Source organism: Howardella ureilytica, assembly GCF_054657495.1.
Genome location: NZ_BAAHYP010000008.1, coordinates 1 through 57,671 on the forward strand (window position 1 = coordinate 1; position 57,671 = coordinate 57,671).

General features: G+C 38.7%; 49 protein-coding genes and 3 tRNA genes. 47 read left to right on the top strand and 5 right to left on the bottom strand.

The genetic code is table 11. The annotated features are described in order from the left end of the window. Nucleotides 1-116 precede the first annotated feature (116 nt). The 14 genes from ACYQ1N_RS04825 (at nt 117) to rpe (ending at nt 18,046) form a co-directional block, all read left to right on the top strand. Nucleotides 117-187, top strand: a tRNA-Trp gene (locus ACYQ1N_RS04825). A gap of 173 nt (nt 188-360) precedes the next feature. After that, entirely contained in the window at nt 361-1,992 is a 1,632-nt protein-coding gene (locus ACYQ1N_RS04830) for an ABC-F family ATP-binding cassette domain-containing protein (protein WP_459833418.1), read from the top strand. A 14-nt stretch (nt 1,993-2,006) separates the two neighbouring features. Then, nucleotides 2,007-4,931, top strand: a complete 2,925-nt coding sequence (locus ACYQ1N_RS04835) for a DNA translocase FtsK (RefSeq protein ID WP_459833420.1) — start codon at nt 2,007-2,009, stop codon at nt 4,929-4,931. A gap of 16 nt (nt 4,932-4,947) precedes the next feature. Further along, nucleotides 4,948-6,624, top strand: coding sequence for a formate--tetrahydrofolate ligase (locus ACYQ1N_RS04840; RefSeq protein ID WP_459833423.1), 1,677 nt, complete (start codon nt 4,948-4,950; stop codon nt 6,622-6,624). A 146-nt stretch (nt 6,625-6,770) separates the two neighbouring features. After that, a complete protein-coding gene (priA, locus tag ACYQ1N_RS04845; RefSeq protein WP_459833425.1) occupies nt 6,771-9,005 on the top strand; it encodes a replication restart helicase PriA in 2,235 nt (744 codons plus the stop codon). 104 nt (nt 9,006-9,109) lie between these two features. Then, the gene (gene def, locus ACYQ1N_RS04850) at nt 9,110-9,589 is read left to right on the top strand and encodes a peptide deformylase (RefSeq protein WP_459833428.1); all 480 of its coding nucleotides are present in this window, start codon (nt 9,110-9,112) and stop codon (nt 9,587-9,589) included. Continuing rightward, nucleotides 9,589-10,527: a methionyl-tRNA formyltransferase gene (gene fmt / locus ACYQ1N_RS04855; protein WP_459833431.1), complete on the top strand. Its 939-nt coding sequence runs from the start codon at nt 9,589-9,591 to the stop codon at nt 10,525-10,527. Before def ends, fmt begins: the two co-directional genes overlap by 1 nt. A 16-nt stretch (nt 10,528-10,543) precedes the next feature. Further along, a complete protein-coding gene (locus ACYQ1N_RS04860) occupies nt 10,544-11,248 on the top strand; it encodes a zinc metallopeptidase (RefSeq protein ID WP_459833434.1) in 705 nt (234 codons plus the stop codon). 283 nt (nt 11,249-11,531) lie between these two features. Beyond that, the gene (locus ACYQ1N_RS04865) at nt 11,532-12,905 is read left to right on the top strand and encodes a transcription antitermination factor NusB (protein ID WP_459833436.1); all 1,374 of its coding nucleotides are present in this window, start codon (nt 11,532-11,534) and stop codon (nt 12,903-12,905) included. An 85-nt stretch (nt 12,906-12,990) separates the two neighbouring features. Then, nucleotides 12,991-14,025 carry a dual-specificity RNA methyltransferase RlmN gene (gene rlmN / locus ACYQ1N_RS04870; protein ID WP_459833439.1) on the top strand — a complete coding sequence of 345 codons (1,035 nt, stop codon included), beginning with the start codon at nt 12,991-12,993 and terminating at the stop codon, nt 14,023-14,025. Continuing rightward, nucleotides 14,022-14,747 (top strand): Stp1/IreP family PP2C-type Ser/Thr phosphatase, encoded by a 726-nt coding sequence (locus tag ACYQ1N_RS04875; protein WP_459833441.1) that lies wholly within the window; start codon nt 14,022-14,024, stop codon nt 14,745-14,747. The genes rlmN and ACYQ1N_RS04875 overlap by 4 nt, the downstream gene beginning before the upstream one ends. Before the next feature lie 26 nt (nt 14,748-14,773). Then, the gene (gene pknB, locus ACYQ1N_RS04880) at nt 14,774-16,501 is read left to right on the top strand and encodes a Stk1 family PASTA domain-containing Ser/Thr kinase (protein ID WP_459833443.1); all 1,728 of its coding nucleotides are present in this window, start codon (nt 14,774-14,776) and stop codon (nt 16,499-16,501) included. Next, entirely contained in the window at nt 16,498-17,385 is an 888-nt protein-coding gene (gene rsgA / locus ACYQ1N_RS04885; RefSeq protein ID WP_459833445.1) for a ribosome small subunit-dependent GTPase A, read from the top strand. Before pknB ends, rsgA begins: the two co-directional genes overlap by 4 nt. A 10-nt stretch (nt 17,386-17,395) precedes the next feature. Continuing rightward, the gene (rpe, locus tag ACYQ1N_RS04890; protein WP_459833448.1) at nt 17,396-18,046 is read left to right on the top strand and encodes a ribulose-phosphate 3-epimerase; all 651 of its coding nucleotides are present in this window, start codon (nt 17,396-17,398) and stop codon (nt 18,044-18,046) included. Nucleotides 18,047-18,146: 100 nt separating this feature from the next. Here the strand turns inward: rpe and ychF are convergent, their stop codons facing one another. Next, a complete protein-coding gene (gene ychF / locus ACYQ1N_RS04895) occupies nt 18,147-19,244 on the bottom strand; it encodes a redox-regulated ATPase YchF (protein ID WP_459833450.1) in 1,098 nt (365 codons plus the stop codon). Between the two features lie 419 nt (nt 19,245-19,663). Between ychF and glpK the strand changes: the two genes are divergently transcribed. The 20 genes from glpK to larC all read left to right on the top strand — a co-directional run bounded on the left by glpK (nt 19,664) and on the right by larC (nt 41,089). Next, the gene (gene glpK / locus ACYQ1N_RS04900) at nt 19,664-21,163 is read left to right on the top strand and encodes a glycerol kinase GlpK (protein WP_459833452.1); all 1,500 of its coding nucleotides are present in this window, start codon (nt 19,664-19,666) and stop codon (nt 21,161-21,163) included. A 98-nt stretch (nt 21,164-21,261) separates the two neighbouring features. Then, complete coding sequence (locus ACYQ1N_RS04905) at nt 21,262-22,347, top strand: exonuclease SbcCD subunit D (RefSeq protein ID WP_459833455.1); 1,086 nt, start codon at nt 21,262-21,264, stop codon at nt 22,345-22,347. Between the two features lie 186 nt (nt 22,348-22,533). Continuing rightward, the gene (locus ACYQ1N_RS04910) at nt 22,534-23,790 is read left to right on the top strand and encodes an AAA family ATPase (protein ID WP_459833591.1); all 1,257 of its coding nucleotides are present in this window, start codon (nt 22,534-22,536) and stop codon (nt 23,788-23,790) included. A gap of 200 nt (nt 23,791-23,990) precedes the next feature. Next, nucleotides 23,991-24,668 carry a F0F1 ATP synthase subunit A gene (locus tag ACYQ1N_RS04915; protein WP_459833457.1) on the top strand — a complete coding sequence of 226 codons (678 nt, stop codon included), beginning with the start codon at nt 23,991-23,993 and terminating at the stop codon, nt 24,666-24,668. Nucleotides 24,669-24,777: 109 nt separating this feature from the next. Then, entirely contained in the window at nt 24,778-25,005 is a 228-nt protein-coding gene (atpE, locus tag ACYQ1N_RS04920) for an ATP synthase F0 subunit C (RefSeq protein WP_459833459.1), read from the top strand. 47 nt (nt 25,006-25,052) lie between these two features. After that, nucleotides 25,053-25,544, top strand: a complete 492-nt coding sequence (locus tag ACYQ1N_RS04925) for a F0F1 ATP synthase subunit B (protein WP_459833461.1) — start codon at nt 25,053-25,055, stop codon at nt 25,542-25,544. After that, the gene (gene atpA, locus ACYQ1N_RS04930) at nt 25,541-27,325 is read left to right on the top strand and encodes a F0F1 ATP synthase subunit alpha (protein WP_459833463.1); all 1,785 of its coding nucleotides are present in this window, start codon (nt 25,541-25,543) and stop codon (nt 27,323-27,325) included. Before ACYQ1N_RS04925 ends, atpA begins: the two co-directional genes overlap by 4 nt. A 20-nt stretch (nt 27,326-27,345) precedes the next feature. Then, complete coding sequence (atpG, locus tag ACYQ1N_RS04935; RefSeq protein WP_459833466.1) at nt 27,346-28,308, top strand: ATP synthase F1 subunit gamma; 963 nt, start codon at nt 27,346-27,348, stop codon at nt 28,306-28,308. 19 nt (nt 28,309-28,327) lie between these two features. Then, entirely contained in the window at nt 28,328-29,737 is a 1,410-nt protein-coding gene (gene atpD, locus ACYQ1N_RS04940; protein ID WP_459833468.1) for a F0F1 ATP synthase subunit beta, read from the top strand. A 15-nt stretch (nt 29,738-29,752) separates the two neighbouring features. Then, on the top strand, nt 29,753-30,157 hold the full coding sequence (gene atpC / locus ACYQ1N_RS04945; RefSeq protein ID WP_459833471.1) for an ATP synthase F1 subunit epsilon: 405 nt from the start codon (nt 29,753-29,755) through the stop codon (nt 30,155-30,157). Nucleotides 30,158-30,356: 199 nt separating this feature from the next. Beyond that, a complete protein-coding gene (locus ACYQ1N_RS04950; protein WP_459833474.1) occupies nt 30,357-31,286 on the top strand; it encodes a mechanosensitive ion channel family protein in 930 nt (309 codons plus the stop codon). A gap of 238 nt (nt 31,287-31,524) precedes the next feature. Further along, the gene (locus ACYQ1N_RS04955) at nt 31,525-31,782 is read left to right on the top strand and encodes an IreB family regulatory phosphoprotein (protein WP_459833476.1); all 258 of its coding nucleotides are present in this window, start codon (nt 31,525-31,527) and stop codon (nt 31,780-31,782) included. 1 nt (nt 31,783) lies between these two features. Then, nucleotides 31,784-32,203, top strand: coding sequence for a Holliday junction resolvase RuvX (gene ruvX / locus ACYQ1N_RS04960; RefSeq protein WP_459833478.1), 420 nt, complete (start codon nt 31,784-31,786; stop codon nt 32,201-32,203). A gap of 211 nt (nt 32,204-32,414) precedes the next feature. Continuing rightward, on the top strand, nt 32,415-32,726 hold the full coding sequence (locus ACYQ1N_RS04965) for a DUF1292 domain-containing protein (protein ID WP_459833480.1): 312 nt from the start codon (nt 32,415-32,417) through the stop codon (nt 32,724-32,726). 458 nt (nt 32,727-33,184) lie between these two features. Then, the gene (locus ACYQ1N_RS04970; protein ID WP_459833594.1) at nt 33,185-34,792 is read left to right on the top strand and encodes a ribonuclease J; all 1,608 of its coding nucleotides are present in this window, start codon (nt 33,185-33,187) and stop codon (nt 34,790-34,792) included. A 178-nt stretch (nt 34,793-34,970) separates the two neighbouring features. Next, a complete protein-coding gene (locus ACYQ1N_RS04975; protein ID WP_459833482.1) occupies nt 34,971-35,618 on the top strand; it encodes an O-methyltransferase in 648 nt (215 codons plus the stop codon). Between the two features lie 16 nt (nt 35,619-35,634). Then, nucleotides 35,635-36,876 (top strand): peptidase U32 family protein, encoded by a 1,242-nt coding sequence (locus tag ACYQ1N_RS04980; protein WP_459833484.1) that lies wholly within the window; start codon nt 35,635-35,637, stop codon nt 36,874-36,876. A gap of 247 nt (nt 36,877-37,123) precedes the next feature. After that, nucleotides 37,124-38,947: an aminopeptidase P family protein gene (locus tag ACYQ1N_RS04985; protein ID WP_459833487.1), complete on the top strand. Its 1,824-nt coding sequence runs from the start codon at nt 37,124-37,126 to the stop codon at nt 38,945-38,947. Nucleotides 38,948-39,064: 117 nt separating this feature from the next. Next, complete coding sequence (locus ACYQ1N_RS04990) at nt 39,065-40,234, top strand: iron-containing alcohol dehydrogenase (protein WP_459833490.1); 1,170 nt, start codon at nt 39,065-39,067, stop codon at nt 40,232-40,234. A gap of 93 nt (nt 40,235-40,327) precedes the next feature. After that, the gene (gene larC, locus ACYQ1N_RS04995) at nt 40,328-41,089 is read left to right on the top strand and encodes a nickel pincer cofactor biosynthesis protein LarC (RefSeq protein WP_459833491.1); all 762 of its coding nucleotides are present in this window, start codon (nt 40,328-40,330) and stop codon (nt 41,087-41,089) included. A 133-nt stretch (nt 41,090-41,222) separates the two neighbouring features. On the opposite strand, the gene ACYQ1N_RS05000 is transcribed toward larC, so the two are convergent. Next, nucleotides 41,223-41,987 (bottom strand): formate/nitrite transporter family protein, encoded by a 765-nt coding sequence (locus ACYQ1N_RS05000; RefSeq protein ID WP_459833493.1) that lies wholly within the window; start codon nt 41,985-41,987, stop codon nt 41,223-41,225. Between the two features lie 262 nt (nt 41,988-42,249). Between ACYQ1N_RS05000 and ACYQ1N_RS05005 the strand changes: the two genes are divergently transcribed. From ACYQ1N_RS05005 to ACYQ1N_RS05035, 7 genes are all read left to right on the top strand, one after another. Then, the gene (locus ACYQ1N_RS05005; RefSeq protein WP_459833496.1) at nt 42,250-43,470 is read left to right on the top strand and encodes an aminotransferase class I/II-fold pyridoxal phosphate-dependent enzyme; all 1,221 of its coding nucleotides are present in this window, start codon (nt 42,250-42,252) and stop codon (nt 43,468-43,470) included. Between the two features lie 44 nt (nt 43,471-43,514). Beyond that, nucleotides 43,515-44,504, top strand: coding sequence for a diacylglycerol/lipid kinase family protein (locus ACYQ1N_RS05010; RefSeq protein ID WP_459833499.1), 990 nt, complete (start codon nt 43,515-43,517; stop codon nt 44,502-44,504). Between the two features lie 123 nt (nt 44,505-44,627). Next, nucleotides 44,628-44,712: transfer RNA gene (locus tag ACYQ1N_RS05015), tRNA-Leu, on the top strand. 55 nt (nt 44,713-44,767) lie between these two features. Further along, nucleotides 44,768-44,851: transfer RNA gene (locus tag ACYQ1N_RS05020), tRNA-Leu, on the top strand. Between the two features lie 197 nt (nt 44,852-45,048). Continuing rightward, nucleotides 45,049-45,198 (top strand): six-cysteine ranthipeptide SCIFF, encoded by a 150-nt coding sequence (scfA, locus tag ACYQ1N_RS05025; protein ID WP_177956475.1) that lies wholly within the window; start codon nt 45,049-45,051, stop codon nt 45,196-45,198. 169 nt (nt 45,199-45,367) lie between these two features. Continuing rightward, nucleotides 45,368-46,762: a thioether cross-link-forming SCIFF peptide maturase gene (gene scfB, locus ACYQ1N_RS05030; protein ID WP_459833502.1), complete on the top strand. Its 1,395-nt coding sequence runs from the start codon at nt 45,368-45,370 to the stop codon at nt 46,760-46,762. A 78-nt stretch (nt 46,763-46,840) separates the two neighbouring features. Beyond that, complete coding sequence (locus ACYQ1N_RS05035) at nt 46,841-48,667, top strand: single-stranded-DNA-specific exonuclease RecJ (protein WP_459833504.1); 1,827 nt, start codon at nt 46,841-46,843, stop codon at nt 48,665-48,667. Between the two features lie 127 nt (nt 48,668-48,794). On the opposite strand, the gene ACYQ1N_RS05040 is transcribed toward ACYQ1N_RS05035, so the two are convergent. The 3 genes from ACYQ1N_RS05040 to ACYQ1N_RS05050 all read right to left on the bottom strand — a co-directional run bounded on the left by ACYQ1N_RS05040 (nt 48,795) and on the right by ACYQ1N_RS05050 (nt 51,124). After that, the gene (locus ACYQ1N_RS05040) at nt 48,795-50,096 is read right to left on the bottom strand and encodes a chloride channel protein (protein WP_459833507.1); all 1,302 of its coding nucleotides are present in this window, start codon (nt 50,094-50,096) and stop codon (nt 48,795-48,797) included. Further along, nucleotides 50,096-50,560, bottom strand: coding sequence for a CYTH domain-containing protein (locus ACYQ1N_RS05045; RefSeq protein WP_459833509.1), 465 nt, complete (start codon nt 50,558-50,560; stop codon nt 50,096-50,098). Before ACYQ1N_RS05045 ends, ACYQ1N_RS05040 begins: the two co-directional genes overlap by 1 nt. A 219-nt stretch (nt 50,561-50,779) precedes the next feature. Then, nucleotides 50,780-51,124, bottom strand: a complete 345-nt coding sequence (locus ACYQ1N_RS05050; protein ID WP_459833511.1) for an HU family DNA-binding protein — start codon at nt 51,122-51,124, stop codon at nt 50,780-50,782. A gap of 276 nt (nt 51,125-51,400) precedes the next feature. On the opposite strand from ACYQ1N_RS05050, the gene ACYQ1N_RS05055 reads away from it, so the two are divergent. The 6 genes from ACYQ1N_RS05055 to ilvC all read left to right on the top strand — a co-directional run bounded on the left by ACYQ1N_RS05055 (nt 51,401) and on the right by ilvC (nt 57,553). Then, complete coding sequence (locus tag ACYQ1N_RS05055) at nt 51,401-52,075, top strand: redox-sensing transcriptional repressor Rex (RefSeq protein WP_459833514.1); 675 nt, start codon at nt 51,401-51,403, stop codon at nt 52,073-52,075. Nucleotides 52,076-52,104: 29 nt separating this feature from the next. Next, the gene (locus ACYQ1N_RS05060) at nt 52,105-53,682 is read left to right on the top strand and encodes an NAD(P)H-hydrate dehydratase (protein ID WP_459833516.1); all 1,578 of its coding nucleotides are present in this window, start codon (nt 52,105-52,107) and stop codon (nt 53,680-53,682) included. Nucleotides 53,683-53,717: 35 nt separating this feature from the next. Continuing rightward, nucleotides 53,718-54,887 (top strand): alanine racemase, encoded by a 1,170-nt coding sequence (gene alr / locus ACYQ1N_RS05065; protein ID WP_459833519.1) that lies wholly within the window; start codon nt 53,718-53,720, stop codon nt 54,885-54,887. Nucleotides 54,888-54,914: 27 nt separating this feature from the next. Beyond that, nucleotides 54,915-55,784, top strand: coding sequence for a hemolysin family protein (locus ACYQ1N_RS05070; RefSeq protein ID WP_459833521.1), 870 nt, complete (start codon nt 54,915-54,917; stop codon nt 55,782-55,784). Nucleotides 55,785-55,960: 176 nt separating this feature from the next. Then, on the top strand, nt 55,961-56,443 hold the full coding sequence (ilvN, locus tag ACYQ1N_RS05075; RefSeq protein WP_459833524.1) for an acetolactate synthase small subunit: 483 nt from the start codon (nt 55,961-55,963) through the stop codon (nt 56,441-56,443). Nucleotides 56,444-56,527: 84 nt separating this feature from the next. Beyond that, complete coding sequence (gene ilvC / locus ACYQ1N_RS05080; protein WP_459833527.1) at nt 56,528-57,553, top strand: ketol-acid reductoisomerase; 1,026 nt, start codon at nt 56,528-56,530, stop codon at nt 57,551-57,553. The last annotated feature ends 118 nt before the right edge of the window (nt 57,554-57,671 follow it).

The following is a 57,671-nucleotide window of genomic DNA, read 5'->3' on the forward strand; positions in this document are numbered from 1 at the left end:
GTTGATGTTGATCATATGCAGTTTTCAGGGAATGATATTCCTATCAGGTGAGTATTCATTTGATAGGAGTTTTTTATAAAAACCTGTTTATGAGAATATTTATTCTTATAAAGCATAGGGGTGTGGTGAAATGGTATCATAGGAGTCTCCAAAACTTTTGGCGGGAGTTCGATTCTCTCCACCCCTGTTTTATTTACCGGTTGTACTGTGTACAGCCGGTTTATTTTTGCAAAAAAAAACCAATTATAGTATTATAAAATACATTATGTTAAATTATTTTACGGCTTATTATGCCGTAGATTTACTGATCTTATTTTATAAGAGTTCAATATATCTATTTCTCGGAGGAATAAAAATATTATGATTAGCGCTAATAATGTTACTTACAGAGTCGGAAAAAAGGCATTATTTGAAGATGTAAATATAAAGTTCACGGAAGGAAACTGTTACGGCCTTATCGGTGCAAACGGTGCCGGTAAATCCACGTTTCTTAAGATTTTGTCAGGACAGATTGAGCCTTCAAAGGGTGAAATCGCAATTACAAACGGTCAGAGACTTTCTTTCCTGGAGCAGGATCACTTTAAATATGACAACTCTAAAGTAATTGAAGTTGTTATGATGGGTAACTCAAGACTCTATGAAATCATGAAAGAAAAGGAAGCCATATATTCTAAGGAAGATTTTACGGAGGAAGACGGACACAGAGCGTCTGAGCTTGAAGCTGAATTTGCTGATATGAACGGTTGGGAAGCCGAATCGGATGCTGCTCAACTTCTTACCGGACTCGGAATTGAACCGGATTTACACGAGAAGCTTATGAGCGAAATCAACGGAAGTGAGAAGGTTAAGGTTCTCCTTGCAAAGGCTCTCTTCGGCAATCCGGATATTTTGCTTCTTGATGAGCCTACCAACAACCTTGATATTGATTCCATAGAATGGCTGCAGGAATTTTTGATTAACTTTGAGAACACCGTAATCGTTGTTTCACATGACAGACATTTTCTTAATCAGGTTTGTACTCATATAGCCGACATTGATTATGCAAAGATTCAGTTGTATGCAGGTAATTATGATTTCTGGTATGAATCAAGTCAGCTTATTCTTAAGCAGAGAAAAGAAGCTAACAGGAAAAAGGAAGAAAAAATCAAGGAATTACAGGAATTTATTTCAAGATTCTCCGCAAATGCGTCTAAGTCTAAACAGGCAACATCAAGAAAGAAAGCTCTTGAGAAAATTGAGCTGGATGATATTAAACCTTCAAGCAGAAAGTATCCTTATGTTGATTTCAGACCTGAGAGAGAAATCGGTAATGAAGTATTGGAAGTAAGCAATCTCAGTAAGAAAATCGATGATGAAACATCAATCAATAATATTTCATTTCTTGTGGGCAATAAGGACAAGATTGCATTTGTAGGTTCAAATGAACTTGCCACAACCGAATTTTTCGATATTATAGCCGGAAGACAGGAAGATTACGAAGGGGAGTACAAATGGGGAGTAACAACCAAGTTTGCTTATTTCCCTAAGGATATTAATGCCGAATTTACAACAGACGAAACCATTGTAGAGTGGCTGACTCCTTATTCTCCAGATCCGGATTCAACATATGTAAGAGGATTCCTCGGAAGAATGTTATTTGCAGGTGAGGACGGTGAGAAAAAGGTTAAGGTATTATCCGGAGGTGAAAAGGTTAGAGTCCTTCTTTCAAGAATGATGATTCAGGGAGCAAATGTACTTGTATTTGACGACCCTACAAACCATTTGGATATGGAATCAATCACATCTCTAAATAATGCCCTTATTAAGTTTGACGGAGTAATCATATTTACATCTCACGATCATCAGTTTATCCAAACAATTGCCAACAGAATTATGGAAATCCTTCCTGACGGAACGTTAGTTGACAAACTCACGACATACGAAGAATATCTTGCATCTGACGACAGTATCAGAAAGAGACAGGGTGTTGCAAAATTATCTGAGGAAGATTAATAAAGGGTGATGATATGCCTGCCGTAAGAAAATCTAAAACAAAAAAAGCCGGTAATATCCAAAAAAATTCCGGTAAGTCAAATGTAAAAAGAACGGGATTCGAAACAGAAATTTTTTTCTTATTGGCTTTCGGAATATTGATATTATTGATACTGAGCAATTTCGGATTAGCAGGGATTGTCGGTGTCGGAATCAAATGGCTTGAATTTGGTCTTATAGGTGTCATGGGGTATGTCATACCGTTTTTAACAGCCGTTAATCTTATATATTTGGCCGTTAACAGACCTGTTCCGAGAGAGATAAAATCAAAATTTATTGCGGCATATATATCCCTGGTGTTATTGTCGGCAGTAATACAAAGAATTTACAATATTCCCGGAATGGAATATTCGGATCCCGGAGGCATATTTTTGTACAGTGCACGTAACGGAAGCGGAGGAGGTATTCTCGGTGCGTTAATTTGTTACGCACTCTATCCGGTAGGGGAGACGGCGTCCGTCATTATAATCATTATTTTACTTATTATATGTATGATGGTCATATTTAATTGGTCCGTATTCAAAACGTTTAAATATATTTTCGGTGATTTGAAAGTACGAAAAACAAAAAAGAGCACAGAAGATTTAAACACTTCGGAGTATTTTAGTAAGGATACGGAAAAAGAATATGACGAAAAGAAAATTAATAATGATAATCAGGCTGCATATAATGTAAATAAGACGATATGTAATGAAAATAACGGTTTGTCCGATGACAGGGTAAATGATAAAGAGATACGGAAGGTTGTTGATGATATGGCAGACATGAGAGAAGCGTACAGCAAAAACAGAAATCCCGAAAGAAATCCCAAAAAGAATCTCAGGATGAATAATAAGTCAACAGGCAGAAGTTTCAGCGTATTTTCAATAAAGGAAGCTGTCCGTGAAAACACTGACAAGGGAAGCGATGTGGAAACCATAGAGCTTACAAATATGTATCCGGAGAACAGTGATGAACACAGGGAGGTATTTCCGGAAAACACCTTTGGAGATGTAATCGCTGACGGTGATAATTTCATCGAAAAATATCCTGTCAAAACTCATATTCCGGATTCAAACATAGTTGTATCCGACAGCCTTGAAACAGTCAGAGATGAAGTAACTGAAGTGAAAAAGGATCATAATGACATTTTCGGCGGATTATCGGAAATTGAGTCGGGAGCAGAATCACAGAAAAATAATACGGATGATAATGTGAAAAATGTCGGCATTCAAGCAGCCCGCAATATAAGCTCCGGCAACGGTGTATATACGGCGGATAATAAGGGGGAAAATGCTGTTGACAGCCTGCATGACGGAAATTTACTTAACGTAAATTCAGATGTTGTACCGAGAGAAGGTGCCATAGGCAATACAGGGCACGGCGGTATTAATTCTCATAAAGACGCTGTTGACATTATCGGCGGCGGAAACGTCAATACGGAAGAGAGTACGTCGGAATATGTTTTCCCTCCCGTCAGTCTTTTGAATAAGCCTAAAATTTACGATTCGGGTAATATTAACGCGGAGAATCAGGAAATGGCGGATAATCTGCGAAAAATACTGGAAATATTCGGCGTTAAGGTTAAAATTACCGGAATAAGCATTGGACCGACCGTCACAAGATTTGAAATGCAGCCGGAAATAGGTACAAAGGTAAGCAAAGTCGTCAACCTGAAAGACGAGATAAAGATGGGATTGGCTGTTTCCGATATAAGAATACAGGCGCCTATTCCCGGAAAATCCGCAATCGGTATAGAGATACCGAACAAAAAACCAAGAAGTGTATCATTCAGAGAGCTTATAGAATCCAATCGTTTCAAAGAAAGCAAATCAAAGGTTTCATTTGCCGTAGGTGAAGATATAGGCGGAAAAGTAGTAGTCGGCGATATTGCGGATATGCCTCATATTATAATTGCAGGTTCTACCGGATCAGGTAAATCCGTATGTATTAACGCATTAATAATGAGCGTATTGTATAAAGCATCTCCCGATGACGTAAAAATGATAATGGTGGATCCGAAGGTTGTTGAGTTGTCCATATATAACGGAATTCCTCATTTACTTATTCCTGTCGTTTCAGATCCGAAAAAGGCGGCAAGCGCATTAAATTGGGCTGTTGCCGAAATGGATAAACGATATAACAAACTTGCGGAATTGGGATCCAGAAACATAAAAGAATATAATAATAAAATTATTTCCGGTGAATACGGAGAAAATCATATCAAAATGCCGCAAATTCTTGTTATAATTGATGAGCTGGCAGATTTGATGATGGTCGCAAAAAATGAAGTTGAAGCCGCAATCGTAAGACTTGCTCAAAAGGCAAGAGCAGCGGGAATTCATCTTATAATTGCCACTCAAAGACCGTCTGCCGATGTTATTACGGGTCTTATTAAGGCCAACATTCCTTCCAAGATAGCTTTTGCCGTATCCAACGGTTCAAACTCAAGAATCATATTGGATGAAAACGGAGCCGAGAACCTTCTCGGAAAGGGAGATATGTTATATGCTCCGAGAAATGAGAAACCGAAGAGAGTTCAGGGCGCATTTGTTTCGGATGACGAAGTGTCGAGGGTTGTGGAATTTCTTAAGGAACATTCGGGGAATGTTCAAATGAATGAAGACATAAGCAAAGATATGGAAAATGAAGTTTTCAGCGTATCGGTACCGATTCCCGGAGCTGATGACGAAGACTCTTTGGATTCTTTGTTTGAAGACGCCGGAAGGTTCGTTATTGAAAAGGAGAAAGCTTCCATAGGAATGCTTCAGAGAAATTTCAGAATAGGATTTAACAGAGCGGGAAGAATAATCGATCAATTATCAGAAGCGGGAGTTGTCGGTCCGGATATCGGAACAAAGCCGCGGAAAGTATTGATTACCATGCAGGAATTTGAAGAATTATTGAGCAAATTCAGATGATTAAAAGGAGAATTAAATGGCATTTTTAACTGATATTGAAATTGCACAGGCAGCTGTAATGAAACCGATTGCGGAAGTTGTTAAACGCGTAGGGATAACTGAAGACGAAATTGAACTTTACGGAAAGTATAAGGCTAAGATTTCCGATGAATGTGAAGAAAGGGTTAAGGGAAATCCGGACGGCAAGCTCATTTTGGTTACCGCAATTAATCCTACTCCCGCAGGCGAAGGAAAGACAACAACAACAATAGGACTTACTGAAAGTCTTAATAAAATCGGAAAAAATGCGGTGGCGGTAATAAGAGAACCTTCCCTGGGACCTTCATTTGGTTTAAAGGGCGGAGCTGCAGGCGGAGGATATGCACAGGTAGTCCCTATGGAAGATTTAAATCTTCACTTTACGGGAGATTTTCATGCAATTACATCTGCCAACAATCTTCTTGCTGCGATGATTGATAATCATATTAAGCAGGGCAATGAGCTTAACATAGATGTTAAGAGAGTTGTTTGGAAACGTTGTATGGATATGAATGACAGAAATCTCAGAGAGATTATTATCGGTATCGGTTCATCTGCAAACGGAGATATGAGGAGCGACGGTTTCACTATTACGGCAGCATCTGAAATCATGGCAATATTCTGTATGGCTTCTGACATGTCTGATTTAAAAGCAAGACTGGGAAGAATCATTATTGCATATGATAAGGAAGGCAATCCGGTGAGAGCAAGTCAGATTAATGTGGTAGGAGCCATGGCAGCCCTTCTTAAGGATGCATTTAAACCTAATGTTATACAGACTCTTGAGAATACGCCGGTGCTTGTACACGGAGGACCTTTTGCAAACATTGCCCACGGATGCAACTCCGTAAGAGCAACTAAGCTCGGCCTTAAACTCGGCGATTATTGTGTTACCGAGGCAGGTTTCGGAGCTGATCTCGGAGCTGAGAAGTTTATGGACATTAAATGCAGAAATGCAGGTATTGCTCCGGATGCCGTTGTTATCGTCGCAACCGTTCGTGCTTTAAAATATAACGGCGGAATTAAGAAGGAAGACTTAAAAGATGCAAATGTTGAAGCACTTAAAGCCGGAATCGTGAATCTCGGTAAGCATATCGAGAATATTAAAAAATACGGAATTGAACCAATTGTGGCAATTAATTCCTTTGTTACCGATACGGAAGAAGAGTATGAAGTAATAAGAGAATATTGCAAGGGATTGGGAGTTGAAGTTGCGTTGTCAACCGCATGGGGAGACGGCGGAAACGGTGCCGTTGACCTAGCTGAAAAGGTAATCAAGATGACAGAGAAGGATAAGGAATTTAATTTCCTCTATGACCTTGAATCTTCCGTTACGGATAAAATCGAAAAGATTTCAAAAGAAATTTATGGTGCTTCGGATGTCGAATACGGAGCGGGGGTGCTTAAGAGCATTGAGGACATAGAGAAAATCGGACTTGGCAATCTTCCTATATGCGTTGCAAAAACACAGTATTCGCTTTCCGACAATCCTGCTCTTCTCGGAAGACCGGAGAACTTTACCATGCACATAAGAGAAGTATATGTTAATGCAGGTTCAGGATTCATTGTAGTATTGACAGGTAAGATCCTTACAATGCCGGGACTTCCTAAGAAGCCTTCTGCCGAAGCCATTGACTATAATGAAGAGACAGGAAAGATAGTGGGATTATTCTGATTATATATTAACTCCGTATCACAATAATAAAAATTTAACGGAAAAGTATGAGTATGGTTATATGCTCATACTTTTTTAATTTGAAAAGAAATAAGAATAAATGATATTATATACGAACCTGAAGAAATTATATTAAGGATTTAAATATGGATACAGAACAATATGCAGGAATAATACCGGGTCTGTCTACAGAACAACTGGATAAGCGTTTCCAATATCGCATACCTGAACATTTGAAATCTAAAGTACATGTGGGATCTGTCGTCTATGTGCCATTTGGTAAAAGTAATAAAAGAACCAAAGGCTTTGTTATAGACATTTCATCTGATTCTTCATATGACAGAGATAAAATAAAAGATATTTATGATATAAGTTTAGATGTTGATGTCAGAAACACTAATTTAATTGAACTTGCTTATTGGATGAGAGACGAATACGGATCCACAATTAACAGAGCATTAAAAACCGTATTTCCCGTTCAGGATAAAGTCAGAAACAGAGTTGTAACGGAACTGACTCTTACAGATGACAAATTAAAAGCAGAAGAATATTATGCAAAGTGCAAAAGGAAAAACGCATCGGCAAGAATAAGACTTTTGGACGCTCTTATGGAACATAGGGTTATAAACAGCGAATTTGCAAGGGTAAAATTAAAAGTCACCGCAAAGACCGTTAATGAATTGAAAGAAGAGGGGATAATAAGCGTAAAAGATACGATTGAATACCGCAATCCCATAAAAGTTTCGGCAGAGAAGGAAGAATTACCTGAATTAAACGAGGAACAGAGAATAATATGCGATACTGTTTCGGAAGCCATAGACAACAATGTCAAAGAAACATATTTAATACACGGAATTACCGGAAGCGGAAAGACAAGGGTATATATTGAGCTTATAAAAAATGTTGTTGCAAAGGGAAGAAAGGCAATCATGCTTATTCCCGAAATTGCACTTACATATCAAACGGTTAAACGCTTTGTAAACGTATTCGGAGAAAGAGTATCGGTTCTTAATTCAAAAATGTCGCCCGGGGAGCGCTATGATCAGTTTTTAAGGGCATCAAACGGTGACATAGACGTTATGATAGGACCCAGATCTGCCGTATTTACACCGTTTGACAATATCGGAATAATAGTTGTTGACGAGGAACACGAAGAGTCATATAAAAACGAAAACACGCCCTGTTATGATACCAGAGAAGTCGCGAAATTTATCACGGATAAATATAATGCTCCGTTAGTTCTTGCTTCGGCTACTCCGTCTGTCAAGTCTTACTACAGGGCGTTAAAGGGTGAATATAAGCTGCTCACATTGTCAAAAAGGGCAAAGGTCGGAGGAGAACTTGCGGAAGTACATATTACGGATATGCGGGAGGAGCTTAAAGCGGGTAATAAAACCATTTTCAGCAGATCACTTATAGAAAGTCTTTCCGAAAGACTGGCAGACAAAGAACAGAGTATGCTTTTCCTGAATAAAAGAGGATATCTCGGAATAATATCATGCAGAGAGTGCGGTCATGTAATTAAATGTCCGCATTGTGACATTTCAATGACATATCATAAAAACGGAACATTGGTATGTCATTATTGCGATACGGTAATTAATAATGTTAAGGTGTGTCCGAAATGCGGTTCAAAATATATTGCCGGTTTTCGTGCCGGTACGGAAAAGATAGAGCAGGAGATAAAAAAAGCATTTCCCACGGCAAGAGTGTTGAGGATGGACAGAGATACCACAAGCAGGAAGGGATCTCACGATAAAATCATCGAAGAATATGCCAACGGAGATGCGGATATCCTCGTCGGGACGCAGATGATAGTAAAAGGTCATGACTTTGAAAATTGTACTCTCGTAGGTGTTCTTGCGGCGGATATGACGCTTTTTACAAGCTCATATACAGCAAGTGAAAGAACGTTCCAGCTTATTACACAATCTGCGGGAAGAGCCGGAAGAGGAGAAAAAAAGGGAGACGTATATATTCAGACATACGATCCGGAAAATCCGGTGATAATTGCTGCTGCTGCGCAGAATTATGAAATGTTTTATGCGGAAGAAATAAAGCACAGGGAAATGCTTAATTTCCCTCCTATTTGCAAAATGGCTACATACACATTTGTATCTGAAAATGCTGATATTCTTTCAAAAGCAATGGATAAACTCAGGGATAAACTGAATACAATCGGTAAGAAATACGGCAAAGATATAGATATTTTAGGCCCGAACAGGGGGAGCGGATATAAATTAAAGGACGAGTTCAATATTAAGTTAATCATAAAATCCAAAACCGATAAAATATTAAAGGAAATAAAAAACGACCTTGAAAAATATACGGATTCCGAAGAAATATTCAGAAAAATACATATTCTGTTCAATAAAGAGTAAAATGTATCTTAGGAGGCCGTAAATTTACAAACAGAGGATTATTGTGTATCCTATAATGTCAGATTTATGATTAATATGAAAATACAACATAGGGGGAATATAAAATGGCTCTTAGAGAAATAAGAATAGTCGGAGATGAAATACTCAGAAAAAAATCAAGGGAAGTTAAAGAAGTTACTCCGAGAATAAAAGAATTAATATCAGATATGTTTGAAACACTCTATAAAGAAGAGGGAGTAGGTCTTGCAGCTCCTCAGGTAGGTGTTCTCAGAAGAGTTGTGGTAATAGATGCGGGGGTTGAAGAAGATGTAAAGAAGCCTATGGTTTTCATCAATCCGGTAATTATTGAAATGGACGGAGAACAGACGGGAGAAGAGGGATGTCTTTCGGTTCCCGATAAATCATGTGAAGTCAGAAGAGCCGAGCATGTGGTGGTAGAGGCGTTTGATGAAGACATGAATCCGTTTTCCATTGATGCTCACGGATTAATTGCAAGATGTCTTCAGCACGAGATCGACCATTTGGAAGGAATACTTTACATTGACAGAGTAAAAGAACAGGAAGCTGAAGAGAAAGGCGAATAATGAAAGTTGTTTTTATGGGTACGCCTGATTTTGCGGTTGAAACACTTAAAGCAATTTCAGGTGCCGGTCATGTTATTCAGGCTGTTGTAACGCAGCCTGACAAACCGAGGGGAAGAAGCGGAGCTTTGGCATTTTCTCCCGTAAAGGAAGAGGCAATCAGACTCGGAATAGAATATATCTTACAGCCTGAGAAGGCTGGGAATGAAGAATTTATTAAGCAGATAAGGGAATTAAATCCGGATGTTGTCGTTGTTGTTGCTTACGGAAAAATACTTCCTAAGGAATTGTTGGACATTCCAAAGTTCGGATGTATAAATGTACATGCGTCACTTCTTCCGAAATACAGAGGAGCCGCACCCATACAGTGGTCCGTAATAAACGGAGATGAGTACTCCGGTGTTACGACAATGTTTATGGGAGAAGGACTTGACACGGGAGATATTTTACTTCAGAAGTCAGTTAAACTTGACAAAAAAGAAACCGGGGGATCGCTTTTTGATAAATTAAGCGTAATAGGAGCAGAACTGCTTGTTGAAACCTTGGATGGCCTGGAAAAGGGAACCATTAAGAGAATCCCACAGGATGAATCTCTGGCTACGCAGGTTACAGTATTCGACAAATCCTTCGGTAAAATAGATTTTAATAAATCTGCGACGGATATAGAGCGCCTTATAAGAGGTCTCAATCCGTGGCCGAGTGCATTTACAAAACTAAACGGAAAGACTTTAAAGTTATGGGATGCCGACGTATTAACATATGAAGATGACAGTCTTCCTGCGGGTTCAATTATTTCCGTAGGCAAAGATTCGTTTATTATTAAATGCGGGAAGGATGCTCTTGAAATTAAAGAATTACAGCTTGAAGGCAAAAAACGCATGAAATGCGGAGATTTTTTAAGAGGATATAATCCGGAAGTCGGAACAGTGCTCGGTAATTAAACGGAAAGGAGCGCATATGTATTATTTCTATGCTTTTGATTGGACATATTGGGTAGTAATGGGTGTTTCGCTCATTATTACCACGATTGCCCAAATCTGGGTAAGCAGCGCCATGTCCAAATATTCCAAAGTGATGTCTAAGAGCGGACTTACCGGTAGGGAAGCGGCGCAGACAATACTCAGAAATCAGGGGTTAAGCGGTGTTACCGTAACAGGTATACAGGGTAATTATTCGGACCATTACGACCCGAGGAATAAAAATGTTTCATTGTCTCAGCCTGTTTATAACAACAGGAGTATCACAGCGGTAAGTGTGGCTGCTCACGAGTGCGGTCATGCGGTTCAGGATGCCACAAATTACGGTTTTCTTTCATTCAGAACCGCACTTGTACCTGTTGTGAATTTTTCATCAAGTATATCGTGGATATTTATCATTATGGGATTATTCTTTCAAAGCAACTCAGGCAGCGGAATATTCCTTCAGATAGGTATAATATTATTTGCCATTGCGGTTTTGTTTCAGTTGGTAACTTTACCTGTTGAATTTAATGCATCAAGAAGAGCGTTAAAGATACTTAAAAGCGAAGGAATGCTTGACGGTACGGAAGTGGCTCAGGCAAGAGAAGTTCTTACCGCTGCGGCTATGACATACGTTGCGGCTGCCGCAACGTCGGTGCTTCAGCTGATAAGATTAATATTTATCGCAAGAAACAGAGATTAATTAACAGGCGGGTTTTATCCCGCCTTGTTTTATTATATGAATAAAACTTACGAATCATACCTTAAATTCCGAAAATGACAAACCGTAAAAAAGATGTTATCATTAACCGATTATTAAATATGAATAATTCTGATATTTTGTATATTTAAAAGTATATTTTATTTCAGCGACTGTTATTCAAGAATACTGTTAAAAGGTTTACATAATAAAAATTTTCATTATAAAATATTATTATATTTGTATTTTTAAGGCAGATAACATTGCAGAACATATGGGGTAAACAATGAAACCGATAAATGAGCGAAGAATAGTTTATGACATTCTGTTTGAGGTTAAGAAAAAGAATAAGTCATGTGCGGCCACAATAGACAGAATTTTTGAGAGTAAAAAGTGTTCCGGGCTCTCGTCAGTGAGTAAAAGATTTATTACCAAAACAGCCTACGGAACAGTTGAAAACATTATTCTGACAGACTATTACTTATCAAAACTGCTGAGCAGACCGATTAATAAAGTAAATCCGTCAATACTTATCATTTTGGAGCTGTCGGCATATCATATATTATGTGCGGACAACATACCGGACAGTGCGGCCGTTAATGAAGGTGTAAAGCTGGCCGGTGAGCTTGGCATGAACAAATTAAAAGGTTTTGTAAACGGAGTACTCAGAAATCTTATCAGACAAAAAGAAACAATCAAACTTCCGCCGAAAGAAAATTATAAAGATTATTTGTCCGTAAAATATTCAATACAGAAAGATATTTTGGACATTTGGGAAAAGTCATTAAAACAGTACGGCGGCTCTGTTGAGAAAAAGCTGGAAGATCTTGCGAAAAATACAAGAGAAGGCAAAAAAATATATATTCGAATCAACACCGAAAAAACAAGTGCGCCGTATCTTGAAGCTCTTTTGGAGGATGAAGGCGCGGAGGTGGATCTTGCTCCTAAATGTTACGATGATTCCGAGACCGGAACGGAGAAGCAAAATGAACTTGAGAGCAAATGCCTCTCCATAAGCAATTTTGATTCATTAAAAAACTTAGAATCATTTAAGGATGGCTTATTCTATGTTCAGGACTTAAGCAGCATACTGTCTTATGAAAATGTTCACATCGGAGACGGCTCTTTGGTTCTTGACATGTGCGCTTCTCCGGGAGGGAAAAGCATAGGAACATATTTAAACGTGTCCGAATACGGCAAATGCACCATAACGGCAAGGGATAAAACAAAGTCAAAGGCAGATACGATAAAAGAGAACATAAGTCGGCTCGGTATCGATGGAATTGTTACGGAAGTTAAGGATGCATGTACATATTTCGAAGAGGATTTTGAGAAATATGATGCGGTAATTGCGGATGTACCCTGTTCCGGACTCGGAGTTATAAGCAAAAAGCCGGATATAAATCTGCATTTTAAGAAAAGCGGCATAAAAGAACTTTTGGATATACAAAAGAAGATAGCGGATAATGCGGTGAAATATCTTAAACCCGGAGGTACGTTAGTTTACAGCACATGTACGTTCAATGTTGAAGAAAATGAAGAAAATGCAGCGTATATATTGAAAAACAACTGCATGAAGCTGCTCTTTTCAAAGCAATATCTTCCGACTGAGCATATACACACGGACGGATTTTTTATTGCAATATTTAAAAAGGAATAATGCCGATAATACGGCTGTTATTCGGGTATGGCGATCAAAGCATATTAAACAATTGCGGATATTTTCATCATTAAAAGGGATAAAAATGAAAGAAAAGAAAGACATAATGTCCATGACGAAATCCGAACTAAAGGATTTTTTTACCGAGACAGGCGAAAAACCTTTCAGGGCGAAACAGTTATTCTCGTGGTTACATAATAAGTGTATATATAACTATGATGAAATGACAAATTTATCAAAGTCGTTAAGGGATAACTTAAAGGAAAAAACATATATAAATCATATTGAACCATACAGTATTCAGCGATCTGCACTGGATAATACCGCAAAGTATCTCTGGGAACTGGAAGACGGCAACATGATAGAAAGTGTATGGATGGAATATAAGCACGGAAATTCCGTATGTATTTCTTCACAGGTGGGATGTGATTGCGGATGCACATTTTGCGCCTCTACAATCGACGGAGCAGTAAGAGACGTTACAGCCGGAGAAATGCTTCTTCAGGTGATGAGAATGCAGGAACTGGAGGGTAAAAAGGTCAGTAACATAGTCGTTATGGGATCCGGAGAGCCGCTTCTTAATCTTGATAATCTTCTGAAGTTTATAAATATAATAAATGACGAGGACGGACAGAATATAAGTCAGAGAAACATAACCGTATCCACATGCGGAATAATTCCGAAAATGTATGAATTGGCAGATGAAAAACTTCAGATAACTCTTGCGGTATCACTTCATGCGGCAACCCATGAAAAGAGATTGAAAATCATGCCGATAGAAAAAACATATACAACAGACAAACTTATGGAGGCATGTGATTATTATTTTGAGAAAACAGGCAGAAGGCTTTCATTTGAATATGCTCTCATAGACGGAGTCAACGACGATGAGCAGTCGGCACGTGAACTTATATCTTTATTATCAGGTAAAAACTGTCATGTCAACCTGATAAAATACAACCCCATTAAGGAGCGCAACTATGCAAATTCAGCCGATACACAGGCTGTCACATTCAAAAATGTGCTTGAAAAAAACGGTGTAAATGTTACTATTAGAAGAGGTTTAGGTTTGGATATTGATGGAGCGTGTGGACAATTAAGAAGGAGATATACCAGATGAAAGCATACGCGATAACGGACGTGGGACGTGCGCGGGATACCAATCAGGACTGTTTTTATTATTCATCGGAGCCTGTAGGGAATTTACCTAATTTATTCCTTGTAGCGGACGGTATGGGCGGACATAAAGCAGGAGATCTGGCTTCAAGGTTTACGATTGAGAATATAATCAGATTGGTTGAAAGTTACGGAGATTACAGAGATCCGGTCACCATACTTGCGAAGGCGATTAATGAGGTAAACGGAATGCTCATAGAGAAGTCCAAAGAATCAGAGGACTATGAGGGAATGGGAACCACATTGGTGGCTGCGACTATAGACGGAGACGTTCTTAAAGTGGCGAATGTCGGAGACAGCAGATTATATCTTATAGAAAATGATATTTTGCAAATTACGAGAGATCATTCGCTTGTGGAAGAAATGGTTCTGCGGGGCCAGATAGATAAAGAGGAAGCACGCACACATGTCAATAAAAATATAATAACAAGGGCAATCGGAGTTGTGGATGAAGTATCGCCGGAATTATTTTCGGTTGATTTAACGGATTCTTCAATGCTGCTTTTATGCAGTGACGGTCTTACCAACATGGTATCAGACCGGGATATATTGGAGATTGTCAAATCTGAAGACACTATCGAAGGCCGGGTTGAAGAGCTGGTTAAAAAAGCAAATGAAAACGGTGGTAAGGATAATATTACGGCAATGATTATTGAGCCACTTTAATTTATCGGAAAGGGCTATCCTAAACAATGTTGAATAAGGGAGTTATTTTATCGGAAAGATATGAGATTATTGAGAGAATCGGTACGGGCGGAATGGCGGATGTTTACCGTGCAATCGATCATAAGCTCAACAGATATGTAGCAATTAAGGTTCTTAAAAAAGAATATTCGGACGATAAGCAATTTGTCGCAAAGTTCAGATCGGAAGCGAGATCGGCGGCGGTGCTTAATAATCCTAATATTGTAAGCGTTTATGATGTAGGTAATGAGGACAGCACATATTACATCGTTCTTGAACTTATCGAAGGTATAACACTTAAGAAATATATAGAGAGAAAGGGGCATTTACAATATAAAGAAGCCGTAAGCATTGCGATACAGATTGCAAACGGCATGGAAGCGGCCCATGAACATCATATTGTTCACAGAGATATTAAACCTCAGAATATAATTATTTCAAAAGACGGAAAAGTAAAGGTAACGGATTTCGGTATTGCAAGGGTTGCAACATCGACGACAACGGTTGCTTCAAATGCAATGGGTTCGGTGCATTACATGTCTCCGGAACAGGCGAGAGGCGGATATCTTGATGAAAGAAGTGATATCTATTCATTCGGTATTACGCTTTTTGAAATGCTTACGGGGCAAGTTCCTTTTGACGGTGATACAACGGTTGCCGTTGCGGTTCATCATATTCAGGACGAGATAGAACCGCCGTCAGAATATATAAGCGGAATCCCGATAAGCGTCGACAAAATCGTTCAAAAGTGTACCAATAAAAGACAGGATTTGAGATATCAGTCCGTAAGTGAACTTATTTCCGACCTTAAGAAATCTCTTATTATGCCGGATGTCGACTTTGTACAGGATCCTTCAGCATTTGCCGCGGCGGGAGCGACCGCAAACGGTGCGGAAAACGTCGAAGGAGCAGAGACAAAGCTTGTGGATACGGAAAAAGCAAAAAAGGAAGCCGAAAAGGAAAATACGGATATCTATGATGATAAAGTAGATATAGATGATGAAGACAATGAGAAGCTTAACGGCGTAATGAAGTGGGTAGGTATCGGTATTGCCGCAGCCATTATTATCGCAATAATAATCATACTTGTCGTATTGTCTTCCAACGGAATGATCGGCGGAAAGAAAGAGGCAACAACAGAGGCTGTGACGACGGAAACGCAGGCTACCATTGAAGTTCCGAACGTGAAGGGCAGCACATTGGCTCAGGCGAGAAGAACTCTTACGGATGCGGGATTCATGGTAAAGGTTGCATATGATGATGAGAGTGATGAATCCGAAGGAACCGTAATCGATCAAAGTATTAATGCGGGAGATAAGGTAGCAAAGGGATCTCTTGTTACAATTACGGTAGCGGGAAATAATCCTAATGCGGAAACAACGACAAAAGAGACAACTACGGAAGAAACCACAACGGAATCATATGTAACGGTTCCGGGAGTTATAGGTTATTCCCAGTCGGGAGCTCAATCAGCCGTAACGGGAGTCGGATTGGGATATACCGAAGTCAGAGCGGAGTACAGTGATTCACCGAAGGGCACTGTCATTAGTCAGAGTCCGGAGGCCGGCACACGTGTGAAACCGGGAACAACCGTTACGACGGTAATCAGTCAGGGACCTAAGCCTACGGAAAAACCTGCAACCAATAATGACCAAAACAATAAGAATAACAACAATAACACAAACACCGACAACGACAAGCCGGATGATGATTCAACAGATGATGACGGTGAATGATTATGACTTTTACCGGTAAAATTATAAAAGGCATAGCAGGTTTCTACTATGTTGATATAAGAGATAAAGGTTTATATGAATGTAAGGCAAAGGGGCTTTTCCGCAAAGAAGGGATAAAGCCCCTTGTTGGCGATAATGCGGTAATTGACATTATTGACGAAGATAAAAAGACGGGCAACATTGTCGACATTACAGAGAGAAAAAACTCGGTTATAAGACCGGCCTGTGCCAACATAGATTCGGCGGTTATCGTAATGTCAGCATCAAAGCCTAAATTCAAACCTCTTCTTATGGATAAGATACTTATCTTTTTTGAGTATTACGGCATAGATACATTGATTTGCTTTAACAAAGTTGACGATGCATCAAAGGAAGATTTGGATGCGATAGAATCGCATTTTGCTCATACAGGATATGATATTCTTTATACAAGCGCAAAAACGGAAACCGGTGTTGATGAACTTAAGAAAATATTGAAGGGTAAGACTTCAATACTCACCGGGCCGTCCGGAGTCGGCAAATCCTCTCTTATTAACGGTATTTTCCCGCATGCCGACATGGAAACCGGCGGAATGAGCAAAATCGGACGCGGGAAACATACAACGAGACATTCGGAGATATTTGAAGTTGACAGGGATACGTATATTTTGGATACGCCGGGATTTACTTCAATGGATTTACCGGATATCGGTAAAGAGAATATTGCGGCATATTTTCCGGAATTTGTAAGGCTTCTCGGAAAATGCAGATTTGACAGTTGTATCCACATAGGTGAGCCGGGATGCGCCGTCAAGGAAGCTCTTGCGAAGGGAGACATTTCACGGGGGCGCTATGACAGCTATGTCAGATTTTGTGAAGACACAGACAGAAAAAAGAAATATTAGGAGGACACAAATGGCATTACTTGCACCATCAATTCTTTCAGCGGATTTTGCAAATCTCGGAAGAGATATAGAGATAACCGATAAAGCCGGAGCCGATGTAATTCATATCGATGTTATGGATGGATTATTTGTTCCGAGTATTTCATTCGGTATGCCTGTAATTAAGTCAATAAGAAAAACCACGGATAAAACTTTTGATGTACATTTGATGATAGAGGAACCCATAAGATATATCAAAGAATTCGCCGAATGCGGAGCCGATTACATCACCGTACACTACGAAGCATGTAAAGATATACATGCAACAATTGACAAGATAAAGGAGTACGGTCTTAAAGCCGGAGTTTCAATTAAGCCGAATACAAAGGTAGAAGTATTAAAGCCCGTTTTAAACGATGTGGACAAGGTGCTTATTATGAGCGTGGAACCGGGTTTCGGAGGACAGAAGCTTATACCTCATACTGTTGATAAGGTCAGAGAGTTACGAAAAATTGTTGATGACAATAATTTTAATGTTATCATTGAGATAGACGGCGGAATAAATCTTGACAATGTTGAAAGCATTGTAAATGCCGGAGCAGATTGGATAGTAGCGGGATCGGCCGTATTTAAAGACGATATTGCCACGAATACAAGAGCATTTATAGAAAAAATACACTAAAACAGAAAATATATTAAAAAAGGATATTATCACTGCAGCATACATTCTTAAAATAATCATTTTGAATGTAAAACAGGGATAATATCCTTTTTATGCATATTTATACATTAAATCTGAATTCTATAACATCTCCGTCCTGAACCACATAGTCCTTACCCTGAAGTTTAAGAAGTCCTTTTTCTTTTGCTGCGGCAACTGAACCGCATTCAACAAGATTGTCATATGTTACGACTTCGGCGCAAATAAATCCGCGCTCAAAATCAGAATGGATCTTTCCGGCCGCCTGGGGAGCCTTAGAACCTTTCTTTATGGTCCATGCCCTTGTTTCTTTTACGCCTGCGGTCAAATAACTTATAAGACCGAGAAGAGAATAACTTGCCTTGATAAGCTTGTCGAGTCCGGATTCTTTAACTCCCAGGTCTTCAAGGAACAGTGCTTTTTCATCATCGTCCAATTCCGATATTTCCTGTTCGATTTCCGCTGAGATTACAAATACTTCACTGTTGGTTTCTTTCGCATATTCTCTGACTTTCTGCACATATTCGTTGGAGGCTCCTTCATCCGCAAGGTCATCTTCCGTAACGTTAGCGGCGAATATAACAGGCTTTGCGGTTAAAAGATTATATTCTTTAAGAAAGGCTTCTTCATCTTCGCTCTTTAATTCATAATCCTTTGCAAGTTTGCCGCTTTCAAGATGCTCAATCATTTTTTGAATAAATTCACATTCTTTTGCCAGTTCCTTGTTTGACATGGAGGCCTTCTTTTGCTTTGCAAGTCTCTTTTCCAACACTTCAAGATCTGAGAAAATAAGTTCCATGTTGATGGTTTCGATATCTCTTAAAGGATCAACGCTTCCGTCCACATGAACAATATTTTCATTGTCAAAACAGCGAACCACATGAACTATTGCATCAACCTCTCTGATGTTTGCAAGGAACTGATTGCCGAGTCCCTCTCCCTTGCTTGCTCCCTTAACAAGTCCCGCAATATCGACGAATTCAATAACCGCAGGAACTATTTTTGTACATCCGTATAAGTCCGCAAGAACCTTAAGACGATTGTCCGGAACGGATACAACTCCCACATTCGGATCAATTGTACAAAACGGATAGTTGGCGGATTCGGCCCCGGCTTTTGTCAAAGAATTGAATAAGGTACTCTTTCCAACATTTGGAAGACCTACGATTCCTAATTTCATAGTATTAAATCTCCTTAAAATCTAATTACAATAATATTCCGCATTCAGTGTCGTATAAGAAGGAACTTAGCGGCATTTTGTCGATATCAATTAATTTTTGTTACAGCCTGCGATATCGGCAAACGACGGAAATGTAAGCATAATACGGTGTAAATATACAAATATATTACTATTTGTTATCGGTATTTTGTTATATCTGAATCGGAAAATATATAATATCAAGTGTATATAATAGCATATGTAGTGTTAAAATAGTAATATTTATAACTATTCTCCGGGATTTTATTTTTAGACATTTAATCGGGTTAAGTAATGTGAAAAATATATAAAAACAGTATTTTATATTAAATAAGGTTGCAAATATACATTTGTAATGCATATACTTGCATATAAAACAGTACAATGTAGGGATTATGATTATGGATAACAAGAAATATATTTTAGTTTTGGATCAGGGGACAACTTCATCAAGATGTATAATTTTTGACAATGAGATGAATGTAGTCGCCAAGGGACAAAAGGAATTTGAACAGGTATACCCTAAACCGGGGTGGGTTGAGCATGTTCCTGAAGAAATATTATACAGTGAATTATCAGCTTCAAGTGAAGCCATAAGAGAAGCAGGCATTACTCCCGATGAAATAGCAGGCATAGGCATTACAAACCAGAGAGAAACAACCATTGTATGGGACAAAGAGACCGGTAAACCGGTATACAATGCAATCGTGTGGCAATGCACAAGAGGCGAATCATATATAGAGCAGATTAAGAAAGACGGATTAACCGACACGATACGAGAAAAAACAGGATTGAAGCCGGATGCCTATTTCAGCGCCAGTAAAATCGCATGGATACTTGACAATGTAAAGGGAGTGAGGAAAAGGGCAGAAGCGGGAGAAGTGATATTCGGAACAGTTGACACATGGCTTATATGGAACCTAACCGGCGGAAGAGCACATGTTACAGATTATACAAACGCCTCAAGAACAATGTTATTTAACATTAATACATTGGAATGGGATAAAGAAATAATAAATTATTTCAATATACCGACCTGTATGCTGCCGGAGGTTAAGCCGTCGGTAAGTTATTTCTCCGAAACTGAAAATACGGTTTTCGGGAAAAAAATCATGATAAGCGGTGTCGCGGGAGATCAGCAGGCCGCATTATTCGGTCAGTGCTGTTTTGACAAGGGAGACGCAAAGAATACATACGGTACGGGATGTTTCCTTTTGATGAATACGGGTGAAGACAGGATAGTTTCAAAAAACGGTCTTCTTACAACTCTCACGGCGGGAAGTACCGAGAAAAAGCCGAAATATGCTCTTGAGGGCAGCGTATTTATTGCGGGAGCGGTAATTAAATGGTTAAGAGATGAGATGTTCCTGATTTCAACTCCCGACGAAACTTATGATTTGGCAGTATCGGTCAAAGATAATGACGGCGTTTACATCGTACCGGCCTTTGTGGGACTGGGAGCGCCTTATTGGGACAGGAAGGCAAAGGGAAGCATAGTCGGACTTACGAGAGGCAGCGGAAGGGCGCATATAGTACGCGCGGCGTTGGAATCCATTGCTTATCAGTCATATGATGTCATAAAGGCTATGGAATCAGATGCAAATGCGGTGCTTACGAGCCTTAAAATTGACGGAGGAGCGTGTACCAATGATTTTCTTGCTCAATTTCAATCAGATATACTCAGAAAAGAAGTTATCAGGCCGGTAAATGTGGAATCGACTGCAATCGGAGCGGCATTCCTGGCAGGCTTGGGCGTATCTCTTTGGAAGAGCAGGGATGAATTGAAAGATTTGGTAAAGACCGGACGTATATTTACTCCGCACAGCAATGAAGAGAAGGCAAAAAAGAATTTGGACGGATGGCACAGGGCTGTTGAAACAACAATCGGCAGACATGTTTAAATAATATATGTTTTTGGTTTTGCAAAATATCCATTTGAATTATAATTATTGAATGACAGAGTTTATTAAACAATAAAACATTCGAGAGGAGGTTTGTTATGAGATTTGCGCATATTTCGGATATACATTTAGGTTTGGCATTAAACGGATATTCTTTTTTGGAAGATCAAAGATACATTATGGATCAAATGTCGGATATCATATTGGAAAACGATGTTGACGTCGTGTTTATATGCGGAGATATTTACGATAAACCGTTTCCTCCGGAAGAGGCCGTAAGCATATTTGACAAATTTATAAGCAGAATATCAAAACACGGTAAATATATCTATGTCATACCCGGTAATCATGACAGTGCCATAAGACTGTCATTCGGATCGGATATTTTAAAAGGACAAAATGTATATATTGCCAAAGCCTATGGCGGAAATGTTGAAAAATATGAGTATACCGATAAATACGGGGATATCGGGATTTTTCTTGTACCTTTTATTAAGCCGGTTGACGTCAGACCGTTTTTTCCGGACAGAGAGATAAATGATGATTATACAAAAATGATGAAGACGGTTCTGGAAGGTGCGGACATTGATTTCAAAAAAAGAAATATTATACTTTCTCATCAATTCCTGCAAGGATCAAAAAGGGCCGACAACGGCAAAGTTATTACAGGTATGTATGACGCAATCAAACCTGAGATATATGACGGATTCGATTATGTTGCAATGGGCCATTTGCATAACGAACAGTATATAGAAAGCGAAAGAATCAGATATTGCGGAACACCGCTTAAATACTCGAAATTCGAGGCTAATTGTAAAAAAACCGTAACGTTCGGTGAGATTGCGGAAAAAGGCGACTTAAAACTGTGGGAGAAAGAATTGTCGCCTATGAGAGACATGAAAGTAATCAGCGGAACCTTTGATGAAATCAAAAACATAAGAACAAACGACTATGTACATATAGTTTTAAAAGGTTCGGATAGTATTCCGGATATGTATGGTCTGTTAAGAAATAATATGCCGAATATAATGTCATATGCGTGCAGCGACAATTATTCGCACGCTGAATCGGACAATATGATAGAAAGCAATATGTTGGTATATTTTGAAGAGTTTTTTGTTCAAAGAACCGGAAGGGAGTTAAACGAAAAAGAAAGGACGATTCTGCTGAATATCATTAATTAACGTTCTTACATACAGGTATTATTAATAATTTTTTGAAACATTTACTAAAGATATTTAAATCTGCGAGAAATGCAATGCAATCGTAAATATTTTTGTCCGAGAGGAAATTTATACAGAAATTATTGCATAATTATGCATTTTATTCGTTGATATTTAGGAGGTAAAATGCGGCCGCTTCTGTTAAAAATGAAATCATTCGGATCGTATAAAAATTATACGGAAATAAACATGGACAGTTTTGGAAGTAACGGACTCTATTTAATTACCGGAGCAACCGGTTCCGGAAAGTCGACAATAATTAACGGTATTGTATATGCATTATACGGTAAAGTACGCGGTAGAAGAGACGACATTAGATCAAAGGATGCAGATGATTTAACCGATACGGTTGTTGAGCTTACATTTATGTGTAACGGCAGAAATTACAATATAGTCAGAAGAATGCACATTGAGGGGTCGGACATCACGGAAGATGTAAAACTCTCTCTTCCTGACGGCAGGGAAATACTTTCGGCGGAGGAAGTAAACGAATACATAATTAAATTAATCGGTCTGACTTATGATGAGTATGTTGAAGTATGTATTTTATCCGTGGAAAACAGCACGGGATTTTTGCTTTCCGATCCGGAGAAACAAAGAGAGTTATTGAGGGATATATTTGACACGGGTAAAGCTTCGGAACTGCAACTTAAATTAATTATAGAAAAAACATTGCTTACCGAAAAATATACAGAAAAAAAACATGAATTACTTAATATATTAGAATGCTCGGATTGTGAAAATGCTGAGGTTATTTTGGAAGACGACATATACGACGGTATAAATAACAGTATAAAAATGGACAGCAAATCCATAGAAAATGTAAATGAGTTAAAACGAACACTGTCTTATATAAAGGAAGAAATTAACTCAACGGATTCTCTTTTATACGCAATGAGCGGAAACGAGAAACTGAATGTAAATTATTTTGAAATATTCATACAAAATAACATTATGAAAGACATTGTTTCATACACAAATCAATACCTTTCCGACATGACAAATAACAGATTTTTACTTAAATTCGACTCTGATTTAAAGAATGCCGATATGTTTGAAATAAGCGTATTTGACAACTATTCTTCAACAATCGGAAACATAAAGGAAATGTCCGGGGGAGAGATGTTTTTAATATCGCTTTCTTTCATTTTAGGTCTGTCAGATAAAATACTTGCCGTAAAAAAAGACATAAGCCTTGATGCGATTTTTATCGATGAAGGATTCGGACTGCTTGACAGACAGACGTTAGACCAAACGGTGAGAATATTGCAAAGAATAACCAGAAAAGACAAACTTATAGGTATGATTTCTCATGTTTCTGATTTGTATACAATGATTACAAAAAAAATAATAGTGAACAAAGGAAGAGACAACAACAGTGTAATTACACTTGTAACCGAATAATATGAATGTTATGTGAAATACTGTTGATTTTATTAACCCACAGACATAAAAAACAGACTTAAATAAAGATAAAAACTAAATAACATAAAAGTTAAGAAAGTATTAAATCACCTTGCTTTTTTGCGTATTTTCTTGTATATTCTATACATATTGTTCAGCATTTTTAGAAACTATAAAAAAAAGGAGATGAGACTTAAGTTATGGAAAATTTAGGCGAAGAACTCGCGCACGGTCTGCAAGTTGAAAACATGTTTTCTTTCAACATCGGCGGATTCCAGGCAGATGTCAGTGAATCCATAGTTGTAAGTTGGATTGTTATGGGCGTTTTAATCGTTCTTGCAATCATTATTACGGCCGGATTCAGAGTGCGTAAACTAGCCGGAAGACAGGTTCTTGCGGAAGGTTACTATAACCATTTCTACGGAATGGTTAAAAACATGCTTAACCATGAGTCAATGGGTTATGCGCCATATATTTGTTCAGTTCTTTTCTTTGTTGGACTCAGCAACATATTTGGTATTTTCGGTTTTAAACCACCTACAAAGGATATCAACGTTACTGCAGCGCTTGCTTTAATGAGTATCGTTCTTGTTCAGGTTGCATCAATCCGTAATAACGGTGTAGGCGGATGGTTAAAGGGATTTGGTAAAAACCCTATGAACATCTTAGAGTTGTTCACAAGACCTTTATCACTCGCAATGCGACTTTTCGGTAACGTTCTCGGAGCGTTCGTTGTTATGGAGCTTATCCATTTAGTTATTCCTGTTGGTGCACCGGCAGTAGTAAGTTTATATTTCGATATATTCGATGGATTACTCCAGGCATATGTATTTACATTCTTAACATCTTTGTTCATTTCAGAGACGGCAGAAGAATAAGTAAAACCAAATCAGCTGGACATAATATACAAACAAGTTTTGCTTTGTAAAAACTGTAACTATTAATTTTCATCATTATTTAACATTTTTAATTTAAAGGAGATTTATTATGGGAGCATTAGCACTTGGAGCAGGTCTTGCAGTTATGGCAGGTATTGGAGCCGGTATTTCTATCGGTATGGCAACTGGTAAAGCAACAGAGGCTGTTGCAAGACAGCCTGAGGCAGCCGGAAATATCCGTTCAACACTTATTCTTGGTTCAGCTCTTGCAGAGGCAACAGCTATCTACGGTTTCGTAGTTGCGCTTCTTATCATCATCATGTTAGGTCAGGGCTAATTAATAAGCCGTTCAGATTGATAAGAAGCTAAAGGAGGTATTGTTATATGTTAAGTTTCAACATAACAAGTATAATTTTTACAGTTATTAACGTAATTATTATTTATTTAATTCTTAACTTCATGTTATTCAGAAAAATGAATAAGAACTTTGCAAGAAGAGCAGCAGCAATTGATGCGGCTTTTGAAGAAGCAGCAGAGAAGGGTAAGGCAGCTGACGAAATCGCAGCTGATTACACAAACAAGATCGCAGCTGTAGAAGTAAAAGAAGCTGAAGTTCTTAAAGAAGCAAGAGTTAAGGCTGACGAAGAAGCTAAAAAGATCACAGACGCAGCTCATGACGAAGCTACAAAGATTGTGGAAGACGCAAGAGATGCTGCAGTGGCACAGAAGAATCAGATTATGAGCAAGGCTGAGAAGCAGCTCGCTGACATGGTTGTTGAAGCTACATCTAAGCTTGTAGCTAATCAGAAGGGTGCAGATGTTGACGGTGCACTTTTCGATGAATTCTTAAATGATAAAGCAGGTGATAAACAGTGAAAGATGTTGATTTGAACCAGATTCGTTCAGCAACTATAACTTATGTTACTAAGCCTACTGACAATCAGTTAGCAGGTATTAAAAAGTTTATTGCTGATCAGCTTGATGTTAACGTTGATGAGCTTGACGTTAATTTAGTTCAGGACAGTTCCATCGGAAGCGGTTTTGTGGTTCGCGCAGGCAACCATGAATTCGACTGGAGTGAGAAAGGTCGTATTGAACAGCTATCAGAAAAACTTAAGAGTGGATTAAAGGACGGCGCTGATCCTGAGAACATGCTCTCTAATATTCAGTCCGAACTTGAGAACTTCACTCTTAACAGAGCTGATAGAGAAGTCGGTGAAGTTATCAGCGTAGCCGACGGTACAGCCAATGTAGTTGGTATTAACCATGCATTTTACGGCGAGATCGTTGTTTTTGACGGTGGTGTTAAGGGTATGGTACTTGACATCAGAAGAGAAGACATCGGTGTTATCCTTCTTGACAGTGAAACAGGACTTAAAGAAGGAAGTATGGTAGTCAGAACAGGCAAATCAGCAAGTATTCCGGTAGGTGAAGAGTTCCTCGGAAGAGTTGTTAATCCTCTCGGAGAACCTATTGACGGTCTCGGCGAAATTAGCAACGAAGGATACAGACCTATTGAATACAAGGCTCCTTCTATTGTAGACAGACAGCCTGTATCAGTACCTATGCAGACAGGTATCCTTTCAATTGACTCAATGTTCCCTATTGCCAGAGGACAGAGAGAGTTGATTATCGGTGACCGTCAGACAGGTAAGACATCCATTGCAACGGATACAATTCTCAGCCAGAGAGGTAACGGTGTTATCTGTATTTACGTTGCAATCGGACAGAAAGCTTCAACAGTTGCAAAGCTTGCTAATACTCTTAAGCAGGCAGGTGCCATGGAACAGACAATTATTGTATCCGCAACGGCATCGGATCCTGCCTCACTTCAGTACATTGCTCCATACGCTGGTACGGCTCTTGCTGAGCATTTCATGTACCAGGGTAAAGATGTACTTATCATATATGATGATTTATCAAAACAGGCTGTAGCATACAGAGCCATTTCACTTCTTCTCGGAAGATCTCCGGGTCGTGAGGCTTATCCGGGTGACGTATTCTACTTACATTCAAGACTTCTTGAGCGTTCGGCACGTTTATCACAGAAAGCCGGTGGAGGTTCAATCACGGCACTTCCTGTTATTGAAACTCTTGCAGGTGATATTTCTGCTTACGTTCCTACAAACGTTATTTCCATCACTGACGGACAGATATTCCTTGAGAGTGAATTATTCTTCTCAGGTCAGAGACCGGCCGTTAACGTTGGTCTTTCTGTTTCCCGAGTTGGTGGTGCAGCTCAGACAAAAGCCATGAAGAAAGCGTCAGGTTCACTTCGTGTGGATCTTGCACAGTACAGAGAAATGGAAGTGTTCACACAGTTCTCTTCCGACCTTGATGATAAGACAAAGGCGCAGCTTAATTACGGACGTTCTCTTATGGAACTTCTTAAGCAGCCTCTCGGTCATCCATCATCAATGGTTGATCAGGTTATTACACTTGTTGCTGCAACGGCAAGAGTTTTTGCAGACCTTGAAGTTAAAGACATTAAGCCATTCCAGGGAAGAATGCTTGAATACTTCCATACTGATTGTTCTGATATTGTAAGCGCAATTGAGACTTCAGGTGTCCTTGAAGCTGATGTTCGTGACTCAATAGTGGAAGCAGCCAATGCTTTCAAGGCAAAGGATATTGTTTCTAAAGAAGCAGAAGCTTAATTTAACTCGGAGGATGTATAATGCCTAGTGCTAAAGAGATAAAGAGTAAGATGCGTGGTGTACGTGACACTATGAAGATCACTAAAGCCATGTATATGATCTCTACCATTAACATGCGCAAGGCTAAGCACCAATTGGAGGCTACAGAGCCTTATTTCTACGGTTTACAGCAGACAATGATTAAAATTCTCAAAAAGTTTCCTAACATCAAGAGTGAATTCTTCGGTGACAGATACGATGATAACGGAATATTAGTCAATGACGGTAAACCTAAAAAAGTGGGCTATTTAGTTCTTTCTTCCGATAGAGGTTTGGCTGGAGCGTACAATCTTAATATATTTAACGTTGTCGAAGCGGCTATTGCCGGAAAGACAAAGGATGAATATGAATTATTTGTTGTAGGTGAGCTTGGTTTACATACTCTGGCCGGCAGAGGATATAATGTTAATATGGATTTCCATAACACGGTTACTAAGCCTGACTTGGAAAGAGTCAGGTTTATCGGTGAGGAATTGATTCGTAAATATCTCTCCGGTGAACTTGATGAAATAAAAGTAATCTACACAAGAATGATAAATACAATGGAAGTTACGGTTGATATGCAGCAAATTCTTCCATTCTCAAGAGAAAACTTCATCACGATTGACCGTAAAAAGATTCCAAAGGCATCATTCGATGCTTCATTGGAAGATGATGAAAACGATGAATCCGAATATCCTGTATATCCGGATCCGCACGTTGTTCTCGATGAGGTAGTGAGAAACTATGTTATCGGTTTCTTATACGGTACATTTGTTGAAGCAACTGCATGTGAAGAAAATTCACGTATGACTGCAATGAAAACTGCTACGGATAATGCCAAGGATCTCTTGGGAGTCCTTACAATTAAGTACAACAGAGTACGTCAGGCTGCCATTACACAGCAGATCACTGAAATATCATCCGGAGCAAGAGCATTGAAGAGAAAAAAGAATCAAAGTTGAATGAGGTGAAATAACAACTATGGACGAAAATCAAAACATTGGAACCATTGTACAGGTTTCAGGTCCTGTAGTAGACGTTGAGTTTAAAGCTAATTCACTTCCAGCTATTAATAACGCACTTTATGTTGAAAACAATGGCACGAAAAGCGTAATGGAAGTTGCGCAGCACATTGGACATGATACTGTTCGTTGTATCATGCTCAATGCCAGTGAAGGCCTTTACAGAGATATGAGTGTTGTTGATACAGGTTCTGCACTTAAGGTTCCTGTCGGAAAGAAAGTGCTCGGTCGTCTTTTTGACGTACTCGGTAACACACTTGACGGCAAGGGACAGCTTGACGAAGAAGAGCATTGGGAGATCCATAGAGACGCTCCTTCATTCGATCAGCAGAGTCCGGTAGCGGAAATGTTTGAGACTGGTATCAAGGTTATCGACCTTTTAGCGCCATATGCTAAGGGTGGTAAAATCGGATTGTTCGGTGGTGCCGGTGTTGGTAAGACGGTTCTTATCCAGGAGCTTATTAACAACGTAGCTACAGAGAGCGGCGGTTACTCAATCTTTACAGGTGTTGGAGAGCGTTCCCGTGAGGGTAATGACCTTTGGCTTGAAATGACTGAGTCCGGAGTTATCGATAAGACGGCTCTGGTATTCGGTCAGATGAACGAGCCGCCTGGAGCAAGAATGAGAGTTGCCGAAACAGGTCTTACAATGGCTGAGTACTTCAGAGATGTTGAAAATAAGAACGTTCTTCTTTTCATTGATAACATTTTCCGTTTTGTACAGGCAGGTTCAGAAGTATCTTCACTTCTCGGACGTATGCCTTCAGCCGTTGGTTACCAGCCTACACTTGCAAACGACGTAGGTGATCTTCAGGAACGTATTACATCAACAAAAGCCGGAGCCATTACATCTGTTCAGGCCGTATACGTACCTGCCGATGACTTTACGGATCCTGCTCCTGCGACACTTTTTGCTCACCTTGACGCTACAACAGTTCTTTCGAGAGCGATTACGGAAAAGGGTATTTATCCTGCCGTTGATCCTCTTGAGTCAACATCAAGAATTCTTGAAGCTGATGTAGTCGGTGAAGAGCACTACAAGACTGCCAGAGCAGTACAGGAAATCCTTCAGAAGTATAAACAGCTTCAGGATATCATTGCAATCATGGGTATGGATGAATTATCAGATGAAGATAAGCTGGTTGTTTATCGTGCAAGAAAGGTAGAGAGATTCCTTTCACAGCCTTTCCATGTAGCTGAAGTATTTACGGGTGTACCGGGACAGTTTGTTCCTATTGATGAAACAATCAGAGGCTTCCAGGCTATCCTTAATGGTGAAATGGATGAATATCCGGAAGCAGCATTCTTCAACGTTGGTAGAATTGAAGAAGTTAAGGAAAAGGCAGCTAAGATCGAGCAGAATATGTAAGTGAGGTGAATGATAATGGCTTCATTTTCATTAAAGATCCTTGCATGCGACAGAATGTTCTTCGAGGGTGAATGTGATAAATTCATATTTCCTGCTTATGACGGCGCCGTTGAGATACTCGCTAATCATGAACAGCTTACTGCACAGATTGCCATCGGTGAGATAAGATTTGTTCCAACCGGCGTAGGTGATTGGCAGAGAGCAGTAGTTTCAGGCGGTATTGTTACGGTTGATAATAATGTTGTTACGGCAATAGTTTATTCAGCCGAAAAACCTGAAGAGATTGATGCTGCAAGGGCAAGGGCTGCCAAGGAAAAAGCTGAGGCAGAGCTTAAAGAAAAACAGAGTAGTATCGATAGAAGAATATCAAGTGACTCATTTAACCGTGCAGTTCAGAGAATTCGTTCTTCAGGAAACTAATTTAGTTATTTCATACTACTGATTATAAAAAGACGGTTACTTCCGATGAAGTAACCGTCTTTTATTTTAAATAAAAACACATTATTGTTTTAAAACAGTTATATTGCATTGAGATTAGACGTAAATAGTTATATATTATATTCATAAGCTGGTTATAGGGTACAGTCGATATTTAGTTTCCAAAAAACAGGAGAACGGTATGGAGGAGATAACTTCTTTTTTTAAGGGTGGATTTGCAAACTTTTTTACCAAAATCGGAGATTGGGCCATTGAATTTGCAATTAATATTTTAATTTCCATTCTTGTTTACATAGTAGGAAGAATAGTAATAAGCTGGTTTGTAAACAAATTTCTCGATAGGATTCTGAAAAAAACCAAGATAGATGTTGATGTACACAGATTCATAAAGACAACCGTAAAGGTTGTTTTATACATTGTTCTGTTCCTCGGAATAATAGGAATACTTGGATTCCAGACATCATCTCTCATTGCGCTTCTCGGTTCGGCCGCACTGGCTGTTGCGATGTCCCTTCAGGGCAGTTTATCTAATTTCGCGGGCGGCCTGTTATTACTTATATTTAAACCGTTTAAAAAGGGCGATTATATATCGGCAAACGGAGTTGAGGGAGAAGTTATTGCTGTCAGTATGTTATATACGAAATTAAAAACCATTGACAGCAGAGGAGTTTCGTTACCTAACGGTAAACTTGCCAATTCGGATATTATCAATTACCATTCTGAGCCTGTAAGAAGAATAGACATAGAATTTGTGGTTTCATATGACTACAACCTTAAAGACTTGAAAGAACTTATGGTGGAGGCCATGAGCCAAAACGAATATGTTTTGAAGGATCAGCCTTTAAATACGGTAATTAAATCTCTTGATGCGAACGGTATCAGAATTTCAAATACTTCATATTGTCTTCCGGAAAAATACTGGCCTGCCTTCTTTAGAATGAATGAGTTAATTGATAATCAGATAGTAAAACATAATATCAAACTCAGAGTTGATGAAGTTAACGTTAATTTAAATAATGTTAACGAGAAAGATTCCGATTCAGGCTCTAAACAGGAGAAAAAAATCGGAAGGAAGAATAATGATATAATAGAGAGCGATTATATTAAATAATCAAAAAGCAATGACGGATTTATAAAGGCATTGTCATAAATAAACTGTTTTGATCATACAGCAAAATTCTCGTATTTTTTAAAATAAAGTAATTTTGCATCGTAACTTAAATTTACCTTAAAGTTTAAAAAAAAACGTGTTAATAATAAGATATTTTTATTTTAAAGAAGTCTCTTATCGTTGACATAGTTTTTTTTTTACTATATTATCAGTATATTAGTAGAGAGGACGTGAAATAATGTTAGACAATAATACACATTTATTTGATAAGCAGGTAGAAAATCCAATTTCCGTAGAGGATATTTTACAACAGGTTTATATTACTCTTAAAGATAAGGGATATAATCCTGTTAATCAGATGGTCGGATATATTATGTCGGGAGATCCTACATATATTACAAGTTATAATAATGCAAGAAGCCTTATTATGAAGGTAGAGAGAGATGAACTTGTAGAAGAGGTTCTTAAATATTTTATTAAGGGTAAAGGACTCTGATATGCGTTTGATGGGCTTGGATTACGGCAATATACACGTTGGGGTGGCACTTTCCGATGAATTATGCGTGACTGCATACCCTTTGGAAGTTATTAAGCGTAAGGATACCAATAAGCTCCGAAAAACATTTGCAAGAATAGAAGAAATTGCCAGAGAATATAAGGTAGATAAGATAATCGTCGGTCTACCTCTTAATATGGACGATTCAGAAAGCGAATTATCTAAAAGTGTTATGGATTTTTCAGATAACATTAAGCGTAGGACTGGACTCCCGGTTGAATTATGGGATGAAAGACTCTCAACTTTTGAAGCAACTGACATTTTAAAAGAAGCGGGCGTTAGATATCAAGACAGAAAGAATTATATAGATAAGATAGCTGCCTCGTTTATACTGAGAAGATATATGGAAGAAAATATGTAAATTGCATTTCTTTTATATATTTTAATAAGCAGGTGCAAAATATTTTGTTTATTATGGTATATACTTTGTGGTTTTATGCATAGAGAATCTATGTATTTATTTTTGTGCCTAATAAAACAGTGTCACTTATATTATGATAATTTTTGGGTAATATAAAGCTTCATAAACAGCAATAGCAATACATTTTATTTAAAAAGGAGATTAATTATTTATGGGAAATATCAACGATGAAGTAGAGGAAAGAGTTGTTGAGCAGGTAGAATTCGAGACGGAAGACGGACAGACGGTTCTTATGAGCGTTATCGAAGAAACAACTATTGCAGGCGTTGATTATATTCTTGTTTCATCTGAGTTTGACGATGACTTAGCTGAGGACGAGATAGAAGTTTTACCTCTTAAACTTGTTAAGGAAGAGGGCGAGATTGCATCATATGAGACGATTGAAGATGATGAAGAACTCGCGGCAGTAAGTGAAGTGTTTGCTAAGCTGTTATCGGAAGACGATATTGAGCTTGAATATTAACCGGGGAGGGATGTTGCATCCTTTGAAAAGGAGATATAATGGATGAAGAAGTACATTTAAGAGAGGGGTCTTTATCGAAAGTACCTTTTAACGAAAACAGTAAAAATTATAATAAGGAATTAAATAAAGAGATTAAGAAGACATGGAAGCAAAAGGAAAACAGGAAAAAGTTTTACAGTAACAAAAAGAATGATGCTATCCAGTCAACGCTCTTTAAGAATTCCGAAAATAAAAAGAATGCGAGAAAAGACGGCAGGGATTTTGCAGATAAAAAGGCGGTAAGCAAAAACGGTCAATATGGTAATTCATTTGATAAAAATAAAAGATTGAATGAAGGATATAAGGTTGATAAAAACACATTACCGGAACTTACATTGACGAAAACCCATAATATTACGGATGCCAACGGAAAACCTACGCTTAAGATTATTCCTCTCGGAGGACTTGAGCAAATCGGAATGAATATTACGGCATTTGAATACGGAGACAGCATTATAGTTGTTGACTGCGGACTTGCATTCCCTGAAGAGGATATGTTGGGAATAGACCTTGTTATCCCGGATGTAACATATCTTAAAAACAATATAAGCAAAGTTAAGGGATTTGTATTTACCCACGGTCATGAAGACCATATAGGTGCGGTACCTTATGTGTTAAAGCAGGTCAATGCTCCGATTTACGCGACAAGACTTACAATCGGACTTATCGAATCAAAACTTTCCGAACATAACATGTTAAGAGATGTAAGCAGGAATGTCGTACAGTACGGTGATGTTGTTGAATTGGGCGATTTCAAAGTTGAATTTATCAGGACAAATCACAGTATTACGGATGCGGCTGCACTTGCAATCACATCGCCGGTGGGAACGGTTATCCACACAGGTGACTTCAAAGTTGATTATACGCCTGTATACGGAGATCCGATTGATCTTCAAAGATTGGGAGAACTCGGAAGACAGGGTGTTTTGGCGATGATGTGTGATTCAACCAACGCTTTAAGACCGGGATTTACCATGTCCGAGAAAACAGTCGGTGAAACTCTTGATAAAATATTCAATGACAATAAAAACAGAAGACTTATTGTTGCAACATTTGCATCAAATGTTGACAGAGTGCAGCAGATTATCAATATTGCAACTAAATACGGCAGAAAGGTATGCGTTGAAGGACGCTCCATGACCAACATTATAAAAGTTGCCAGTGAAATGGGGTATCTGGAAGTTCCTAAGGGAATATTGATAGAAACCGACGATATGAAACGTTATGAAGATGAGCAGATTGTACTTATCACAACGGGTTCACAGGGCGAATCAATGGCGGCACTTTCAAGAATGGCTTCCAACATTCATAAGAAAGTCCAGATACAGGCAGGCGACTGTATAGTTTTCTCATCGTCACCTATTCCGGGAAATGAGAAATCGGTAGCGAGAGTTATAAACGATTTATCAAGAAAGGGTGCAAAAGTTATATTCCAGGATACTCATGTATCGGGACACGCATGTCAGGAAGAGATTAAACTTATGTACTCGCTTGTAAAGCCTAAATTTTCATTCCCGGTACACGGAGAATTCAGACATTTAATCGGACAGAAGGAAATCGCCAAGAGTTTAGGATATGATGATGAACACGTAATTATCGTAACATCGGGTACGGTTGTTTCGCTGTCGGAAGATAAATATGAAATTGCCGGGCATGTTGAAACAGGTACAATATTGGTTGACGGACTCGGTGTCGGAGACGTGGGCAATATTGTTCTTCGGGACAGACAAAATCTTGCCACAAACGGTATTGTAATTGTTGTTATCACACTTGAAAAATACAGCTGTAACGTAATTGCGGGACCCGATATAGTAACAAGAGGTTTCGTATATGTCCGTGAGGCGGAGGATTTGCTTAACGAGGCAAGAGAAGTAGTATCTGATTCCGTGGAACACTGTGCAACATCAAAGATTACCGATTGGAGCAAGATCAAAACGGTAGTTAAAGATGATTTAAGTGATTATTTCTGGAAAAAGATGAAAAGAACACCTGTTATTCTTCCTATTATCATGGAAGCACACATGTGATAAAGATTCATTAAAAAGACTATGTTTCCTTTCAGGTACATAGTCTTTTTAATTATTAAGGGATATATTAGCATTGCAGGCATTGTATTTTTCAATGCGATTTAAAGGTAAAAATGCCGCCGTTTGTAAATTGTGTTATTATATCAGGGATATTTCGTTTTGTATTAAAAGAGGGACTATGATAACGGATGATAGAATAACAAGTTTTATAAAGTCATTTATGTCGGATAACGCTGCCGAAGTAAGGGCTATAGAATTAAAAGCAAGAGAAGAGGGAGTACCTGTTATACGTAAAGAAGCCGAAAGCTTTTTACAAACCATGACGGCAATTGTTAAACCGAAAAACATACTCGAAATAGGCACTGCAGTCGGATACTCCGCAATTCTTATGGCAGGCGCTTATGAAAACTCGCATATTACGACAATAGAATTGGATGCAGAAAGGGCTTCAGAAGCAAGGAACAATTTTGAAAAGCTTAACCTTTCGGAGAGGATTGACCTGATAGAGGGTGATGCAGGAATTGTGCTCGAAGAACTTTCAAAAGAGAACAGAAAATATGATTTTGTATTTATGGATGCCGCAAAAGGACAATATATGTCATACTGGGAAAATATAATAAAAATGATTCACACAGGAAGTGTGATTTTGACGGATAATTGTCTGCAGGAGGGATCCGTAATCCATTCAAGAAGTTTAATAACTCAGAGAGACAGAACCATATACGACAGAATGAGAGAATTTTTATATAACATTACACATACCGAAGGAATAAAAACAAGTATAATTCCCATAGGAGACGGTATGGCAATATCAGTGAAAGAATAACGGACAGAGGGAAATAATGGAACACGGTAAGAGACTTAAGCCTGAGGTGCTTGCACCGGCAGGCAATTTAGACATTTTAAAAATTGCGATAACATACGGAGCGGACGCCGTGTACATAGGCGGTGAAGTTTACGGATTAAGGGCGGCGGCCCACAATTTTACAAATGAGGAAATAAAAGAAGGCATCAAATATGCCCATGAAAGAGGGAAAAAAGTATATATAACCGCAAATATACTTGCTCACAATGAGGACCTTGAAGGTGTCAGAGAATATTTTAAAGAATTGGACGTTATTAAACCGGATGCCGTAATTATTTCGGACCCGGGAGTATTTATGATTGCAAAGGAACTTCTGCACGATATAGAGCTTCATGTCAGTACTCAGGCAAACAATATTAATTACGGTACATACAATTTCTGGCACTTATTGGGAGCGAGCAGAGTTGTTACCGGAAGAGAACTTTCTTTGGAAGAAATCAGGGAAATAAGAAAGAACATTCCGGATGATCTTGAAATAGAGACATTTGTGCACGGCGCAATGTGTATGTCATATTCGGGAAGATGCCTTTTAAGCAATTATATGACGGACAGAGATGCAAACAGGGGAGAATGTACGCATCCGTGCCGTTGGAGATACAGTCTTGTTGAGGAGAACAGACCCGGTGAATATTTGCCGGTATTTGAAAACGAACGGGGAACATTTATATTTAATTCCAAAGACTTATGTATGATAGATTATATTCCGGAACTGGTAAATGCCGGCATTGACAGCTTCAAAATAGAGGGAAGAATGAAAACGGCACTCTATGTCGCTACAACCGTAAGAGCGTACCGAATGGCAATAGATGATTGGTTTGAAGATGAAAAGAAATACAAAGAGAGACTTCCGTTCTATAACAGAGAGGTTAATTCAGCGTCAAGAAGAAAATATACAACAGGATTTTTCTTTAATAAGGCAGATGAAACTTCAATGTTTTATGAATCGGAGCGTTCCGCTCCGGATACATACCTGGGTACCGTCGAACGAATTGACGATAAAGGTATGGCAGTTTTGGAACAGAAAAATAAATTTTCTGTCGGAGATGTATTAGAAGTGATTAAGCCAAACGGTGAAAACATTCCCATTACCGTATTATCCATTACGGATGATGAAGGAAACGGTATGGAGTCATGTCCGCATCCGAAGCAAATTCTTCATGTGGAATTTGACAGGGAACTCTCTGAATCGGACATATTAAGAAATCATATAAGCAGGTAATACAACAGCCTAAATGTTAAAGGATCGGTATGACTTTAAACGGAGACTATAAGCTTCATACATGAATATGAGGTTTAAAGGTCTGTTTTGTAAAAGTTATAATATCAGGTTAACTTTAGGCTGTTTTCTGTTTGTAAATTGTCTATAAAAAATATGCCGTCGGGGTACATATTTAACTAAAAATGTTATAATGTGAAAAAATTTAGATAATATAGTAAAAGTCCTTATGGGATTACGGAGGTATATAATGCCTAAAATAATACAAAAAGAAATTATATCTGAAAGGTTACACAAACTGCGTGATAAGATGAAGACCGGAAGTATAGATATGGTTATATTATCTAATACAGACTATCACAACTCTGAATATTCAAGCGAATATTTTAAAGACAGGGAATATTTCTCGGGATTTACCGGTTCGGCAGGAACATTATTGGTTACAAAAGACAATGCGTATCTTTTTACGGACGGAAGATATTTTGTTCAGGCAGAATTACAACTTTCTAACGGCGAAATAAAACTTATGAAAAGCGGCACAAAAGACGTTCCTTCAATCAGCGGGTTCGTATCGGAATGTGCGCATAAAAGTGATCATGTTTACAGGGTTGCGTTTGACGGAAGGACGGTAAGTGCGTCATTCGGTGAGAAATTAAGCAAAACAGGCAATGTTGAAATTGAAGACACATTTTATGCCGGAGATTATATTTGGCAGTCACGCGAAAAGCAGACATTTAACGATATTTTTTCCCTGGATGTAAAATATACCGGAGAAGATACGGAAAGCAAGTTAAATCGAATAAGGAAATACATGTCCGATATCGGAGCAGGTATACATATTGTTACAAGTCTTGACGACATATCGTGGATTCTTAATTTAAGAGGAAGAGATATTGCTTATACACCTTTATTTTTTTCGTATTTAATAATAACGGATAAGAAGTGTACGGCTTATGTTAATAAATCCTCTTTAAGAGACGATGCAAAAATCTCACTCAAAGATAAGGTTGAATTCGCGGAATATGCCGACTTCTACAAAGACATAAAGAGTGTTGTTTCCGGTAACGATACCGTACTTGCTGACAAGAACAAAATTAATTATTCGCTTTTTAAAATTCTTTCGGATTCCGGTTGTAAGGTTGTTTACAGGATGAATCCGTCAACGGAATTTAAATCAATAAAAAATAATACGGAGATTGAAAACCTTAAAAAAATACACATTGAGGACGGAGTTTGTGTGGCAAAATTAATGTTTCATCTTAAAAGATCCGCTAAAAACAAAGAAACATTAACGGAGACTGACGCAGCGGCTTTTATAGACGGACTCCGTTCGGAGATTTCCGATTATGTTGAATTGAGCTTCCCGACCATAAGCGCTGCGGGACCGAATGCGGCACAGATGCATTATGCGGCCGATGAGGAGAATCAAAGCACTCTTAAAGAGGGAGAAATGCTTCTTGTGGATTCGGGAGGACATTATTTAAGAGGGACTACGGATATTACGAGAACATTTGCATACGGTGAGTGCGATGAGGAAATGAAGAAGCATTTTACATTGGTATTAAAAGGTATGTTAGCTCTTTCCGATGCGGTATTTCTTAAGGGCTGCTCCGGTTATTCTCTGGATATACTCGCAAGGGAACCCATGTGGAAAGAGGGCATTGACTATCGTTCGGGAACCGGCCACGGAGTAGGTTATATGACAAATGTACATGAAGGACCGAATGCATTTCGATGGCGCTATATACCGGGTGTAAGTGAATATTCGGAATTATTGCCGGGAATGGTTACAACGGATGAACCTGGAATATATCTTGAAGGAGAATACGGAATCCGAATAGAAAATGAGCTGTTATGTGTTAACAGGGAAAGTAATGAGTACGGCGATTTCCTTGAATTTGAAACGCTTACCCATGCGCCGATTGACTTGGATCTTATTGACACGGAACTGCTCTCCGAAAGGGAAAAAGAACTGATAAATAATTATCATAATGACGTGTTCAGGGAATTGGCACCTTTTATGGAAGGCGACGACCTAAATATGCTTAAAAAATATACAAAAGCCATTAAATAAATGAAGCTTAATTTTTATAATGCATAAAACGTTCTTATTTTATCTGTATAACTGATTAATAAATACGACAAATACAAAGAAAGGAAAATGATATGGCTTTCATATCATCATGAGAAAATGAATTATATATGGAATCTTCCCACAAAAGTTTTATTCGGCGAGGGGATGCTCAATGAGCTGCATAATGAGGAAATGCCGGGGAGAAAGGCTCTTATAGTTATTTCAAACGGTAAGTCCGTTAAAAACAACGGATGGATTGACGAGGTGGTTGATGAACTTAATCAGGCCGGAGTGGAGAGCGTTGTATATGATAATATCAGTCCAAATCCTACGGAACCTGAAATTATGGACGGTGTAACATGCGCAAGGGAGAATGAAGTTGATTTTATTGTTGGACTGGGCGGAGGTTCCGTTTTGGATTCCGCAACAATAATTGCCGCGGTAGCACCTCAAAAAGACGGTGGACGGGTATGGGATTATATACAAAGCGGAACGGGAGGACGAAGGCCTTTGGAAGAAAAGTCTCTTCCGTACATTGAAATAACAACAACGGCAGGAACAGGATCCGAAGTAGACAGATGGGGTGTCGTTACAAATCCGGATACGCATGAGAAAATAGGTTTTGAAGGAGATTACGCATTTCTTGCCATAGTTGATCCGAGACTTATGTTAACCGTTCCTCCGACGCTCACCGCGTATCAGGGATTTGATGCGCTTTTTCACAGCATTGAAGGATATATTTCAAATGCAAGAACGGCACCGGCACAGATGGTTGAAATAGCGGCCATAGGAAATATTGCACAATATCTTCCGGTGGCGGTTAAAGACGGTGACAATATGGACGCAAGAGAAAAAATTGCCTTTGCCAACACATTGAGCGGATATTCCATGGAATTTGGTTCATGTACCAGTGAACATGCGCTTGAACATGCTCTCAGCGGCAATCATCCGGAATTGCCTCACGGCGCCGGACTTATTATGATAAGTCTTGCGTACTTTAAACATTTTATTGACAAACATGTTTGCGACGACAGATTTATGGAAATGGCAATTGCGCTCGGAGCAAGACAGATAAAGGGACCTTATGATTTCCTTCAGGCTCTGGAACGTCTTATGAGAGAGTGCGGTGTTGCAGACCTGAAAATGAGCGATTACGGTATTTCTGCTGCCGAATTTCCTCGTCTTGTAAAGGAGGCAAGGGAAACGATGGGAGGACTTTTCGAATGTGATCCGATGCCTTTAAGCGATGAAGAGGCGGAAGCGATTTATCTTGCTTCATATAAATGATTACCGTTTAATTAATACTTTACTATTGAGTAAAATTAATATATGTTATCATCATGGAGACTTAATTAATATTACTATAATTAGGGAGATGTTATGAGAAAGTTATATATTGATTGCGGCGGCGGCCTGAGCGGAGACATGCTTGTGGCAGCTTTGATTGACCTGGGTGTAAATACGAATAAAATTACGGAAGCATTTAACACTTTTACCGTTCGAAGCGGCAAGGAATTATCATATAAAGTAACATATGAAGATTATGATAATGAAAAGGCATGTGAATTTAACGTTATTTGCGATGAGAGCGAGTATACAAAGGAAGCGGCAACAGGCAATGCACATACCCGAAACCTCGAAGAGATTCACGATATGCTTGACATGTTTGACATGAGCGGATATGCAAGAACCATTGCAAGAAGAATATATAATATAATAGCCGGAAGTGAAGCTACCGTATATGCCATGAATCCGGGAGACCTCAAATTATTCGAGGACGGCTCACTTCAAACAATAGCCGTTATTGCGGCATTTGCCATATGTTTTGACGCTCTTGAAGCTCATGAAGTTATTGTACCTAGAATAGTTGAAGGCAGCGGCGAAGTAATGACGCATCAGGGCGAAAGAATTGTTCCGGCGCCTTTGATAAGCCAGATTGCAGGATTTTATAATCTTCCTATTGAAAAAACAGGTACAAAGGGAGAACTTATCACGTCTGTAGGCGCTGCAATGATTGCGGCCATTATCACGGATACAAAAGCAATAGATGAGGAAGAAGTAAAGGATGCCAAAGTAAGCATAGGCGCAGGTCAGTGTCATCTTGACAAACCGGCGGTAATTAAAGCATATTTTGTGGAATAATCCGAAAACTTTCGGAGAATCAGCTTTCAAATTTACTTTATTATTCGTTTTAAGATTAAAATTCAAAAATTTATAAATATATAAGGACTTAATCAGACGGCTGTTAACCGTACAATTAAGTCCTTTTTAATTATTATTCTTTACCTTTATTTCTGAACGCAAGGAATACAGGCAGTCCAAGCAAAACAGCGCCTCCGACAATATTGCCTGCCGTTGCTATAAGCATATGCAGCGGCATCATTGTCCAATCGACGGCACCTCCGAGGCCGACAATTCCCATGGTATATAATCCTATATTTGCAATGCAGTGCTCCAGTCCGGGAAGAACGAAAGCGGTAACAAATAATAAGATAAATATGAGTCTGGCCGCTTCGTTTTTCATTCTCATATTGCCGTATGCGGCTATACAGACAACGAAGTTACAAAGAACGGCTTTAAGAAACAACTCCCATGGATTAAATTCCAAGCGTGCCTCAATAATAGGCTGTATATATGCCATTATGCTGTCTCTTTGAGCTCCGCTCCAAACAAAAACGGCAGCTACAAGAATAAGACCGCATGCATTACCGAGGTAACACATTCCCCATAAGGAAAGCGTCTTGCGGAACGTAACTTTTCTGTCATATACAGGCATAATACCCGTAAAGCAGTTTCCGGTGAAAAGTTCGGCTCCTAAAAAAGAAATTGCAACAAGACCGGCACCAAATGTTGATGCGAGTGCAATTCGGGCAACGGGCGGATTATCCTGAAACGCAGCACCCATTGAATAAGCAAAAAGGGTTGCAACTCCAAGAAAGATACCCGCCATAAATGCTCGCCAAAAATAGCGACCTGGTGTAGACGATAAAGTTTCATACTTCGGTAAAGCGAAACTGTTTATCAATTGAACATCATTCACTAAATACTCTCTCTCCTTTTAAAACATATATTAACAGTGGGTTTTGTTATTATAATAATACAAGCTTATTGTAAAGAGAGTTAAAATTATATGTATATACAATAATTATATAAAGTAAAAATGCATTTCCGTTAAATAAAATTTAAAAAAACAAATAATAAATTTATAATTGTATAAGATTTTGTAATTTATATATGTATTATATGGTATAATGAAAACTTAAACAGTTGAATTGTTTACATAGACCAGGGGGGAAGTATCGATGAAGTTATTTGAAAAGTCCAATAAGCTTGATTATGTATGTTACGACATTCGAGGACCTGTTATGGACGAGGCCAACAGGATGATAGACAGCGGACGAGATGTTTTAAAATTAAATATCGGTAATCCCGCCACATTCGGATTTAAGGCTCCGGAACCAATTGTCGAAGAAATGAGAAAAAGACTTGTCAGTTCGGAAGGATATTCCCATTCAAAGGGATTGATTGAGGCAAGGACGGCAATATCCGAATATTGTTCAAAAAAGCATATACCGAATGTTACGCCTGATGATATTTATACCGGAAACGGAGTAAGCGAACTTATAACACTTACAATGAACGGTCTGCTTAACAACGGAGACGAGATGCTTGTTCCGGCTCCCGACTATCCTCTTTGGACGGCTTCCGTCACCCTTGCGGGAGGAAATGCCGTTCATTATGTATGTGATGAATCATCGAATTGGTATCCGGACATAAATGACATAAAATCTAAAATAACGGATAAAACAAAGGGAATAGTAGTAATTAACCCAAATAACCCTACGGGTGCCCTGTATCCTAAGGAATTACTTGAACAAATCGCAGATTTGGCGAGAGAGTATGATCTTATTATTTTTGCGGACGAGATATACGACAGACTCGTATTCGACGGAAAAGAACATATTTCAATAGCATCGCTTGCTCCCGACAGACCGGTAATAACATTTAACGGATTGTCAAAATCACATTTAATGGCAGGATACAGAATAGGCTGGATGTCAATATCGGGGGATAAATCCAACATTGAAGATTATATAGCGGGAATAAATTTATTATCCTCAATGAGATTATGTTCAAATGTGCCGGGTCAGTCGATTATACCGATGGCCATGGACATGCTTGATTCATCAGATGAAATGATTCTTCCCGGAGGAAGAGTTTATGAACAAAGGGAAGCAATATATAACGCAATATGCGATATACCGGGCTTAAGTGCCGTAAAGCCTGATGCGGCATTTTATATATTCCCTAAAATGGATGTTAAAAAGTTTAATATAATAGATGATGAGAGATTTGCTCTCGATCTTCTTAAAGAGAAGCAAATTCTTATCACTCACGGCGGAGGCTTCCATTGGACAAATCCCGACCACTTCAGAATAGTATACTTGCCTGATGTGAATATGATTGAGGAAGCGTCTGCAAAAATGAGAGATTTCTTTGCAAACTACAAACAGGAAATTTAAACGGCTAAACTAAACGACAGCTTGATTATTTAAGGATGTTTATTATGAAAAAAATGCTTTTCGTATTCAATCCTCATGCGGGAAAAGGAAGGATAAAGAACCATCTTGTAAAAATGCTTCAGATTTTTACGGCAGGAGGATACGACGTAACAATATATCCTACAAAGGGCAGATTTGATGCATTTGAATATGTGAGACGTATGGAGAGCGGATTTGACGTAATAGGATGTTGCGGCGGAGACGGCACGCTTAATGAAGTTGTGGGTGCGTTGCTTAAAAACAAATCAAAGGTCCCGATTGCATATATACCCGGCGGAACCATGAACGATTGGGGAACCAATCTCGGTATGTCAAACAACATGGAAACTTCCGCAAAGATGATAGTTGACGGCTCTGCAATGGCGTTTGACATAGGCAGATTCAACGGTAAAAATTTTAATTATGTGGCAGCCTTCGGAGCATTTACGGAAATTGCATATGATACATCTCAGAGATTAAAGAAAGTCATCGGACAGACGGCATATGGCATATCAGCGTTGAAATCTCTCGTAAGGCTGAAACCGTATCATTTGCGGGTAGAGTGCGCGGAATGTACATTAGAGGGGAATTACTTATACGGTATGGCAAACAACTCCAATGTTATCGGGGGCTTCAGACTTGACGGTATGCATACGGATCTGCATGACGGTAAGTTTGAAATATTGCTTATAAAAAAGTTCAGAAATCCCTTTGATTTTACAAGATTATTAAATGCCGCCATTATCCAGGATTATATTAATACGGATACGGTTGACGTAATTGAAACGTCGGAGGCAAAATTCATATTTGACGATCCGGTCAAATGGACACTCGACGGAGAGTACGGGGGTATGCATAAGGAGATTGACATAGAGATAGTTCCGGATGCCGTAAATTTCATTGTTCCTCCGAAAAATTGCAAACTTATTCGACTGGAGGAGGAGAAGAAAAAGGTTCATTTACAAAAACTTATAGAAAAAAGGGATAATTTTTTAGAAGATAAAGAGAATTTATGATCTGAAACATCCGTTTTTTTGATAAAACAAATAAAATATAATTGTACTTGTTTTTGTACACAAAAAACTTATATAAATTGTTGACAGCAGTATATTGTAATGATATTATATCACTGTTGTCACGCAGTCGTGGCGGAATTGGCATACGCGCTAGACTAAGGATCTAGTGAGCATTGCGCTCGTGAGGGTTCAAGTCCCTCCGACTGCATTATGAACCCCGCTTAATCGTAGCGGGGTTTTTATTTTAAATAATTTAACATTTTGCGGAAGTGTCGGAATCGGCAGACGAGCAAGATTCAGATTCTTGTGTGAGTAATCACGTGTGAGTTCAAGTCTCATCTTCCGCATTTAACTTTTATCAAAAGCCCCTGTATTTATCAGCGATACAGGGGCTTTTATTATGGTATTTTTCGAAAACGGGGAAATAAAGGGGTAAAAGACAAATTTCTTCCGCATTTTTATTGAATACAACATAAAGTTTACATATATATACCACGATGTTATAATAAACACATATTTGTTTAGTTCTTTAGGAGGGTTTACCATGAAGCACATTAAAACACTTAACGAGAGAGTTTTAAAGGATACAATCGAGCATGGCGGCTGCGGCGAATGCCAGACATCATGTCAGTCAGCATGCAAGACATCATGTACGGTAGGCAATCAGCATTGCGAAAATGAAAACAATAAGTAATACCCGATAAGAGTATTTTGACGGAGCGCTTTTTAAGCGCTCCTTATTTTAATGTTATTAATGTATCATTAACGAACAATTGGTAACGGAATATTCTTTCGGTTTATGATACAAATATAAAACAGATTTAATAGAGTAACTTATAATAAGAGATAGGGGTTTTTGTATAATGGTTCATCAGTATAAAAATAACGGTTACAATATTGTAATGGATATTAACAGCGGAGCAATTCATGTGGTTGATGATGTTGTTTACGACATATTATCGCTTATGGATGAGCAAATGCTTTCCGAAGAAGAGGTTTTTGCAAGATATAATGCAAAAACCGCCGACGGTTCCTCGGATATTAACACATCATATACGGAGCATGAGATTAAAGAAGCATATGATGAAATAAAAGAGCTCTTTGATGCCGAGATGTTATTTACGGAAGATATTTATAAGCCTGTTATTGAAGATTTAGATAACAGACCCATAGTTCTTAAGGCATTATGTCTTCATATAGCACATGACTGCAACTTGGCGTGTGAATACTGTTTTGCCGGTAAGGGAGAATATCAGGGAGAGAAGGCAATGATGAGCTTTGAAACAGGTAAGAAGGCTCTTGATTACATGGTTGCCAATTCAGGAAACAGGAAACATTTGGAAGTAGACTTTTTCGGCGGTGAGCCTACAATGAACTTTGATGTTGTCAAACAACTGGTGGATTACGGAAGAGAACTTGAAAAAAAGCACGATAAAGTATTTCGTTTTACATTGACGACAAACGGTCTTCTTGTTGATGATGACATGATCGAATATATGAACAAAGAAATGTCTAATGTTGTTCTCAGTATAGACGGAAGAAAAGAAGTTACGGACAGAATGCGTCCTACAAGAAACGGAATGGGAAGTGCATACGATATTATCCTTCCTAAGTACAAGAAGATAGCAGAGAGCAGAAATCAGGAGAGATATTATGTAAGAGGAACGTTTACCCATAATAACCTTGATTTTTCAAAGGATGTTTTACACCTGGCTGATTTGGGATTTAAAGAGATTTCCGTTGAGCCGGTTGTGGCTGCTAATGATGAACCGTATGCGATTAAAAAGGAAGACCTGCCGACTCTTCTCAATGAATATGATATTCTTGCAAAGGAAATCGTTAAGAGGACTAAAGAGGGAAGAGGTTTTGATTTCTTCCACTTCATGATCGACCTTGAAGGAGGTCCGTGCGCGACAAAGAGATTACAGGGATGCGGATCCGGATGCGAATATGTGTCGATTACGCCTACAGGAGAGATATATCCGTGTCATCAGTTTGTCGGTACCGAAGAAATGGAACTCGGAAATCTTGATGAAGGTATAAAGAGAGAAGATATCAGACAGGAATTTCATAAAAGTAATGTTTATACAAGACCTGACTGCGAAAATTGTTTTGCAAAATTCTACTGCAGCGGAGGTTGTGCGGCAAATGCATATAATTTTACAGGAAGCATTAACGGAAACTATGAAATCGGATGTGAATTACAGAGAAAAAGGGTTGAATGTGCAATTATGATTAAAGCGGCACTTGCCGAATAAAAACTTTAAAAATATTCTGTTCGGTAAATCGCTGCGGTCGTATTTTATTTTCTTGAGGAAGGATTGATAAGTTGTTTTATGAGCAATAAAGAGTGGAGAGTATACACAAAGTCTGCCGATTTCAACGGGCTTGCAAAGAAATTTAATATAGATCCGGTTGTTGCAAGAATACTTGTTAACAGAGATATAAAAGAAAGTGAGTTTGCGGGCTTTATCAATCCGGATTTGGGACTTCTGCATAATCCGTTTCTTATGAAGGGGATGAAGGAAGCGGTTAATATTATTCACGAAGCCATTTCAAACGGTGAACGAATAAGGGTGGTAGGAGATTATGATATCGACGGAACTTCATCATGCGGAATATTGGTGAGGGGATTAAAAAATATAGGTGCATATTCCGATGCGCGTGTTCCGCACAGAATAGCGGACGGGTACGGAATTAATAAATCAATGGTAAAAACCGCCAAAGAGGACGGAATATCCGTCATAATCACATGCGATAACGGAATAGCGGCCGGAGAAGCCGCAGAGTATGCGAAAGAGTGCGGAATTAAGCTTATTGTCACCGATCATCATGAAGTTCCTTATGAACTGTCTGACGGAGAGAAGAAGTATATTTTCCCTGATGCAGATGTGATTATAGATCCTAAACAACCGGGATGTGAATATCCTTTTAAAGAATTATGCGGTGCCGGTGTAGCGTGGAAGCTGCTGTGCGCTTTGGGAGTTGATGAAGATATTTTAATTCAGACACTTCAGCTTGCGGCATTTGCCACAATAGGCGACATCGTGGCGCTTAAGGACGAAAACCGAATATTGGCTAAAAAGGGACTTGAATTGATTAATAAACTAAAGACGGTTTCGGAATATTTTGATCCGTATGCCGAATATGAAGAATCGGATTATTTTTACGATTATGATTCGGACGGCCGTGATATTATGGAAAATGCCGGAAAGTCTTCAGCCGTTTTGGGTTTAAACGCCCTCATAGATGTTACGGGATACAGGGATAAAAATATCGGAGCCTTTGAAGTGGGGTTCATTCTCGGACCGTGCATAAATGCCGCAGGAAGATTGGATGACGCCATAAATGCCGTTAATCTGTTTTTAACGGATGATTATGAGGAGGCGTTGTTAATTGCGAAAAAAATTAATGAATTAAATATCAACAGGAAAGATATGACTTTAAATGCAGTTAACAAAGCCTTTGAAATAATAGAAAGGGAAAATTCGGCAAATGATAATGTTATCGTATGCCATATTCCGGACTGTCATGAAGCTCTGGCAGGACTTGTAGCCGGAAGAATTAAAGAACATTTTTATAAACCGACAATAATATTGACGGACGCAATGGGAGATTTTGAAGGACAGGCCAAGGCGTCTGCCAGATCCATAGACGGTTTTAATATACATGAAGCTTTGACATCTGTAAGTGACTTACTGTTGAAGTTCGGCGGTCACAAATCGGCGGCGGGATTCTCCATAAATATTTCCGATATTCCGGAATTTAAAAGAAGAATAAATGAATTTCCGGTTGTTCCGGATATGTACAAAGAAACGGTGTGGATAGATGTTCCCATGCCTCCGGACTATGTAACTGAAAAGCTGATTAATGAAATAAATATGCTTGCTCCTTTTGGAGAGGGGAATAAAAGACCCCTGTTTGCATATAAGGATTTAAAGGTTGTCGATGCTCGCATTCTGGGTCAAAAAAATAATTTTTTGAAACTTATATTGGAGATGAAAAACGGCAGCAGATTTACTGCCGTGAAGTTTGTTAACGAAAAAGAGATTAAACCTCAGGCGGGGAATACGGTATCCGTAACTTATTTTCCGGAAATAAACGAATATGATGGAAGAAAAAACATTCAGTTGAGAATAGAAGATTTTGTATCAATAAATTAAGATAAGTATACGTTAAGTAAGTATAATTTAAAAACAGAAAAAACGGTCAAATATGCAATTATAATTCGGTTAATAAGTATTAAACCGAGTGCATATTTGACCGTTTTCCGTTAAAGATCCTATAAGTTTAGTTGTCTATATGGTGTGACTTTCTGTTAATAAAGGTTGTACTGTATTTGGAATACATAATCTTTTGAGTCTTATATATGCTGAAGTATTCTGATATGAGGTAACTTACAGAAACACATATCATACAGTAATATATTTGACCGGCACCGAATAATTCGATGGAAAATACTATTGCCGTAATCGGACTGTTAGTTACGCCGCAAAATACTGCTGCGATACCGCATGCCACCACAAGGGGAATCGGAAGACCGAACATCGGAGCAATGAAGCTGCCGAGTGAGGCGCCCACAAACATGGCAGGTGCAATCTCTCCGCCCTTAAATCCGGCGCCCAGTGATACGGATGTAAATAATATCTTTAGCAGAAATACATACCACGGGGCAGATACAAACATAATATCCGGGATTTGACTGATTCCCGTTCCAAGGTATTCGTTTGTCTGTAATACAAGAGTCAAAAGAGCCACAACGGCTCCTCCCGCAGCCATTATTAAGTAAGGATTCTTTAAAACAACCTTGAACAGTTTTGAAAATGTTTCAAATGCAACTATATACAGCATGCTTACCGCAGCAAAAATAATTCCGAGCAATACGGCTTTTCCTCCGGAGAGAAAGTTCAAAGACGGAACATCCCCTACGGAGAAGGTAGTTGCTGTTATTCCCATATATTTGGAAACACCTCTTGCGATAATGGCAGATAAAAAACAAGGTACAATGGCAGCATAATGCATGACGCCGACGCTGATAACTTCCATTGCAAATATGGAAGAAGCGGCAGGCGCTCCGAAAACCACGGCATAACATGAACCCATTCCCGCCATAATAAGAACATGCTTATCTTTCTCATCAAGACGGAATATTCTTCCTATGGTATTACCGAAAGATCCTCCGATTTGAAAATTGGCGGATCCGCGGCCGCAGGAACCTCCGCATAGGTGTGTAAGCAACATTCCGGAGAATATGACGGGTATAACCCTGAACGGGATTTTTTCGCCTGACTGCACCGATTGAATAATAAGGTTACTTCCGGTATTTTCTTCCTGTCGGAACAATTTATACAGAAATACTATCAGAATTCCCGCAAGAGGAAGAAAATATACAAGCCAGGGATTTGCCAGTCTGAGATCGGTAACAAATGTATATGCTTTTGTTGCAAATGTACCTACAAAGCCGAGAATTACACCCAGAATAACGGAATAGAAGCACCATTTTATAAGAGTGGTAAATGCTAATTTCTCCTTGGTGGTGAATTCGCTTACTTCCTTTTTGTTGTAAAAAAAGTCTTTTATAAAACGCGACATTATAAAACCCTTTCAGACGGCAGACCGAACCTGCTCAAATATGCGTTGGAATATCTTTTGTCCGTTGTAACCTCATCGCCGAACCAATGAGGAGGGATATATTTGTGTGCTTCCTCAACGGAATTAAATTCGACTTCGGCAACGATCAGTCCGTGAAGTTCGTTTTCAAATATATCCAATTCTATTGTAAATTCTCCGTGGGGAATCTCATATCTTTTTTTTGTGATGATTATTCCGTCGCTTTTTGGCAAAAGATGCTCATATGATTCTTTGGTAAGAGGCAGATTGGCTTCTTCACGGGCGATGCCGTCCCCTGATTTATATGTCATATAATATGATTCGTTATCTTTTCTTACCCTTATTGCCGGAACGTCACAAAGATATCCCTGTTCAATTATTCGCAGTTTATAATTATCCAAACCGTCAGGCAGTGATGTGATTAAAAATTTTCTTTCTATTTCCATGGTATTAAATTACACAAATTCGTCTACATACATAAATGGCAATAAAAGTGCCGTTACACATATATAATCTATATTAAAAAGAAAAAAAATCAATGATGATTAATAAAAATAGAAAGAAAAAAGAAAAATGAAAAAACCGGCTTATAAAAATAAGCCGGTTAAGATAAATCTTTATATTATAAATATCGTCAAATATCAGATCGTTTAAATCAAAATATATTATTTCTTTTTCTTTGCAGAAGCTTTAGCAGGAGCCTTCTTTGCCTCTTTAGTCTCAACTGCTTCTTCCTTCACGTTAACGAGGTCTTTAAGAGCTTTGCCGGGTTTGAATTTAGGAGCAACGGAAGCAGGAATCTGAATCTCGGCGCCTGTCTGAGGGTTCTTGCCCACTCTTGCAGCTCTTTCGGCAGTTTCGAATGTACCGAAACCTACAAGCTGGATCTTATTACCTTCTTTAAGCTGCTCTGAAACAGTATCGATAAATGCAGCTAAAAACTTCTCAGCATCAACCTTCTTGATCTCAGCTTTTTCTGAAATGGCAGCAATTAATTCGCTCTTATTCATAATGATAATCCTCCCTTAATTGGACAATTTAAAATATACTGTCTAATTTATAATCTATTACAGTTTCATTGTCAATAAAAAATGCTAAAAAGTGTGATAAAAAGTGAGTTATAGAAGATTTATTTACAAAAATATCGATATATCTAAAAAATACATTTTGACATTTGTTAAGATATTATCACAGTGATATATTTAAAAATGAAACAGGATTTATCGGATTGTTATTTGTGGGAGAATAACACCGCATTATTAGGGCATTTGGGAGAACAACAGAATATGAAAGACAGCGATACCAAGAAGATTTCAGCGGCGGTCGTAAAGAGATTGCCAATATACCGGAGACATTTGAAAGACCTGATGGATGCGGGTATATACAGAATTTCATCAAAGGAACTGAGTTTGAGAATGAAAACAACGTCATCTCAGATAAGACAGGATTTAAATCAATTCGGTACATTCGGTCAACAGGGCTACGGCTACAATGTAAGATATTTATATGACGAAATATGCGGTATACTCGGTTTAAAGGAAAAACATAACACAATAATCATAGGAACAAGCGCGACGATAAGAGCATTGATAAGTAAGCATAACCTGCTCGGAAGAGAATCATTTCCGGTTGTGGGTGTTTTTGATACCAACAGGATAAATATCGGAGAAAAATTAGACGGATATGTAATAAACGATCTCAAAGATCTGAAGGAACTGCTTAAAGAGACTAATGTGGACATAGCAATAGTGGAACTGTCCAAAAATGAGGTGAAATCGGTTATTAATGAATTGATTGAAAACGGAATAAAAGAAATTCTTAATATATCGGATACCGATCTCAGATATTCACCGGATATACATATCGAGAACATTAATTTATCCGATGCGCTTTTAAGATTGTCATTTCACTCATCCGCAAGAAAAAGAGAGGAAAATATCGGATTATATGACGGAGAGTGAGACGGCAGGAAAGATAAAGGAGATATGCAATGGAGAGACTGTATGATTCAAAGCAGGCAAGAGATGTAGACCGCCTTACAATTGAAGATTGCCATATTCCTTCCGTATTGCTTATGGAACGGGCTGCGCTTCATATTTCGGGCAGAGCGGCAGAGATATACAACAACTGCATAAAAGACAATTTTTTCGTGAAAAATAAAAAGATTCTGGCAGTAGCCGGTTCGGGTAACAACGGGGGAGACAGTGTTGCCGCCGCAAGACAGTTATACGAAAAAAATATAGTTTGCGACATTTATGTTATTTCAAATAATATTAAAAATTCCTTAAAAGAACAGTTGGACATGGCGTCCGCTCTCGGAATTAATATATTTTTCGACTGTCCGGATATGTCACGATACGGAATTATTATTGACGGAATATTCGGAACCGGACTTGACAGGGATGTATCAGGTAAATATAAAACCGCAATCGAAGAAATTAATAATTCGGGAGCATATGTAATTTCCGCAGATATACCGTCCGGAATATCCGCAGACAGCGGAAAAGTTCTCGGATGCGCCGTAAAGGCTGACGAAACATTGACTTTTGGAAGGAACAAGCTGGGGATGACGCTCTATCCCGCAATAGATTATGCAGGCAATGTATGTGTTTGCAAAATAGGATTTCCGGAATTTATTGAAAAGCAGGTTGCGGATACATATTTCTTGCTTGAGAAAGACGATATTAACAGTTTGAAGAAGAGAGAGGACAATTCCAACAAAGGAACATTCGGTAATATACTTATTGTTGCAGGCTCCGAGAATATGGGAGGAGCAGGTATCTTAAGCCTGTCATCCGCGTTACACGGAGGTGCCGGAAAGGTTACAATGTGTACTCACATAAGCAACAGAACCGCCGTTTTAAGTTCTGTTCCGGAAGCGGTTCTTAAGTTATACGATACTCAGGGTACGGAAGCAATCTGTGACTGGATAAGAGATAACGTAAACAACTTCAGTTCGGTAATTGTTGGTCCCGGTCTCGGCACGGGAAAGGAAGCAAAATCTATTGTTCATGCCGTTATGGAATCATCCGAAGTATGTACGGTTATTGATGCGGATGCACTTAACATATGTTCCGATGAACTGTTAAGAAATAAAAATATATTTTTATCAAAGAGAAGAAAATATAATACGGTAATAACTCCGCATATTAAAGAATTCAGCAGACTGACGGGATTAAACGTAAGTGAAATTAAATCGGATATTGTAAATGTTGCAAAAAAATGGGCCAAAAGATTAAATGTTGTATTGGTCTTAAAGGATGCAAAGACGGTAATTACCGACGGTTACAAAGTGATTATCAACAATTACGGATGTAACGGTATGGCCACCGCAGGTTCCGGAGACGTACTTACGGGAATAATTGCAAACGCCGTACTGAGTACTCCTAAATACTCACATTCAGATACAGAAGAAGAAAGAAAATGCATTAATGCAATGCAATTGGAAAATGTTTCCAAAGGAGTTCTTCTTCACGCTCTTGCGGGTGAAAGTGCAAGAGACGAGAAGGGGAATAACAGCATGAGTGCAACTGATATTGTTAAAGGGATTGGCAATGTGCTAAAATAAATACTTCAAGTATTTATAATTTAAGGACAATGGAAATGGATGATTATAAGCGAGCCTATGAAGATGTTAATCTCGACATAATAAAAAATAATGTCGACAATATTATGAAGAGGACGAAGCCCGGAACCAAGACATTGATAGTTGTTAAGGCGGATGCATACGGACACGGTGATGTGGCGGTATCAAAAGCGTTGGAAACGAGAGCCGATTATTTTGCGGTTGCTACCGGTCCCGAGGCAATCAATCTCAGAGAAAACGGCATAAAAAAGCCGATTTTGATATTTGGATTTGTGGCATATGAAGAATATGAAGATCTTATAAACAACGATGTGGATCTTGTCATATTCGACAAAGAATCTGCCGACATATTATCCGAAACGGCCCGTAAATCAGGAAAAACCGCCAAATGCCACATAAAAGTGGATACGGGAATGAGGAGAATCGGTATTGAACCGGTTAAGGAAAGCGTTGAGCTTGTAAAATATATCAAAAATCTTGACTCTGTGGATGCACACGGCATATTTACACATTTTTTCTCATCAGATACTGTTGACAAAGGGTTGGCTGAAAAGCAATACAAGCTGTTTACTGACTTCATAGAGATGTGTAAATGTGAAGGAGTAACATTTGACATACACCACTGTGCCAATTCGGCTGCTGCCATAGATATGCCGAAAACCAATATGGATATGGTAAGAATAGGGATTGCAATGTACGGCCTTGAACCGTCGGAAGATGTTCCGATAGAAAGGGCGGGGCTGGTTCCCGCAATGTCTTTGAAAAGCAGGGTTTCCATGGTTAAGACAATACATAAGGGAGACAGTGTGGGTTACGGCGGAGTATATGTGGCGGATGAAGACAGAAAGATAGCGACCGTATCCATAGGATATGCAGACGGTTATCCGAGAAGCTTATCAAACAAAGGCTATGTGCTTATAAAAGGTAAGAAAGCAGATATAGTCGGAAATATATGCATGGACCAGCTTATGGTGGATTGCACCGATATTGACGGCGTAGAGAGAGGCGATACGGTTACAATGATCGGCACGGACGGTAACGAAACCATTCGGGTCGAAGATTTATCTGCGATTTCCGGAAGATTTAATTATGAATTTGTATGCGGAATAACCAAACGTATTCCGAGAAATTATTATGAAAACGGTAATTATATAAAAACGCATGAGCATTTTCATGAAAAGTGGTAATTGTTAATTTATGAAAGGATATTTAATATGAAAGACGATCACCCCCGAGAAAAGAAAGGATTTTTTTCCGTGTTCAGAAAATCAAAGCAGAAAAAAAGCGATGAGGAAGTAACGGAGGAAATTAAAGATATTGTTCAAGAGAGTCACGAAGCGGGCATAATAGCCGAAAATACCGTTGAAATGATTAATAATATCATTGATTTGGGAGAAAAGACGGTTTCGGACGTTATGACCCACAGAAAAAACATTGTTTCGATGGATGCCGAGGCAACGCTTGATGAGACATTCAAAAAAACGATGCAGGACGGTTTTTCGAGATACCCGGTATATGTTGACAACATCGACAACATTGTCGGAATATATCATATAAGAGACCTTGTTAAATGTTACTCCAATCCCGAAAACAGAGGAAAGACATTACTTAATTTAAGTGACGAGCTGCTTATGGAAGTTTCAGCGGTTCCTGAAACAAGACTTATAAGCAAGCTTTTTAAAGAGATGCAGCACAAGAAAGCGCATATGGTTTTGGTGGTGGATGAATACGGACAGACCGCAGGTATTGTAACGATGGAAGACGTGCTTGAAGAAATTGTCGGAAATATATGGGATGAGCACGATGAACCCGATACGGGCATTGATAAACAAAAAGACGGATCATATCTGTTGTACGGTCATACGGAATTATCCGAAGCGGGAGATGCATTAGACATAGAGTTCGGTAATGACAACATAGAAACCGTCAACGGCTTTATAACATATAATCTTGGACATATACCTAAAGAGGGAGAGAAGTTTTCTTTTGAATATAAAGGTTATTTGTTTGAAATGTTGAGTGTGAAAAACAGAGTGGCCGAAGAAGTGAAGGCCACAAAACTTTATGATTATTCTGAAGACTGACGTAACATAACAATCATTTTTCATATCCGTTTTATTAATTTATATAGATGATTATCTAATGTATAAAAATTAAACAAAAAAATAAAGTTACATTGACAATTTACTTATTAAATTGTACAGTAAGTTATATTTTACTTATTATTATTAAACTGTAATTTTAAATAGGAGGTGCGAAGGTGAGAAAAGCAGTATTTTCATTGCTTGTAGAGAATTCTTCTGGTGTGCTTAGCCGCGTTTCCGGTCTTTTCAGCAGAAGAGGATATAATATTGAATCTTTAACCGTAGGCGAGACCCTCGATTCAAGTTATTCAAGAATGACGATTGTCACGACCGGTGACGAAGATGTCTTGGATCAGATTGAAAAGCAGTTGGCCAAACTTATAGATATAAAAGAAATCAAGGAACTTCCTATTTCAGAAACAGTATGCAGAGAGTTAATACTTGTAAAGGTTGAGTGTGACGCATCGAAAAGAAGCGAGATCGCGGCTCTTTCAAATATTTTCCACGCAAAGGTGCTGGATGTCTCGGAGAAATCCGTTGTAATTGAACTTACGGGGGATCAGACAAAACTCAATGCATTTGTCAGCTTGCTTAACAGTTATCATGTTATTGAAATAGCAAGGACAGGCATTACAGCTCTCGAAAGAGGAGCAAAATAATCAAACAAATGACATGTAATGTATAATTTCGATTATACATTATGTGATATCATTATAATATTTAATCTCAGGAGGACAATAATTATGTCAGAAGCAAGAATTTTTTATCAGAACGATTGTGATTTATCATTACTTGACGGTAAAAAGGTAGCAATCATCGGTTACGGCAGCCAGGGACATGCACACGGCTTAAACTTAAAGGAGTCCGGAGTAGATGTTGTTATCGGTCTTTATGAAGGTTCAAAGTCAAAGGCTAAGGCCGAGGCACAGGGACTTACGGTAATGAATACAGCTGATGCAGTTAAGAGTGCTGATATTATTATGGTTCTCATTAATGATGAATCTCAGGCAAATATGTACAAGAAAGATATTGAGCCAAACATTAAGTCAGGTGCAATGCTTATGTTTGCTCACGGTTTCAACATTCATTACGGTCTTATTACACCTCCTGCAGATGTAGATGTTACAATGATCGCTCCTAAGGCTCCGGGTCATACTGTAAGAAGTGAGTACCAGGAAGGTAAGGGAACACCTTGTCTCGTTGCCGTATATCAGGATGCTACAGGCAAGGCTCTTGATATTGCGTTGGCATATGCGGCAGGTATCGGCGGTGCAAGAGCAGGCGTTCTTGAGACAACATTTAAGACTGAAACAGAGACAGACCTTTTCGGTGAGCAGGCTGTTCTTTGCGGCGGTGTTACTGCTCTTATGCAGGCAGGTTTCGATACACTTGTTGAAGCGGGTTATGATCCAAGAAACGCATACTTTGAGTGCGTACATGAAATGAAACTTATTGTAGACCTTATCTATCAGTCAGGTTTCAAGGGCATGCGTTATTCTATTTCAAATACTGCCGAATACGGTGATTACATCACAGGTCCTAAGATCATTACAGATGAGACAAAGAAAGCCATGAAAGCCGTATTAAAGGATATTCAGGACGGAACATTTGCAAAGGATTTCCTTCTTGACATGTCAGATGCAGGCGGCAGAGTACATCTTAATGCTCTCAGAAAGAATGCTGCAGCTACAAAGCTTGAAGTCGTAGGTGAGGAAGTAAGAAAGCTTTACAGCTGGAATAATGAAGATGATAAGTTAATCAACAACTGATTATTCTTGTAAGATACATGATAAAAAAGAAGCATTGCCTAAACAGTAATGCTTCTTTTTTAATATATAAAGTTAATAAATTGTTAATGGAGCTTATATAAGATATATAATATAATTA

What these genes read in the sequence shown, in the direction of transcription:
- ruvX (WP_459833478.1), top strand. Translation starts at nt 31,784, where the DNA reads ATGCGTTTGATGGGCTTGGATTACGGCAATATACACGTTGGGGTGGCA.
- fmt (WP_459833431.1), top strand. Translation starts at nt 9,589, where the DNA reads ATGAAAGTTGTTTTTATGGGTACGCCTGATTTTGCGGTTGAAACACTT.
- larC (WP_459833491.1), top strand. Translation starts at nt 40,328, where the DNA reads ATGAGAAAGTTATATATTGATTGCGGCGGCGGCCTGAGCGGAGACATG.
- ACYQ1N_RS04875 (WP_459833441.1), top strand. Translation starts at nt 14,022, where the DNA reads ATGAAAGCATACGCGATAACGGACGTGGGACGTGCGCGGGATACCAAT.
- ACYQ1N_RS04955 (WP_459833476.1), top strand. Translation starts at nt 31,525, where the DNA reads ATGTTAGACAATAATACACATTTATTTGATAAGCAGGTAGAAAATCCA.
- ACYQ1N_RS04980 (WP_459833484.1), top strand. Translation starts at nt 35,635, where the DNA reads ATGGAACACGGTAAGAGACTTAAGCCTGAGGTGCTTGCACCGGCAGGC.
- alr (WP_459833519.1), top strand. Translation starts at nt 53,718, where the DNA reads ATGGATGATTATAAGCGAGCCTATGAAGATGTTAATCTCGACATAATA.
- ACYQ1N_RS04860 (WP_459833434.1), top strand. Translation starts at nt 10,544, where the DNA reads ATGTATTATTTCTATGCTTTTGATTGGACATATTGGGTAGTAATGGGT.
- ACYQ1N_RS05050 (WP_459833511.1), bottom strand. Translation starts at nt 51,124, where the DNA reads ATGAATAAGAGCGAATTAATTGCTGCCATTTCAGAAAAAGCTGAGATC.
- ACYQ1N_RS05070 (WP_459833521.1), top strand. Translation starts at nt 54,915, where the DNA reads ATGAAAGACGATCACCCCCGAGAAAAGAAAGGATTTTTTTCCGTGTTC.
- scfB (WP_459833502.1), top strand. Translation starts at nt 45,368, where the DNA reads ATGGTTCATCAGTATAAAAATAACGGTTACAATATTGTAATGGATATT.
- atpD (WP_459833468.1), top strand. Translation starts at nt 28,328, where the DNA reads ATGGACGAAAATCAAAACATTGGAACCATTGTACAGGTTTCAGGTCCT.
- ACYQ1N_RS05045 (WP_459833509.1), bottom strand. Translation starts at nt 50,560, where the DNA reads ATGGAAATAGAAAGAAAATTTTTAATCACATCACTGCCTGACGGTTTG.
- ACYQ1N_RS04835 (WP_459833420.1), top strand. Translation starts at nt 2,007, where the DNA reads ATGCCTGCCGTAAGAAAATCTAAAACAAAAAAAGCCGGTAATATCCAA.
- ACYQ1N_RS05010 (WP_459833499.1), top strand. Translation starts at nt 43,515, where the DNA reads ATGAAAAAAATGCTTTTCGTATTCAATCCTCATGCGGGAAAAGGAAGG.
- ACYQ1N_RS04865 (WP_459833436.1), top strand. Translation starts at nt 11,532, where the DNA reads ATGAAACCGATAAATGAGCGAAGAATAGTTTATGACATTCTGTTTGAG.
- ACYQ1N_RS04840 (WP_459833423.1), top strand. Translation starts at nt 4,948, where the DNA reads ATGGCATTTTTAACTGATATTGAAATTGCACAGGCAGCTGTAATGAAA.
- rlmN (WP_459833439.1), top strand. Translation starts at nt 12,991, where the DNA reads ATGAAAGAAAAGAAAGACATAATGTCCATGACGAAATCCGAACTAAAG.
- ACYQ1N_RS05035 (WP_459833504.1), top strand. Translation starts at nt 46,841, where the DNA reads ATGAGCAATAAAGAGTGGAGAGTATACACAAAGTCTGCCGATTTCAAC.
- glpK (WP_459833452.1), top strand. Translation starts at nt 19,664, where the DNA reads ATGGATAACAAGAAATATATTTTAGTTTTGGATCAGGGGACAACTTCA.
- ACYQ1N_RS04910 (WP_459833591.1), top strand. Translation starts at nt 22,534, where the DNA reads ATGAAATCATTCGGATCGTATAAAAATTATACGGAAATAAACATGGAC.
- ACYQ1N_RS04985 (WP_459833487.1), top strand. Translation starts at nt 37,124, where the DNA reads ATGCCTAAAATAATACAAAAAGAAATTATATCTGAAAGGTTACACAAA.
- def (WP_459833428.1), top strand. Translation starts at nt 9,110, where the DNA reads ATGGCTCTTAGAGAAATAAGAATAGTCGGAGATGAAATACTCAGAAAA.
- ACYQ1N_RS04950 (WP_459833474.1), top strand. Translation starts at nt 30,357, where the DNA reads ATGGAGGAGATAACTTCTTTTTTTAAGGGTGGATTTGCAAACTTTTTT.
- ACYQ1N_RS04965 (WP_459833480.1), top strand. Translation starts at nt 32,415, where the DNA reads ATGGGAAATATCAACGATGAAGTAGAGGAAAGAGTTGTTGAGCAGGTA.
- rpe (WP_459833448.1), top strand. Translation starts at nt 17,396, where the DNA reads ATGGCATTACTTGCACCATCAATTCTTTCAGCGGATTTTGCAAATCTC.
- ACYQ1N_RS04830 (WP_459833418.1), top strand. Translation starts at nt 361, where the DNA reads ATGATTAGCGCTAATAATGTTACTTACAGAGTCGGAAAAAAGGCATTA.
- ACYQ1N_RS04990 (WP_459833490.1), top strand. Translation starts at nt 39,065, where the DNA reads ATGAATTATATATGGAATCTTCCCACAAAAGTTTTATTCGGCGAGGGG.
- ACYQ1N_RS04905 (WP_459833455.1), top strand. Translation starts at nt 21,262, where the DNA reads ATGAGATTTGCGCATATTTCGGATATACATTTAGGTTTGGCATTAAAC.
- scfA (WP_177956475.1), top strand. Translation starts at nt 45,049, where the DNA reads ATGAAGCACATTAAAACACTTAACGAGAGAGTTTTAAAGGATACAATC.
- ychF (WP_459833450.1), bottom strand. Translation starts at nt 19,244, where the DNA reads ATGAAATTAGGAATCGTAGGTCTTCCAAATGTTGGAAAGAGTACCTTA.
- pknB (WP_459833443.1), top strand. Translation starts at nt 14,774, where the DNA reads ATGTTGAATAAGGGAGTTATTTTATCGGAAAGATATGAGATTATTGAG.
- ACYQ1N_RS04925 (WP_459833461.1), top strand. Translation starts at nt 25,053, where the DNA reads ATGTTAAGTTTCAACATAACAAGTATAATTTTTACAGTTATTAACGTA.
- atpE (WP_459833459.1), top strand. Translation starts at nt 24,778, where the DNA reads ATGGGAGCATTAGCACTTGGAGCAGGTCTTGCAGTTATGGCAGGTATT.
- atpG (WP_459833466.1), top strand. Translation starts at nt 27,346, where the DNA reads ATGCCTAGTGCTAAAGAGATAAAGAGTAAGATGCGTGGTGTACGTGAC.
- ilvC (WP_459833527.1), top strand. Translation starts at nt 56,528, where the DNA reads ATGTCAGAAGCAAGAATTTTTTATCAGAACGATTGTGATTTATCATTA.
- ACYQ1N_RS05055 (WP_459833514.1), top strand. Translation starts at nt 51,401, where the DNA reads ATGAAAGACAGCGATACCAAGAAGATTTCAGCGGCGGTCGTAAAGAGA.
- ACYQ1N_RS05060 (WP_459833516.1), top strand. Translation starts at nt 52,105, where the DNA reads ATGGAGAGACTGTATGATTCAAAGCAGGCAAGAGATGTAGACCGCCTT.
- ACYQ1N_RS04975 (WP_459833482.1), top strand. Translation starts at nt 34,971, where the DNA reads ATGATAACGGATGATAGAATAACAAGTTTTATAAAGTCATTTATGTCG.
- atpC (WP_459833471.1), top strand. Translation starts at nt 29,753, where the DNA reads ATGGCTTCATTTTCATTAAAGATCCTTGCATGCGACAGAATGTTCTTC.
- rsgA (WP_459833445.1), top strand. Translation starts at nt 16,498, where the DNA reads ATGATTATGACTTTTACCGGTAAAATTATAAAAGGCATAGCAGGTTTC.
- ACYQ1N_RS04970 (WP_459833594.1), top strand. Translation starts at nt 33,185, where the DNA reads ATGAATATTACGGCATTTGAATACGGAGACAGCATTATAGTTGTTGAC.
- ACYQ1N_RS04915 (WP_459833457.1), top strand. Translation starts at nt 23,991, where the DNA reads ATGGAAAATTTAGGCGAAGAACTCGCGCACGGTCTGCAAGTTGAAAAC.
- ACYQ1N_RS05040 (WP_459833507.1), bottom strand. Translation starts at nt 50,096, where the DNA reads ATGTCGCGTTTTATAAAAGACTTTTTTTACAACAAAAAGGAAGTAAGC.
- priA (WP_459833425.1), top strand. Translation starts at nt 6,771, where the DNA reads ATGGATACAGAACAATATGCAGGAATAATACCGGGTCTGTCTACAGAA.
- ACYQ1N_RS05005 (WP_459833496.1), top strand. Translation starts at nt 42,250, where the DNA reads ATGAAGTTATTTGAAAAGTCCAATAAGCTTGATTATGTATGTTACGAC.